Origin of the sequence: Rhodococcus sp. C3V, assembly GCF_029269915.1 — a bacterium.
Classification (GTDB): Bacteria; Actinomycetota; Actinomycetes; order Mycobacteriales; family Mycobacteriaceae; genus Rhodococcus_F; species Rhodococcus_F qingshengii.
This window is the reverse complement of record NZ_JARJBE010000014.1, coordinates 57351-115021: the sequence shown is the minus strand read 5'-3', so window position 1 is coordinate 115021 and position 57671 is coordinate 57351. Positions and strand designations below refer to the sequence as shown.

The 57671-nt window shown below is 63.3% G+C and carries 56 protein-coding genes and 6 tRNA genes (2 of these 62 cut by a window edge); 24 read left to right on the top strand and 38 right to left on the bottom strand.

All coding sequences use genetic code 11. The features are described 5' to 3' along the window. The 3 genes in view from P3G66_RS27705 to P3G66_RS27695 are tightly spaced (at most 15 nt apart) and all read right to left on the bottom strand, a layout consistent with a single transcriptional unit that may run on beyond the window. Window positions 1-226: the 5' portion of a hypothetical protein gene (locus P3G66_RS27705; RefSeq protein WP_007732974.1), read on the bottom strand. Its footprint begins 404 nt before the window's first position; the window shows 226 of its 630 coding nt (coding positions 1-226); its start codon is at window positions 224-226; its stop codon lies beyond the left edge, outside the window. After that, window positions 216-1487 (bottom strand): histidine--tRNA ligase, encoded by a 1272-nt coding sequence (gene hisS, locus P3G66_RS27700; protein ID WP_007732972.1) that lies wholly within the window; start codon window positions 1485-1487, stop codon window positions 216-218. The genes P3G66_RS27705 and hisS overlap by 11 nt, the downstream gene beginning before the upstream one ends. Window positions 1488-1502: 15 nt before the next feature. After that, the gene (locus P3G66_RS27695) at window positions 1503-2183 is read right to left on the bottom strand and encodes an MBL fold metallo-hydrolase (RefSeq protein ID WP_007732970.1); all 681 of its coding nucleotides are present in this window, start codon (window positions 2181-2183) and stop codon (window positions 1503-1505) included. A 195-nt stretch (window positions 2184-2378) separates the two neighbouring features. On the opposite strand from P3G66_RS27695, the gene P3G66_RS27690 reads away from it, so the two are divergent. Both P3G66_RS27690 and P3G66_RS27685 read left to right on the top strand, forming a co-directional pair. Next, window positions 2379-3260, top strand: coding sequence for a peptidylprolyl isomerase (locus tag P3G66_RS27690; protein ID WP_003943303.1), 882 nt, complete (start codon window positions 2379-2381; stop codon window positions 3258-3260). A gap of 17 nt (window positions 3261-3277) precedes the next feature. Further along, complete coding sequence (locus P3G66_RS27685) at window positions 3278-4072, top strand: peptidylprolyl isomerase (RefSeq protein WP_054188497.1); 795 nt, start codon at window positions 3278-3280, stop codon at window positions 4070-4072. A gap of 52 nt (window positions 4073-4124) precedes the next feature. On the opposite strand, the gene P3G66_RS27680 is transcribed toward P3G66_RS27685, so the two are convergent. From P3G66_RS27680 to P3G66_RS27635, 10 genes are all read right to left on the bottom strand, one after another. Continuing rightward, a complete protein-coding gene (locus tag P3G66_RS27680) occupies window positions 4125-6536 on the bottom strand; it encodes a RelA/SpoT family protein (RefSeq protein ID WP_003943344.1) in 2412 nt (803 codons plus the stop codon). A gap of 98 nt (window positions 6537-6634) precedes the next feature. Beyond that, window positions 6635-7168, bottom strand: coding sequence for an adenine phosphoribosyltransferase (locus P3G66_RS27675; protein WP_029255289.1), 534 nt, complete (start codon window positions 7166-7168; stop codon window positions 6635-6637). A 41-nt stretch (window positions 7169-7209) separates the two neighbouring features. Next, window positions 7210-8940, bottom strand: a complete 1731-nt coding sequence (locus tag P3G66_RS27670; RefSeq protein ID WP_276117397.1) for an ABC transporter substrate-binding protein — start codon at window positions 8938-8940, stop codon at window positions 7210-7212. A gap of 2 nt (window positions 8941-8942) precedes the next feature. Continuing rightward, complete coding sequence (gene secF, locus P3G66_RS27665; RefSeq protein WP_276117396.1) at window positions 8943-10166, bottom strand: protein translocase subunit SecF; 1224 nt, start codon at window positions 10164-10166, stop codon at window positions 8943-8945. Beyond that, the gene (secD, locus tag P3G66_RS27660) at window positions 10163-11884 is read right to left on the bottom strand and encodes a protein translocase subunit SecD (RefSeq protein WP_007732956.1); all 1722 of its coding nucleotides are present in this window, start codon (window positions 11882-11884) and stop codon (window positions 10163-10165) included. Before secD ends, secF begins: the two co-directional genes overlap by 4 nt. A gap of 197 nt (window positions 11885-12081) precedes the next feature. After that, window positions 12082-12429, bottom strand: coding sequence for a preprotein translocase subunit YajC (gene yajC / locus P3G66_RS27655; RefSeq protein ID WP_003943339.1), 348 nt, complete (start codon window positions 12427-12429; stop codon window positions 12082-12084). 138 nt (window positions 12430-12567) lie between these two features. Beyond that, window positions 12568-13665 carry a Holliday junction branch migration DNA helicase RuvB gene (gene ruvB, locus P3G66_RS27650; RefSeq protein WP_003943304.1) on the bottom strand — a complete coding sequence of 366 codons (1098 nt, stop codon included), beginning with the start codon at window positions 13663-13665 and terminating at the stop codon, window positions 12568-12570. Beyond that, a complete protein-coding gene (gene ruvA, locus P3G66_RS27645; protein ID WP_007732953.1) occupies window positions 13662-14261 on the bottom strand; it encodes a Holliday junction branch migration protein RuvA in 600 nt (199 codons plus the stop codon). The genes ruvB and ruvA overlap by 4 nt, the downstream gene beginning before the upstream one ends. Next, the gene (gene ruvC / locus P3G66_RS27640; protein ID WP_003943325.1) at window positions 14258-14827 is read right to left on the bottom strand and encodes a crossover junction endodeoxyribonuclease RuvC; all 570 of its coding nucleotides are present in this window, start codon (window positions 14825-14827) and stop codon (window positions 14258-14260) included. Before ruvC ends, ruvA begins: the two co-directional genes overlap by 4 nt. Window positions 14828-14951: 124 nt before the next feature. Next, entirely contained in the window at window positions 14952-15704 is a 753-nt protein-coding gene (locus P3G66_RS27635; protein WP_007732951.1) for a YebC/PmpR family DNA-binding transcriptional regulator, read from the bottom strand. Window positions 15705-15849: 145 nt separating this feature from the next. Here P3G66_RS27635 and P3G66_RS27630 point away from each other — a divergent pair, with 145 nt between their 5' ends. Together P3G66_RS27630 and P3G66_RS27625 are read left to right on the top strand one after the other, a co-directional pair. Continuing rightward, window positions 15850-16206, top strand: a complete 357-nt coding sequence (locus P3G66_RS27630) for a GntR family transcriptional regulator (RefSeq protein ID WP_047269313.1) — start codon at window positions 15850-15852, stop codon at window positions 16204-16206. Next, a complete protein-coding gene (locus P3G66_RS27625) occupies window positions 16203-17123 on the top strand; it encodes a hypothetical protein (RefSeq protein ID WP_276117395.1) in 921 nt (306 codons plus the stop codon). The genes P3G66_RS27630 and P3G66_RS27625 overlap by 4 nt, the downstream gene beginning before the upstream one ends. 13 nt (window positions 17124-17136) lie before the next feature. Here P3G66_RS27625 and P3G66_RS27620 read toward each other — a convergent pair whose 3' ends face one another. Next, window positions 17137-17838 (bottom strand): GAP family protein, encoded by a 702-nt coding sequence (locus P3G66_RS27620; RefSeq protein WP_276117394.1) that lies wholly within the window; start codon window positions 17836-17838, stop codon window positions 17137-17139. 1 nt (window position 17839) lies between these two features. Next, window positions 17840-18040, bottom strand: coding sequence for a hypothetical protein (locus P3G66_RS27615; RefSeq protein ID WP_003943331.1), 201 nt, complete (start codon window positions 18038-18040; stop codon window positions 17840-17842). 111 nt (window positions 18041-18151) lie between these two features. Here P3G66_RS27615 and P3G66_RS27610 point away from each other — a divergent pair, with 111 nt between their 5' ends. After that, window positions 18152-19366, top strand: a complete 1215-nt coding sequence (locus P3G66_RS27610; RefSeq protein ID WP_230359835.1) for a histidine kinase — start codon at window positions 18152-18154, stop codon at window positions 19364-19366. Continuing rightward, complete coding sequence (locus tag P3G66_RS27605) at window positions 19321-19998, top strand: response regulator transcription factor (RefSeq protein ID WP_054826058.1); 678 nt, start codon at window positions 19321-19323, stop codon at window positions 19996-19998. Before P3G66_RS27610 ends, P3G66_RS27605 begins: the two co-directional genes overlap by 46 nt. 25 nt (window positions 19999-20023) lie before the next feature. On the opposite strand, the gene pdxT is transcribed toward P3G66_RS27605, so the two are convergent. Together pdxT and tesB are read right to left on the bottom strand one after the other, a co-directional pair. Next, a complete protein-coding gene (gene pdxT / locus P3G66_RS27600) occupies window positions 20024-20629 on the bottom strand; it encodes a pyridoxal 5'-phosphate synthase glutaminase subunit PdxT (protein WP_003943308.1) in 606 nt (201 codons plus the stop codon). After that, the gene (gene tesB, locus P3G66_RS27595) at window positions 20629-21498 is read right to left on the bottom strand and encodes an acyl-CoA thioesterase II (protein WP_007732935.1); all 870 of its coding nucleotides are present in this window, start codon (window positions 21496-21498) and stop codon (window positions 20629-20631) included. Before tesB ends, pdxT begins: the two co-directional genes overlap by 1 nt. A gap of 79 nt (window positions 21499-21577) precedes the next feature. Here tesB and P3G66_RS27590 point away from each other — a divergent pair, with 79 nt between their 5' ends. Beyond that, window positions 21578-22201: a hypothetical protein gene (locus P3G66_RS27590; protein WP_003943324.1), complete on the top strand. Its 624-nt coding sequence runs from the start codon at window positions 21578-21580 to the stop codon at window positions 22199-22201. Window positions 22202-22251: 50 nt separating this feature from the next. Here P3G66_RS27590 and P3G66_RS27585 read toward each other — a convergent pair whose 3' ends face one another. After that, a complete protein-coding gene (locus P3G66_RS27585) occupies window positions 22252-23073 on the bottom strand; it encodes an acyl-CoA thioesterase II (RefSeq protein ID WP_276117393.1) in 822 nt (273 codons plus the stop codon). 113 nt (window positions 23074-23186) lie between these two features. Beyond that, window positions 23187-24698, bottom strand: coding sequence for an HNH endonuclease signature motif containing protein (locus P3G66_RS27580; protein WP_276117392.1), 1512 nt, complete (start codon window positions 24696-24698; stop codon window positions 23187-23189). Between the two features lie 197 nt (window positions 24699-24895). Between P3G66_RS27580 and P3G66_RS27575 the strand changes: the two genes are divergently transcribed. Then, complete coding sequence (locus P3G66_RS27575; protein WP_003943343.1) at window positions 24896-25372, top strand: RidA family protein; 477 nt, start codon at window positions 24896-24898, stop codon at window positions 25370-25372. Window positions 25373-25473: 101 nt separating this feature from the next. Here the strand turns inward: P3G66_RS27575 and pdxS are convergent, their stop codons facing one another. From pdxS to P3G66_RS27530, 9 genes are all read right to left on the bottom strand, one after another. Continuing rightward, window positions 25474-26382 (bottom strand): pyridoxal 5'-phosphate synthase lyase subunit PdxS, encoded by a 909-nt coding sequence (gene pdxS, locus P3G66_RS27570; protein WP_003943338.1) that lies wholly within the window; start codon window positions 26380-26382, stop codon window positions 25474-25476. A 170-nt stretch (window positions 26383-26552) separates the two neighbouring features. Then, window positions 26553-27575: an NUDIX domain-containing protein gene (locus P3G66_RS27565; RefSeq protein ID WP_042919908.1), complete on the bottom strand. Its 1023-nt coding sequence runs from the start codon at window positions 27573-27575 to the stop codon at window positions 26553-26555. Then, window positions 27572-28699, bottom strand: coding sequence for a glycosyltransferase family 4 protein (locus P3G66_RS27560; protein WP_003943332.1), 1128 nt, complete (start codon window positions 28697-28699; stop codon window positions 27572-27574). The genes P3G66_RS27565 and P3G66_RS27560 overlap by 4 nt, the downstream gene beginning before the upstream one ends. Next, window positions 28696-29598 carry a phosphatidylinositol mannoside acyltransferase gene (locus P3G66_RS27555; protein ID WP_030536867.1) on the bottom strand — a complete coding sequence of 301 codons (903 nt, stop codon included), beginning with the start codon at window positions 29596-29598 and terminating at the stop codon, window positions 28696-28698. Before P3G66_RS27555 ends, P3G66_RS27560 begins: the two co-directional genes overlap by 4 nt. Continuing rightward, window positions 29595-30272, bottom strand: a complete 678-nt coding sequence (gene pgsA, locus P3G66_RS27550) for a phosphatidylinositol phosphate synthase (RefSeq protein ID WP_037130749.1) — start codon at window positions 30270-30272, stop codon at window positions 29595-29597. Before pgsA ends, P3G66_RS27555 begins: the two co-directional genes overlap by 4 nt. Window positions 30273-30353: 81 nt before the next feature. Then, a complete protein-coding gene (locus P3G66_RS27545; RefSeq protein ID WP_003943307.1) occupies window positions 30354-30908 on the bottom strand; it encodes an HIT domain-containing protein in 555 nt (184 codons plus the stop codon). Further along, entirely contained in the window at window positions 30905-32962 is a 2058-nt protein-coding gene (gene thrS, locus P3G66_RS27540; RefSeq protein ID WP_276117391.1) for a threonine--tRNA ligase, read from the bottom strand. The genes P3G66_RS27545 and thrS overlap by 4 nt, the downstream gene beginning before the upstream one ends. 133 nt (window positions 32963-33095) lie before the next feature. Beyond that, on the bottom strand, window positions 33096-33506 hold the full coding sequence (locus P3G66_RS27535) for a TIGR02611 family protein (protein ID WP_085989954.1): 411 nt from the start codon (window positions 33504-33506) through the stop codon (window positions 33096-33098). A gap of 246 nt (window positions 33507-33752) precedes the next feature. Further along, window positions 33753-33824: transfer RNA gene (locus P3G66_RS27530), tRNA-Val, on the bottom strand. Window positions 33825-34117: 293 nt separating this feature from the next. Between P3G66_RS27530 and P3G66_RS27525 the strand changes: the two genes are divergently transcribed. The 5 genes from P3G66_RS27525 (at window position 34118) to P3G66_RS27505 (ending at window position 34621) form a co-directional block, all read left to right on the top strand. Next, window positions 34118-34190 (top strand) — tRNA-Gly (locus P3G66_RS27525). Between the two features lie 25 nt (window positions 34191-34215). After that, window positions 34216-34286, top strand: a tRNA-Cys gene (locus P3G66_RS27520). Between the two features lies 1 nt (window position 34287). Beyond that, window positions 34288-34362, top strand: a tRNA-Val gene (locus tag P3G66_RS27515). A 92-nt stretch (window positions 34363-34454) separates the two neighbouring features. Beyond that, window positions 34455-34530 (top strand) — tRNA-Gly (locus tag P3G66_RS27510). 16 nt (window positions 34531-34546) lie between these two features. Beyond that, window positions 34547-34621 (top strand) — tRNA-Val (locus P3G66_RS27505). A 146-nt stretch (window positions 34622-34767) separates the two neighbouring features. Here the strand turns inward: P3G66_RS27505 and P3G66_RS27500 are convergent. Next, window positions 34768-35244, bottom strand: coding sequence for an alpha-isopropylmalate synthase regulatory domain-containing protein (locus tag P3G66_RS27500; RefSeq protein ID WP_054781939.1), 477 nt, complete (start codon window positions 35242-35244; stop codon window positions 34768-34770). A gap of 174 nt (window positions 35245-35418) precedes the next feature. Beyond that, window positions 35419-36804, bottom strand: a complete 1386-nt coding sequence (locus P3G66_RS27495; RefSeq protein ID WP_276117390.1) for a GH1 family beta-glucosidase — start codon at window positions 36802-36804, stop codon at window positions 35419-35421. A gap of 116 nt (window positions 36805-36920) precedes the next feature. Here P3G66_RS27495 and P3G66_RS27490 point away from each other — a divergent pair, with 116 nt between their 5' ends. Both P3G66_RS27490 and P3G66_RS27485 read left to right on the top strand, forming a co-directional pair. Beyond that, window positions 36921-38117, top strand: a complete 1197-nt coding sequence (locus P3G66_RS27490; protein ID WP_276117389.1) for an MFS transporter — start codon at window positions 36921-36923, stop codon at window positions 38115-38117. Between the two features lie 67 nt (window positions 38118-38184). Beyond that, window positions 38185-38718, top strand: a complete 534-nt coding sequence (locus tag P3G66_RS27485) for a GNAT family N-acetyltransferase (RefSeq protein WP_003942603.1) — start codon at window positions 38185-38187, stop codon at window positions 38716-38718. A gap of 12 nt (window positions 38719-38730) precedes the next feature. On the opposite strand, the gene zapE is transcribed toward P3G66_RS27485, so the two are convergent. Beyond that, window positions 38731-39747, bottom strand: coding sequence for a cell division protein ZapE (zapE, locus tag P3G66_RS27480; protein ID WP_003942629.1), 1017 nt, complete (start codon window positions 39745-39747; stop codon window positions 38731-38733). A gap of 43 nt (window positions 39748-39790) precedes the next feature. Here zapE and P3G66_RS27475 point away from each other — a divergent pair, with 43 nt between their 5' ends. The 4 genes from P3G66_RS27475 to msrB are packed head-to-tail and all read left to right on the top strand — an operon-like array spanning window position 39791 to window position 43898. Next, window positions 39791-40540, top strand: a complete 750-nt coding sequence (locus P3G66_RS27475; RefSeq protein ID WP_276117388.1) for a pyrimidine reductase family protein — start codon at window positions 39791-39793, stop codon at window positions 40538-40540. A gap of 19 nt (window positions 40541-40559) precedes the next feature. Next, complete coding sequence (locus P3G66_RS27470; RefSeq protein ID WP_276117387.1) at window positions 40560-42113, top strand: alpha/beta hydrolase; 1554 nt, start codon at window positions 40560-40562, stop codon at window positions 42111-42113. 60 nt (window positions 42114-42173) lie between these two features. Further along, window positions 42174-43457 carry a glycosyltransferase family 87 protein gene (locus tag P3G66_RS27465; RefSeq protein WP_276117386.1) on the top strand — a complete coding sequence of 428 codons (1284 nt, stop codon included), beginning with the start codon at window positions 42174-42176 and terminating at the stop codon, window positions 43455-43457. 9 nt (window positions 43458-43466) lie between these two features. Beyond that, complete coding sequence (gene msrB / locus P3G66_RS27460; protein ID WP_276117385.1) at window positions 43467-43898, top strand: peptide-methionine (R)-S-oxide reductase MsrB; 432 nt, start codon at window positions 43467-43469, stop codon at window positions 43896-43898. Window positions 43899-43952: 54 nt separating this feature from the next. Here the strand turns inward: msrB and P3G66_RS27455 are convergent, their stop codons facing one another. From P3G66_RS27455 to hemE, 7 genes are all read right to left on the bottom strand, one after another. Then, on the bottom strand, window positions 43953-44873 hold the full coding sequence (locus tag P3G66_RS27455; RefSeq protein ID WP_214514331.1) for a hypothetical protein: 921 nt from the start codon (window positions 44871-44873) through the stop codon (window positions 43953-43955). Next, window positions 44873-45184, bottom strand: a complete 312-nt coding sequence (locus tag P3G66_RS27450; RefSeq protein ID WP_003942588.1) for a hypothetical protein — start codon at window positions 45182-45184, stop codon at window positions 44873-44875. The genes P3G66_RS27455 and P3G66_RS27450 overlap by 1 nt, the downstream gene beginning before the upstream one ends. After that, window positions 45177-45650 carry a YbaB/EbfC family nucleoid-associated protein gene (locus P3G66_RS27445; protein ID WP_223304570.1) on the bottom strand — a complete coding sequence of 158 codons (474 nt, stop codon included), beginning with the start codon at window positions 45648-45650 and terminating at the stop codon, window positions 45177-45179. The genes P3G66_RS27450 and P3G66_RS27445 overlap by 8 nt, the downstream gene beginning before the upstream one ends. An 82-nt stretch (window positions 45651-45732) precedes the next feature. Continuing rightward, window positions 45733-48009 (bottom strand): molybdopterin guanine dinucleotide-containing S/N-oxide reductase, encoded by a 2277-nt coding sequence (locus P3G66_RS27440; RefSeq protein WP_064112891.1) that lies wholly within the window; start codon window positions 48007-48009, stop codon window positions 45733-45735. A gap of 54 nt (window positions 48010-48063) precedes the next feature. Next, complete coding sequence (gene hemQ / locus P3G66_RS27435; RefSeq protein ID WP_003942644.1) at window positions 48064-48759, bottom strand: hydrogen peroxide-dependent heme synthase; 696 nt, start codon at window positions 48757-48759, stop codon at window positions 48064-48066. A gap of 4 nt (window positions 48760-48763) precedes the next feature. After that, window positions 48764-50125, bottom strand: a complete 1362-nt coding sequence (locus P3G66_RS27430) for a protoporphyrinogen oxidase (RefSeq protein ID WP_003942589.1) — start codon at window positions 50123-50125, stop codon at window positions 48764-48766. After that, window positions 50122-51189: a uroporphyrinogen decarboxylase gene (hemE, locus tag P3G66_RS27425; RefSeq protein ID WP_172827084.1), complete on the bottom strand. Its 1068-nt coding sequence runs from the start codon at window positions 51187-51189 to the stop codon at window positions 50122-50124. The genes P3G66_RS27430 and hemE overlap by 4 nt, the downstream gene beginning before the upstream one ends. 198 nt (window positions 51190-51387) lie before the next feature. Here hemE and P3G66_RS27420 point away from each other — a divergent pair, with 198 nt between their 5' ends. The 5 genes from P3G66_RS27420 to P3G66_RS27400 all read left to right on the top strand — a co-directional run. After that, complete coding sequence (locus P3G66_RS27420) at window positions 51388-51978, top strand: DUF3000 domain-containing protein (protein WP_003942604.1); 591 nt, start codon at window positions 51388-51390, stop codon at window positions 51976-51978. Between the two features lie 60 nt (window positions 51979-52038). Next, window positions 52039-53445: a wax ester/triacylglycerol synthase family O-acyltransferase gene (locus P3G66_RS27415; RefSeq protein WP_276117384.1), complete on the top strand. Its 1407-nt coding sequence runs from the start codon at window positions 52039-52041 to the stop codon at window positions 53443-53445. An 11-nt stretch (window positions 53446-53456) separates the two neighbouring features. Beyond that, a complete protein-coding gene (locus P3G66_RS27410) occupies window positions 53457-54746 on the top strand; it encodes a ribonuclease D (protein ID WP_007732879.1) in 1290 nt (429 codons plus the stop codon). Window positions 54747-54907: 161 nt separating this feature from the next. Then, window positions 54908-56128, top strand: a complete 1221-nt coding sequence (locus tag P3G66_RS27405) for a thiolase family protein (protein WP_003942598.1) — start codon at window positions 54908-54910, stop codon at window positions 56126-56128. Beyond that, on the top strand, window positions 56129-57671 hold the 5' portion of the coding sequence (locus tag P3G66_RS27400; protein ID WP_276117383.1) for a 3-hydroxyacyl-CoA dehydrogenase NAD-binding domain-containing protein. 563 nt of this gene lie beyond the right edge of the window; 1543 of the gene's 2106 nt are visible here — the first part of the coding sequence; its start codon is at window positions 56129-56131; its stop codon lies beyond the right edge, outside the window.

The following is a 57671-nucleotide window of genomic DNA, read 5'->3' as shown; positions in this document are numbered from 1 at the left end:
CGTACAACGTGATGTGCCGGCGCAGCGTCATCAGGATCGCCAGTGACGTCGGCACCGCGATGACGGCGCCGACGATCACTCCAACGGTCGCCGTCGAGAACACACTGACGATCAACCCGACGACCACGCCGAACACCACGACAACAACGGCGAACTTCTTCAGCCGCGGCGCGATCAACGCCACGGGAACCAGATCGAGCGAAACCGGTTCGGCCTCAGTGCTCAACGAGTTCCCCGAGCTTGTCGACAACCTGGTCGAGCGCCACTGTCTCCTGCTCACCTGTTGCCAACTGTTTGACAACGACAACGCCCTCTTCGAGTTCACGCTCGCCGAGAACCAAAGCGATCGCGGCACCCGAACGATCAGCTGCCTTCATCGAGCCCTTCACGCCACGGTTTCCGTACGCCAGGTCGACGCGAATCCCATTGGCACGCAACTGATGTGCGATCTTCACCAGTGCAGCCTTCGCCTCGGCACCCATCGGTACACAGAAGACGTCGACACGCGCCGGTGGCGCAACGGACTTGCCCTCGGCCTCGAGCGCGAGAACCGTGCGGTCGACGCCGATTCCGAACCCGATGCCCGAGAGCGGCTGTCCACCCAGCTGTTCCATCAGACCGTCGTAACGACCACCACCACCGATTCCGGACTGCGCACCCAGTCCGTCGTGCACGAATTCGAAGGTTGTCTTGGTGTAGTAGTCGAGGCCGCGGACCATGCGCGGGTTGACGACGTACGGAACGCCCAATGCGTCCAGGTGCGCTAGCACCTCGTCGAAGTGCGCCTTGCAGCTCTCGGACAGGTGATCGAGCATGAGCGGTGCGCCGGCCGTCATCTCGCGTACATCTGGGCGCTTGTCGTCGAGCACCCGAAGCGGGTTGATCTCGGCGCGTCGACGTGTGTCTTCGTCGAGCGGAAGTGCAAAGAGAAACTCCTGCAGCAGTTCGCGGTACTGCGGTCGGCAGGTGTCATCGCCGAGAGAGGTGATTTCGAGGCGGAAGCCGTCGAGCCCCAACGACCGGAATCCGGCGTCGGCGATCGCGATGACCTCAGCGTCGAGCGCGGGGTCGTCGATCCCGATGGCTTCGACTCCGACCTGCTGCAACTGGCGGTAGCGGCCGGCCTGCGGGCGCTCGTAGCGGAAGAACGGGCCCGCGTAGCTGACCTTGACCGGCAACTGTCCACGATCGAGGCTGTGCTCGATGACGGCACGCATGACACCGGCGGTTCCCTCGGGACGCAACGTCACCGAACGGTCACCGCGATCGGCGAAGGTGTACATCTCTTTGCTGACGACGTCGGTCGACTCACCGACACCGCGAGCGAACAGGCCGGTGTCCTCGAAGATCGGCAATTCGATGTGGCCGTATCCGGCCAACCTCGCGGCGCGCGTCAAACCGTCACGAACGGCGACGAATTCGGCTGACTGCGGCGGAACGTAGTCCGGAATGCCCTTGGGTGCAGAGAAGGTGCTGGCTTTACTCACGAGAGGTACTTTTCCTTATTCTTGTGCGCTGAGTCCAACGAGAAACGGATTCGAGCTTCGCTCGGCGCCGATCGAACTGTTGCCGCCGTGCCCGGGCAGGACCACTGTCTCGTCACCGAGTACCAATAGCTTGCGGGCGATCGAAGCGAGCAACTGCTCGTGATTTCCGCCGGGCAGGTCGCTGCGCCCGATGGAACCCTGGAACAGGGTGTCACCGGTGAACGCCAAATCCACGGGCCCGCTCTCGGTGTTCGCCTGGGTGCGGAACACCACCGATCCCTGCGTGTGCCCGGGTGTGTGGTCCACGACGAACGTCATTCCGGCCTCGGTGATCTTGTCTCCGTCGGCCAGTTCGATCACCTCGTCCGGCTCCACGAACGTCATGCCTTGAATGAATTCCTTCATCGTCGGGCCGATCCCCCGTGCCGGATCGCTGAGCATGTAGCGATCCTCGGGATGGATGTACGCGGGTACGGAATACCGCTCACAGACCTCGCGGGCCGACCACACGTGATCGAGATGACCGTGCGTCAGGAGGACCGCCGTGACCGACATGTCCTTGGAGTCCAGATATTCGAAGAGCGGCTCAGCTGCATCCTGACCCGGATCTACGACTACGCACTCGCACGCGTCGTCCTGAGCGAGTATGTAGCAGTTGGTTTGGAACATCCCGGCCGGAAAACCAGTGACGAGCACGGGGGCAACTCCTCTTCGAAGGGTGGAAACGAACAACACGCTGTCGGTTACAGCCTAAGCTGCTGCCCCGCCAGTAAGTTCTCAGGTTGCAATGGGAGACTCTGACGACGAGTAGAGCCGCTTGCCGAAGCCGACCCCCAGGGTGTCGCTCGGCCGGCCGACCACGATCCACCCGCGATACGGAGGACTACAGCAGTGCCGAGTAACGAGCAACGCCGCGAGGCGGCGAAACGCAAGCTCGAGCGTCAGCTCGAACGTCGCGCAGAACGTGCCCGCAAGCGCAAGCAGATGACGATAGCCGGAACTGCGCTCGGCGTGGTCGTCGTAGTCGGCGTCGTCGGTGGACTCATCTGGCTGAGCAATCGCAGTGACGACGACGCGAACACCACCAACACTGCTGCCGACGACTCGAGCCTCACGCCACAGACCGCGGGTGCAATGCCGGCCGGTCTGTCGACGCCACTGGCCGACACGGTTTCCTGCTCGTATCCAGCCGACGGCGCTACCGCGTCCAAGGCCAACAACCCTCCTCGTACCGACGGGATTCCCACCACCGCGCCGGACGCGACGCCGAGCATCAGCGTCGAGACCTCGCAGGGAAACATCGGGCTCACACTCGACGGAACGAAGTCTCCGTGCACGGTCAACAGCTTCGTGAGCTTGGCGCAGCAGGACTACTTCAACGACACCACCTGCCACCGCATGACGACGAGCCCCTCGCTCCAGGTGCTGCAGTGCGGTGACCCGTCCGGCACCGGCACCGGCGGACCGGGCTACGGCTTCGACAACGAATTCCCCACCACGGCGTATTCCACCACCGACCCGGCAGCGCAAGAGCCCGTCACCTACGCGCGCGGCACGGTTGCGATGGCCAACACCGGGGCACCCGGTAGCAACGGCAGCCAGTTCTTCCTCGTCTACGGCGACTCACAACTCCCCCCGCAGTACACGGTTTTCGGCACGATCGACGAAACCGGGCTCGCCACTTTGGACAAGGTCGCGGCCGGCGGATCGACGCCAGAGGGTGACGGCAAGCCGAATCTGACCACCGACATCAAGACAGTAAGGCTCGACTGATGCGACGTAATCCTGTGATGCGCTTTCCTGTAGTCATTGCCGCCGCAAGCGCCGCGGCGCTGCTTCTGGCTGGTTGTTCCAGTGATTCCGGTAGCTCGGACTCGCCGTCCAGCACCTCCAAGGCGAAGACGACAACGGCTGCCATGCCGCCGCTCGACATGTCACAGTTCGACGCACTCCCGCCTGTCCCGACTCCGGCCTCGGCGACCGTCGACTGCTCGTACCCGAGCGCGGCGGGTGCAGCAAAAACCGTCAATCCGCCGAACTCCACGGGTGTGTCCACCGAGGGAACCGTCAACGTCGCGCTCACGACTACGGCCGGCCCGATCGGGATGGAACTGAACCGGGCGGAAGCCCCCTGCACGGTCAACAGCATCGTGAGCTTGACCGAGCAGAAGTACTTCGACGACACCCCGTGCCATCGACTCGTCACCACACCCGGTCTACAGATCCTGCAGTGCGGCGATCCCTCGGGCAAGGGCACGGGCGGACCGGGCTATGGCTTCGACAACGAGTACCCGACCACTGCCTACCCGGCTAACGATCCGGCACTCTCCTTGCCTGCCGTCTACCCCCGCGGCACGCTGGCAATGGCCAACTCGGGTAAACCGGGCAGCAACGGCAGCCAGTTCTTCCTCGTCTACGAGGATTCGGTCTTGCCGCCCAACTACACGGTCTTCGGAAAGATCGACGACGCCGGCCTGGCGACGATCGAGAAGATCGCGGCCGACGGCGACGACGGTGGCATGGGAGCAACCGGCGGCGGTGCACCCAACACCCCGATCACCATCGAGACTGCAATAGTCGCCTGACCCCCTGTGCGCCTTTATTAACCGCCCGCGGTTAATAAAGGCGCACAGCAGTTTACGAGGCAGAGGTCACGCGGTAGACGTCGTAGACGCCTTCCACGTTACGAACCACGTTGAGAACATGACCCAAGTGCTTCGGGTCACCCATCTCGAAGGTGAACTTGCTGATCGCCACGCGGTCGCCGGACGTGGTGACCGAGGCCGACAGGATGTTCACCTTCTCGTCTGCCAACGCCTTGGTGACGTCGGAAAGCAACCGATGACGATCGAGCGCCTCGATCTGGATCGCGACCAGGAACACCGATGTCGCTGACGGTGCCCATTCGACGTCGATGATTCGCTCCGACTGATCGTGGAGCGAGTTGGCGTTGGTGCAGTCGGTACGGTGCACGCTGACCGCGCCGCCACGCGTGACGAAGCCCAGAATCGAATCGCCCGGTACCGGCGTGCAACACTTCGCGAGTTTTGCCACCGTGCCCGGTGCTCCGGGAACCAGAATTCCGGAGTCACCCGTACTGCGGGTGCGCACCGGCATGGTCGACGGCGTCGAACGCTCGGCCAGTTCCTCCTCGACGGCACCGACGCCGCCCAGATGAGCAACCAGTCGCTGCACGACGTGGTGCGCCGACACCTGACTCTCGCCTACGGCCGTGTACAACGCCGAGACGTCGGGATAGCGAAGTTCGTGCGCGATCGTGCTCATCGATTCGGCATTCATCAACCGCTGCAACGGAAGTCCCACACGGCGGACCTCCTTCGCGATCTGATCCTTGCCGGACTCGAGCGCCTCCTCGCGGCGTTCCTTCGCGAACCACTGACGGATCTTCGCCTTGGCACGCGGCGAGACGACAAACGTCTGCCAATCACGGCTCGGCCCGGCGGTGGCAGCCTTCGACGTGAAGACCTCCACCACTTCGCCGTTTTCGAGAGTTCGTTCCAGCGCGACCAGTCGGCCGTTGACCCTGGCACCGATGCATCGGTGCCCGACCTCGGTGTGCACCGCATACGCGAAATCGACGGGGGTCGATCCGGCAGGCAACGTGATGACGTCGCCCTTCGGCGTGAAGACGAAGATCTCCTTGACCGCGAGGTCGTAACGCAACGATTCGAGGAACTCCCCCGGATCGGCCGCTTCTCGCTGCCAGTCGAGTAGCTGACGCATCCACGCCATGTCGTCGACCTCGGCGATGTCGCCCGCGTGCTTGCCCTTGGTCTCCTTGTACCGCCAGTGCGCGGCGATACCGAACTCCGCGGTCCGGTGCATGTCCTGGGTCCGGATCTGGACCTCCAGGGGCTTGCCTTCCGGTCCCACGACGGTGGTGTGCAGCGACTGGTAGACGCCGTAGCGCGGCTGTGCGATGTAGTCCTTGAAGCGTCCGGCCATCGGCTGCCACAGCGAGTGGACAACACCGACCGCGGCGTAACAGTCACGCACCTCTTCGCACAGAATGCGCACGCCGACCAGATCGTGGATGTCGTCGAAATCGCGGCCCTTGACGATCATCTTCTGGTAGATCGACCAGTAGTGCTTGGGCCGGCCCTCGACGATGGCATTGATCCGCGAGGCGGACAGAGTCGAGTTGATCTCGGCGCGAACCTTGGCCAGATAAGTGTCTCGAGAGGGCGCGCGATCGGCGACCAGTCGAACGATCTCGTCGTACTTCTTCGGGTGCAGGATCGCGAACGAAAGGTCCTCGAGTTCCCACTTGACGGTCGCCATTCCGAGCCGATGCGCAAGTGGTGCAATGACTTCGAGAGTCTCACGCGCCTTACGTGCCTGCTTTTCGGGCGGCAGGAATCGCATCGTGCGCATGTTGTGCAGACGATCCGCAACCTTGATCACGAGCACGCGCGGGTCCCGCGCCATCGCGATGATCATCTTGCGGATGGTTTCGCCCTCGGCGGCGGTGCCCAGAACGACCTTGTCGAGTTTGGTGACGCCGTCGACGAGGTGAGCGACCTCGTCACCGAAGTCCTTGGTCAACTCTTCGAGTGAGTACCCGGTGTCCTCGACGGTGTCGTGCAGCAGGGCTGCGACGAGGGTGGTGGTGTCCATACCCAACTCGGCCAGAATGCTTGCGACGGCCAACGGATGCGTGATGTACGGATCGCCGGACTTGCGCCGCTGGCTCGAATGTCTGTCCTCGGCGACGTCGTACGCACGCTGGAGCAGCGCGAGGTCGGCCTTCGGATACAGCTCACGGTGGAGGCTGACCAACGGCTCGAGCACCGGGCGGATGGTGGCGTTGCGCTGACCGGTGATGCGTCGAGCAAGCCGAGCGCGCACCCTACGGGAGGCGGAAGCGGGCACGGCCAGATTCTGCCCACCCCGATTGCCGGTAGTTTGCGCAGATCCCGAATCGTCGGGCACCGCGGACTTCGATGGTGTCGTCTCCGGAGCCGGAACTGCACCCGTCTCCTGCGACACTGCACCCGAGTTCTGTGATCGATCAAGATTCGACGTCATGTCGCCACCTCCTACCACCGAGTTGGTTGAGGCAACCGCCCTGCATCGGGTAATTGCCCTGGAGGTCTAACTCGACCCCCAGGAGACAACTTTAATACTCAGACCTTCACCAGTGATGTCAGTGGGTACTTCAAGAAGCGATCTCGACCGCGCAGTTCCTCGATCTCGAGCACCACTGCGACGCCGACGACGTTCGCTCCACCCAACTCGACCAACTGCACAGCCGCCTCGAGTGTCCCTCCGGTAGCCAGAACGTCGTCGATCACCAGAACATTCCGCCCCGTGAGATCGAAGCCGTTTGCGGGAATCTCGAGAGTCGAGGATCCGTACTCGAGGCTGTACGAACGAGAGAGCACCGGCGGCGGCAGTTTGCCGACCTTCCGCACGGCAACGACTCCCGCACCCATCTTCGCGGCCGCACCGGCACCGAGCAGGAAACCGCGAGCATCGACGGCGGCGATCGTGTCGGCGTCCGGAGCACAGGCGACAAGGGCATCGAGCACGGCCCCGAACCCCTCGGCGTCGGCGAACACCGGAGTCAGATCGGCGAACCGAACACCGGGACCGGGAAAGTTGTCCGCCCAGCGGGTCAGCCGAACAACGGCGTCCCCGGCAGCCCGGTGGATTGCGATCAATTCTTCAGTCGTGTGCAAGGCAACACCATTCGAGACGCTCATCTGCGTAGTACCCATCTGTCCATGTTCCAGCCGGTAGCGGCCCGAGTCGGATTGACCAACACTGCCGACATGCCTGGAGCTACAGCGACAGTTCGTAGTTGATTGAACAGTGGAATCGTAGGCACCTGGGTCCACAGGATGTTCTCCGCCTCCACCGAGAGTCCCAATTGCGCACTCGTGCTCGCATCCACGTTCAACTGATCGATGATCTGATCGATCCTGGCATTTCCGTACGTACCGAGGTTTGCGCCGTTGCCCGATCGCAGCGCTCCGCGCGCGTCGATCATGCTCGCTGTTCCGCCTGCGCCGACTTTGCCTGCCATGCCGGAGAGCACGGCGTCGACTCCCCCACTCTGCAGACTCGCGGGATCGAAGCTGTCGCTACTTGCGTCCTCGACCGTGATTCCCGCCGGAGCACACGCGGCTTTCGCTTCGGAGACGATCTGCGCCCGCACCGGGTCCGGTGCGAGGTACCCGACCCGGACGGTCAACTGGTCGAGGTCGGCTTCCGACAACGACGTCTTCGCAGCCTCGATGTCGGCATTGGCGTACCGATCACCGTCGACCGCAGCGGCGTCGCTGTAAACGAGTGAATCCGGCGCCATCAGTCGCGAATCGACCACGCCGGAACCCAAACCCGCCTGCGGCGCATTCTCCGTCTGCCCGAACTTCTCGAACAGAGTCGTACGCGGAACACAATGCGCGAACGCTCGACGGGCGGCTTCGTCGCCCAGCGAACCAGAGGTCGCGAGAACGAACTGCTCGATCGACCGCGACGGAATCTGTTGGACGTCGAACCCGGACGGAGTACCGAGTTCGCCAGCCGAGCCGGAAGCGACGTCGACTACCTCGATCGAGTTCTTGTCGAGATCCTCGGTCAGATTCACACCACGTGGCCAGACGACGATGCGATCGGTCGCAGGCTTGTTGCCCCACCACCGCTCGTTCGCGACCAGCACCAGGCCGTCGTCGGTACTGTACGAGTCGATTCGATACGGACCAGCGGAGGGCAGTACGGAGGTGTCCACCTGACCTGGAGTCAGGTTCCACCCGGTGTTCCAGAAGTCCGCGATCTTCGACAACGCTTCGGTGTCACCGGCATTCACCGCGCTCACCACGTCGCTGACACCCGTGCGCTGCGTCACGACGTGTGAAGGCATCAACGCAGTCGCACCGAACAACGACCGCCAATCGGTGAACGATCGCCCGGGTTTGAATAACACCGTCGCGTCCTTCGCCCCGCTCTGGCAGTCGATCCGGTCGATGTCCGCGTATCCGAGATTGTTCGCCGTGTCGAACATGGGCTTCACGGCACCATCGACGTCTTCGGTGAACTTGCCACTCGACGCCGCCCAGGTGAGGACGAGATCGTCACAGGACATCGGAATCCCATCGGAGTACACGGACGCCGGATTGAGCTTGTACGAGACCGTGAGCACGTCACCGGGCAACTCAGACGCCGTTCCGATGTCGGTGTCGGAGACAGGTGCTCCGGCCGGGCCGGTGAACGTGAAGCCGGGAAGCACCCGGCCGAACGCGGCCATCGCCCCGGACACCGATCCAGCTGTCGTGTTGGCGTTGTACGTGGAGATGGAGTTGTCGATGGCATATCCGATGGACGGAACCTGCTCGGCGCTTTCCGAGCAGGCCGCCAACGAACCCGCAGCCACAGCGGTGGCCGCAACGAACGTCATCGATCGAACCAGTGTGCGTGTTCTTGGGAGCATGTTCAGTGCCCCTTCTTGTTTCGCTTTCCGGTCGGCCGCGCACCCGGCTGCGGAGCAACCGGAGCACGGCGTGCAGCTGGTGCGCCGACGGCAACCGTCTGCGTACCTTTCTCGGCCAGCGTAGCCCGGCGCGAGAGCACCTTACGAGTGTGCGCGGCAACGGGTCCCCAGCGTTCCTTCATCGACACCAGGAGCGGCGTCGCGAAGAAGATCGAGGAGTACGCACCCACGATGATGCCGACGAGCTGAACGAGCGCAAGGTCCTTGAGTGTGCCGACGCCGAGCATCCAGACCGCGACAACCATCAGAGCGATCACCGGGAGCACGCTGATGACGGTCGTGTTGATCGATCGCATCAAGGTCTGATTCACCGCGAGGTTGGCTTGCTCGCCGTACGTCCGGCGCGTCAGATGCAGAACACCGCGGGTGTTCTCTTCGACCTTGTCGAACACCACCACGGTGTCGTACAGCGAGAAGCCGAGAATGGTGAGCAAACCGATCACCGTCGCGGGCGTCACCTCGAAACCGACGAGCGAGTAGACGCCGGCAGTGACGATGATGTCGAAGAACAACGCAACGATCGCAGCTACCGCCATGTCCCGCTCGAAGCGGATGGCGATGTAGATACTCACGATCACCAGGAACACAATCAGCGCGATCAGCGCCTTCTTGGTGATCTGGCCGCCCCAGGTTTCACTCACGTCCGCAAAACTGATGGCTTGCGCCGACGGGTTCCCGTTCTTGTCCTTGGGCTGGAACTCGTCGAAGAGTGCCGACTGAAGATCGTTGATCTGCGTCGCGTTCAACGTCTCCGACCGGATCTGCACGGTTGCGCTGGCACCCGAGCCGACTGTCTGCACGCTGACCGGTTCGAACCCGAGTGTGTCGGAGTAGACGGTTTCCACCGCCGACGTCTCGACTCCACCCTCGGCCGGGAACTGAATGCGTGATCCGCCTTCGAAATCGATACCGAAGGTGAAGCCGCGCAGGATGATGCTCAGCAGCGCAATGGCGACCAGAGCGCCGGTCAGTCCGTAGTAGAAGCGACGCTTGCCGACGACCTCGAACGCACCCGTTCCGGTGTACAACCGCGAGAGCCAGCTGTGCTTGGGCATCGCGCCCTGATCGACGCCTGAGTCGGTGATCTCCGACCGGGCCGCCGCATCGGCGGATTCGGCGGCGGAACTGTTGGTGGACCCCACCGGGGAGTTGTTGGACTCGCTCATGCTCGTGTCTCCTTAGCCGACGCAGCGGCGGCAACCTTACGTTCGCGGGCAACCTCTTGCACTGCGCCGAGACCGTTGACGCTGGGCTTGGACCAGAACGCCGAACGGGACGCCATGCTGACCAGTGGCCACGTCACGAGGAACACGACAATCACGTCGAGAATGGTCGTCAGACCCAAGGTGAAGGCGAAGCCTCGCACCTGTCCGACCGCCAGCACGTACAGAACTGCAGCGGCGATGAAGCTCACCGCGTTGCCGGAAAGAATTGTTCGGCGTGCTCTTGCCCAACCGCGTGGCACCGCCGAGCGGAAGCTACGGCCCTCACGCATTTCGTCCTTGATGCGTTCGAAGAACACGACGAACGAGTCGGCGGTCATACCGATACCGATGATCAGACCAGCCATGCCGGCCAAGTCGAGCGTGAAGCCGATGTATCTGCCGAGCAGAACCATGATCGCGTAGACCATGACTCCGGAGAGAATCAGCGACAACGCCGTCAGGACGCCGAGCATGCGGTAGTAGACGAGGCAGTACAGCAGAACGAGAACGAGACCGACCGCGCCGGCGATCAATGCCGCCTGCAGTGAGGCCAGGCCGAGCGTGGCCGAGACCGTCTCGGCCTCAGAGGCTGCGAACGAGAGCGGAAGCGAACCGTACTTCAGTGTGTTGGCAAGTTCTTTGGCACTCTCGGCAGTGAAACTGCCCGTGATCGAGGTGGCGCTACCCGCAGGCGTTGCACCTTGAATCGTGGGAGCGCTGACGACCTTCGAGTCGAGCGTGAACGCTGCCTGCTTGCCGATGTTGGCTGAGGTGAACTCGGCCCAGGTGTTGCTGCCGGTCGTCTTGAACGAGAGGCTGATCTCGTGGCGCGACTGCTGCGAGTTGAAGACCGAAGACGCGTCGGCAATCTCCTGTCCGTCGATGATCGAAGGACCGAGGAGATAGATGTTCAGTCCGTCTTGCGAGCAGGCGACCAGCGGCAGGGTCGGGTCGTCGTTTCCACGGAGCGGATCCGCGACGGAGCAGTCGAGGTTCGCCACTGCTTGCTGCTGCACTGTCGGATCGCTGCTCTGTCGGAGGGCGCGCGCTGCGGCGATTTCCGCTGCTGCTGCGTCGCCTTCGTCGGTGCCGTCGCTCGGCGCGTCCCCGGTGGGGGCCGGAGTCGTTGTCTGCGGCGCGGGCGTTGCCTCGGGAGTAGTCGGGTCCTGAGCCAGGAACGGACGGTTCTGCGGCGTCTGCGTCCCGTCAGCGGGTGCTTCGGGGGCCGGTGCATCAGTGGCCGGAGTTTCGGCCGCCGGCGCCTCGGGCGTAGCTGTCCGATTCGCGTCACGGGTGGCGACGTCGATCGAACCCGTCACCGGGCGGATGTACAGACGAGCGGTCTGGCCGAGCGAGCGAGCCTGCGCACTGTCGTCGCCGGGAACGGTGATGACGAGGTTGTCACCGTCGACAACGACCTCGGAACCGGAAACGCCGAGACCGTTGACGCGGGTCTCGATGATTTCCTGAGCCTGCTTGAGACTGTCCTGACTGGGAGCGCTGCCGTCCGGGGTACGAGCGGTCAACGTGACGCGCGTTCCACCCTGCAGGTCGATGCCGAGTTTCGGCGTGGCCGACTTGTCTCCAGTGAAGAACACCAGGGCATACAGTGCCACTACCAGGACCCCGAAAAGGGCCAGGTAGCGGACCGGATGCACCGTTCCGGTGGAAGGTGCCACGATCTTTAAGTCTCCTCGGTAGGTGCAGAGCTTCAGTAAGTGCACGGCTCGGGTGGTCGACGACCACCCGAGCTGCGGCGTTCGAACTGCAACGATTGATCAACGGGGTGAACTGAGCTGCTGGTGTAAGAGCGGACAAGACAATCTGGACGTGTGTCCGAGTTCACAACTCTAGAACACGTACCAGTTCGACGAAGTCAGGACTCCTTGGTGAGCCGGATTTCGGTGTCGGCAGCAGACTCTTCGATCTCGGAAATCGAGTCGTCGTCATACTCGTCGGTCTCGGTCGTCTCGACGACGCGCTCACGGATGACCAGACGCGACCAGGTGGTGATGACACCGTCCGCGATCTCGAGGTCCACGGTGTCGTCGTCCAGGGAAGCGATCGTGGCGTAGAGCCCGGCCGTGGTCTGCACCCGATCGCCGACCTGCAGCGAGTCCTGCATCTCGGAAGTCGCGGCCAAGGCCTTCTTCTGCTTGCGCATGCCCAGGAACATGGGCACCAGCAGTGCGAGGATCAAGAGGGGGAAAAGCAAACTCGACATGTGTTGATCAACCTCGGTTGTGTTGCACGTTTTACGCCGCGATGGTCCCGGATGGACCTACGCAATACACCAGTGTGCCATTAGTTGCTGAGGATTCCTGACAGATCGGCCGTTCAAGTAGGCCTTTCCAGTCGAAATTCACTCGCCGTTCGGATCGAACAACGTGGCCTGCGGTTCGTTGACACGAACCTCGATACCGCCCGCTGCGGCATCCGGCGGCGGTGTCATTCCGAGTTGAGTCCAGGCAGCGGCGGTAGCCACACGTCCTCGCGGCGTCCGGGCGATCATTCCGGCCCGGACCAGGAACGGCTCGCACACTTCTTCCACCGTCGACGGTTCCTCGCCGACGGCCACCGCAAGCGTCGACACGCCGACGGGCCCGCCGCCGAACGAACGCACCAAAGCACTCAGTACCGAACGGTCGAGACGGTCCAAGCCCAACTGGTCCACGTCGTAGACGGCCAAGGCCGCCTGAGCGACGTCCATGGTGACGATTCCGTCGGCGCGCACCTCGGCGAAGTCGCGAACCCGGCGCAGCAATCGGTTCGCGATACGCGGTGTCCCCCGCGAGCGTCGTGCGATTTCGGCACCGGCGTCAACTTCGAGATCGACGCCCAGAATTCCGGCCGAACGCATCAGAATCTGTTGCAGCTCTTCGGGTTCGTAGAAATCCATGTGAGCGGTGAACCCGAAGCGGTCGCGTAACGGACCGGTCAGCGCACCCGACCGCGTAGTCGCACCGACCAGCGTGAACGGTGCAACCTCCAGAGGAATCGACGTGGCGCCCGGCCCCTTACCGACGACGACGTCGACACGGAAGTCTTCCATGGCCAGGTACAACATCTCCTCGGCCGGACGAGCGATTCGGTGAATCTCGTCGATGAACAACACATCGCCCTCGACGAGGTTGCTCAGCATCGCAGCCAGGTCTCCGGCGCGTTCGAGCGCCGGTCCGGACGTCAACCGCAGAGAAGAGCCCAACTCCCCCGCGATGATCATCGCCATCGACGTCTTGCCGAGCCCGGGGGGACCGGACATCAGGATGTGATCAGGCGTGCTGCCGCGAAGTTTTGCTCCGGTGAGCACGAGCTGCAGTTGTTCGCGAACACGAGGTTGACCGATGAAGTCGTCGAGACTCTTGGGGCGCAGACTCGCTTCGACATCACCGTCTCCCGCCACCAATTCGGCAGAGACCTGCGACTCGTCGTCGAAATCGTCGATCGGGTCGAAGTTCATCGAGTCTTACCGAGCAGCGACAGAGCGGAACGCAGTGCGACCGACGTGGTGGCCTCGGGCGATTCCGCCAGAACCGAATCCGTGGCCTGCTCTGCCTGCTTGATCGGGAAGCCCAGACCTTCGAGAGCCTCGACGATCTGATCACGGATCGAGCTGCCGACGACGACACCGGACGCCGCGCCGGCCGTCGTCGCGACGGCGTCGACCTTGTCGCGCAGTTCGACAACCATGCGCTCGGCGCCGCGTTTTCCGATACCGGGCACCCTCGTCAACGCCGTCAGGTTGCCTTCCGAGAGCGCCCGCCGCAGCGCGTCCGGTTCGAGAACTGCAAGAGTTGCCATCGCCAGGCGCGGCCCGACACCCGAGACCGTTTGCAAAAGGCTGAACAGATCCTTCGACTCGGTATCGGAAAAGCCGTACAACGTCATCGAGTCTTCGCGAACGATCATCGTCGTGAACAGTCGCGCTTCGCTTCCCCGGTGCAGCGCACCGAGAGTCACCGGGGTGGCATTGACCCGATAGCCGACACCTGACGCTTCGATGACCGCGTGATCGAGCGCAATATCGAGTACCTCGCCGCGTACCGACGCGATCATCGTGAACCTGCCTTCTTCGTCTCGGCCAATTTTGCCTGATACTTACGCATTTGTTCAGCGGCCATCGCCTCGGCGCGGGCCATCCGCTCGATCATCGGTGCTCGCCAGCAGTGACAGATCGCCAGCGCCAGAGCGTCGGCAGCGTCAGCCGGTTTCGGCGCCGTCTTCAAATTCAGAATTCGCGTCACCATCGCAGTGACCTGCGCCTTGTCGGCGTTACCGCTGCCGGTGACGGCGGCCTTCACCTCGCTGGGCGTGTGGAAACACACCGGAATGCCGCGTCTGGCGGCAGCGAGCGCGACAACTCCGCCTGCTTGCGCCGTCCCCATCGCGGTACTGACGTTGTGCTGCGCGAACACGCGCTCGATCGCGACCACCTCCGGCTTGTACTGCTCGATCCACAGTTCAGCCGCATCGGAGATCCGCAGAAGTCGAGAACCGAGGTCCATCTCGGCCGGAGTCCGCACCACGTCGACCGCAATGGGGCGCACTTTCCTGCCGTTGCTCCCGTCGACCACTCCCAACCCGCAGCGAGTCAAGCCTGGGTCCACTCCGAGCACGCGCACTTGTCACACCTCTCCATACCGAACAGCTGTTCGATAGCTTAGCGGTGCGCGGGACTACTACCCCGCATCAACACGCAACCCGGCCCGGACGCGGACGTCAGGACCGGGTTGAGTTGAAAAGCAATCAGTCTTCGAGAGCCGCGAGAACCTCGTCGGAAAGATCGATGTTGGTGTAGACGTTCTGCACGTCGTCAGAATCTTCGAGCGCGTCGACAAGCTTGAAGATCTTGCGTGCGCCGTCGACATCCAGGGGAACCTCGACGGAAGCGCGGAAATCGGCCTCAGCGGAGTCGTAGTCGATGCCGGCTTCCTGAAGTGCCGACCGTACGGCAACCAGATCCTGTGGCTCACTGACGATTTCGAAGGTTTCACCGAGATCGGTGACTTCCTCGGCACCGGCGTCGAGCACAGCCATCAGGACGTCGTCCTCCGACTGGCCGTTCTTCTCGAGCGTGACGACACCCTTGCGAGCAAACAGGTAGGAGACGGAACCCGGGTCAGCGAGGTTGCCACCGTTACGGGTCATCGCGGTGCGAACTTCACCGGCTGCGCGGTTGCGGTTGTCGGTGAGGCACTCGATCAGAACGGCGACGCCGTTGGGTCCGTAGCCCTCGTACATGATGGTCTGCCAGTCTGCGCCGCCCGCTTCTTCACCGGCGCCGCGCTTGCGCGCACGCTCGATGTTGTCATTGGGAACAGACGTCTTCTTCGCCTTCTGGATGGCGTCGTACAAGGTGGGGTTGCCCGTGGGATCGCCACCGCCGGTTCGTGCCGCCACCTCGATGTTCTTGATCAGCTTCGCGAAGGATTTGCCACGACGTGCGTCGATCACAGCCTTCTTGTGCTTGGTGGTGGCCCATTTTGAGTGGCCGCTCATGCGATTCAAGCCCCTTTCCTGCTGCGTTGCGCACGCCGAATGCGCGTCTTTCAGCTCTGCCGATGTTACCCGTCCCACGTCACAACTCGCTGCATCCCCCGACACGAAATAGTCAAACCACGCATTGTTTGCATAGAATGCAAACATGTTGGTGCGAATAGATCACGCCTCCACAACTCCACTCGCGGAGCAGATTGCGGCCGGGGTTCGTGGCTCGGTCATCCGCGGTGAGATCGGTCCCGGTGACCGTCTGCCGTCCGCTCGCGCTCTCGCCGACTCGATCGACGTCAATCTCCACACGGTTCTTCGGGCGTACGCAACACTCCGCGACGAAGGCCTGATCGACCTCCGACGCGGACGTGGCGCCGTTATTCGCGCCGAGTTCGACTCGGGAAGAACAGCTCTCAACGAATCTGCGCGCGAGTTCGTGCGGCAGGCCCGAAATCTCGGACTCGACACCGCGCACATGCTCGACCTCATCAAGGAGACCAGCACACAATGACGACCAGCAAGATCCGACTCTGGACAGCAGCTTCACTGACGTTGATCCCGACCCTGATCCTGGTTCGCGCGCGCTTCGCGTGGGATGAACGCCTGCCCGAAACCGTCGCGAGCCATTGGTCCGGATCGACCCCGGACGGGTTCAGCACCACGACGACGTTTTTCGCCATCGCGCTGGTGATTTCACTGGTGGCTGTCGTTTGCGCCTGTGTCGTCGCGGCCCGTTCGAGCGACAACGCGCCCCTGTTTCTGGCCGTCACCTCGATCTCGAGTGCGACACTCGCGACGATCTGGATTCTGAGCGTCGCCCTGACGATCGACGCCGGGTCGCCGGAAGACGCGCGTATCGGCTGGTGGATTCTTGCGCCGATCGCGACGGTACTCGTAGGAGTTCTGGCATACGCGCTGCCTGACCAGCAACGAAGCGGCCCGGAGCCGGCACTGCCGACCCCGACGCTCGACACTCCGCTGACGGCCTCCGAACGTGCAGTGTGGGTCGGGCAGGTCCGCAGCGTCTGGCCGTGGATCGTTACCGCCGGCCTCGTAGTTCTCGTGATCGCGACTGCCGCGTACTCGGATTGGTGGGTTGCCGTGATCCTGGGTGTGTCCACACTCGCCGTCACAGCATTCGCTTCGATCACCGTGCGCGTCGACCGTCACGGTGTCGGCATCAGTTCCTGGGGCGTTCGATGGAAGAAGATCCCCATCTCGAAGGTGAAGTCCGCATCAGTCGACGCGATACGTCCAGCCGAATGGGGCGGATGGGGTTACCGAATGACACCGCGCGGAACAGCCGTCACTCTCCGCTCGGGTGAGGCCATCGTGGTCACTCTCGAGAGCGGACGACTGTTCGCCGTAACCGTCGATCACCCGGAAGACGGTGTGAAGCTGATCAATTCGTTGGTTCAGGCTGGTTGATTCACGAACAACGTCAATTCACGAACAACACGGCAGCGGCATTGCCGGCGAGGTAGAAACCGGCAATGCCGAATACCCAACCCATTGCGCTGTCGCCGTAGCGAGACATCAGCGAGTCCACTCGGCGCAGCGGCTTGCCGAGGCGGTTGCCGGCCACGACCCGCCCGCACAACAGAAGCACTGCGGGCATGGCCATGATCAGGCAGTATCCGGCAAGTATCGACGCAGACGCGACTGCGGGCAGCCCAGCAGCGGTGATCATCGCGATCGCCGCCAAGTAGGGCAACATCGTCACCAATTCGGCGGTTCCGGCAGCAATCGCCAGAAGTACAACACTTCTCGCGGAACTGGCCGAGCCGAGCACCCGCTCTCGCCAAACATGGGTTCGATCGGCCTGACCGGATGTGCGTCTCTTCTCGGAATCGAATCGAAAACTCCACGCGAACAACGCGATACCGAGAATCAACTGCGCAACGCGGGCGGCGGGGGTGTCGAGTAGCGGGGCGACGACTGGCATGCCTACCCGTGCCGTCGTCCAGACGGCCACCCCGACAACAAAATAGAACGTCGTGATGACCACCAGATATGTCAGCAGCCTGCGAACCTGCGGTCGTCCCGGCATCAACAACATCCAGACCGGGACGACCAATGTTCCGATGCTCGTACTGTCCAGCAGGGCGAGCCCGCCCAGCGTGGTGAGCAGGACGAGTTCCACGTCAGTCGTTTCGGCGCTCGGGTATCGCTGTCTCCCTCGTTCGGACTGCATTCACGATGTCGAAGGCACCGATGATCGCGAGGATCACGCCGAGTGGTCCGCCGCGAAACCAGAAGAACTCGGCGTCACGCGCGAACAGCCACAGACAGCCGCCACCGACGACCAAGAGAATGCCGATCATCAACTCGAAGCGAATTTTCATACGTCGAGCCTGTCTTCTCTATCGAATCCGCACATCAGCCATCGGAACAACGCCGACCTCATCATTTGGTATGACAAGTCAGGCGCCCCGATGTGCTCTGATAAGTCTGTGGTGACCAGAAGTCGGAGTGTCGGCAAGTGGAACGATCCGCTCATCGCCTTCGGCCTGTTCGCGATCGGGGTACTCCTCTACCTGGTCGGCCTGTACCAAATGTGGACCGATGTCGGAGGTGTCGCCGACGTTCCCGCCGGGGTTCGGATCGGGATGCTGGCTCTGCTGTGTGCGATCGACTCGTTCCGGCGGGTGCGTCCGGCAACAGCTTTGGCGGCGGGGGCCGTCATCGTCGCGGTCGACGCTGCCCTGGGACCCACTCTGCCGATGTGGCTGGTCCTCTCGGATCTCACCTACGCCGCAGTTCTGTACGGGACGGCGCGGCTGGGCCGAGTGGTGTGTTCTCTGACCGCGGTGACGGTTGCCGCGCTCACCGCCCTCGTCTACCTGTCCACCCAGGACGTCCGCGCTGCGGCTGGGGCAGGCGTGGTGACCGCTCTGTTCTTCGGTACACCGGTGTGGTGGGCACTGGTCATCCGTCGACAAGTCGAACTGACCGAGGCCGAACGCGAGCGTTCCAGAGTCCACGAAGCACTCGCCACTCTGGACCGCGAGGCCGCAGTCGCTCACGAACGAGCAACCATGGCGCGCGATCTGCACGACGTCATCGCAAGCCACCTCTCCGCCATCGCAATCCATTCGGAGGCGGCACTGTCCACCTCAGCTCTCTCCGGTGAACGGGGCCAACCAGACGACGGATTGAGGGAGATGATCGGAGCGATCAGATCGAGCAGTCTCGCGGGCCTTTCCGAGATGCGGTCGATGATCGAACTGCTCCACGCCGGGGACGACGAGACCCCGGACCCGCGTTCCTCTCCCCCGCGGCTGACCGAGTTGCCCGTCGTCCTGGACGCAGTTCGGGCAGCCGGCGCCGCCGTGCACGTTGCGATCGACATCGATACTGCCGACCTGCCGAGCGTGGTCGATCACACGGCGTACCGGATCACCCAGGAGGCGTTGACCAATGCGCTCAAGCATGCGCCTGGTGCACCGATCTCGATGTCGATCTCTCTCCAGCACAATGCATTACAGATCGAGATCCGAAACCCCATCGGTCGCGACACATCCAGTTTTCGGGCGGGAACGCACGGACTTGCAAACATGCGTCACCGCGCCGAACTGCTGGGCGGTTCACTCGACGCACTTCCGGTCGACGGAGAATGGACGGTATGCGCACAGATACCGGTCCCCGCGCCGAACGGAACGGATCGGTGATCACCGTCGCCCTGGTCGACGACCACGCCGCGATCCGGTCGGGACTCGCGATGATCCTGCGGCAGCACGACGACATCGATGTCGTCGCAGAAGCCGGTGACGGAGCGTCGGCGATCACCGTCACCCGCACGCATCAACCCGACGTCGTACTCATGGACGTCCGGATGCCAGGCACCGACGGCATCGAGGCGACGCGTCAGATCATCGGGACGACCCGCAGCCGGGTTCTGGTGTTGACCACCTTCGACCTCGACGAATACGTCTTCGCGGCCCTGCGCGCCGGTGCTTCGGGATTCCTGCTCAAGACTGCGACCGCGGACGAGCTGACCAGCGCTATCCGCAACGTCGCGGCCGGAGATGCAGTGCTCGCTCCGCGCGCGGCGCGTGTCCTGATCGGCGAGTTCGTGCAGCGCGCACCCAAACCCACCGAACCGCTGGGATTGAGCGAGCTCACCGACCGTGAACGCGAGGTCCTCGCGCTGTTGGGGACGGGTATGTCCAACGCCGAACTGTCGCGTGAACTCGGAGTCGGTGCTCCGACGGTGAAGTCGCACGTGTCGCGAGTTCTGTCGAAGTTGCACCTCACCTCACGCGTCCAGGCGGCGATCCTTGCCCGCGAACTGGAGCTGTAGGTTCGGCCGAGGCTGACTACTCCAGTTATCCGCGAACCAGATCGACGAACATCTCGTGCACTCGACGGTCCCCGGTAACCTCGGGATGGAAAGAAGTGGCGATCACCGAGCCCTGCCGAACCGCGACGATCCGGCCCGCGGCCTCCCCCGCGGCGGCGGGAACCTGCGCAAGGACCTCAACGCCCGGCCCAACTCGCTCCACCCACGGCGCGCGGATGAAGACAGCGCGAATGGGATCACCGATGATGCCCTCGAACTCCAGGTCGGACTCGAAAGAATCAACCTGCCGACCGAAAGCGTTGCGGCGCACCGTCATGTCGATGGCGCCGAGATGCTCGGCGTCCGGCCGGGTGTCTAGTACCTCGCTCGCCAGCAGAATCATGCCGGCACACGAACCGTAGGCCGGCAGCCCCCCGCGAAGACGCTCACGCAGCGGATCCAACAGTTCGAACACCTGCAGAAGCCGGCTCATGGTGGTGGATTCGCCACCCGGAATCACGATTCCGTCGACCTTGTCCAGCTCCTCCGGCCGTCGGACACCCACGGCATCCGCACCCGAATCATCGAGTGCGGCAAGGTGCTCGCGAACATCACCTTGGAGGGCGAGTACACCGATCAACGGACGCGTCATCACACAGTTCCTGTCTTGTTCTCACGGCTGTTCTTGCTCTCATGGCTGTCGGGTTCGCGTTCGAGACGCGTCAAACCCTCCTGAACCACCGCTGCCACCATGTTGCCATCGCGATCGTAGATACGCCCCTGAGTGAGCGCGCGACCGAAACCTGCCGACGGCGATGTCTGGTCGTAGAGCAACCACTCGTCGGCCCGGAACGGACGCAGGAACCACATCGCGTGATCGAGCGAAGCAGTCTGCGTCTTCACGCCGCGGTGCGGGACTTTCGAAGTTCCGAGCAGGGTCATGTCACTGAGATACGCAAGCGTGCAGATGTGCAGCAACGGACGATCCGGCAGAGCCTCGCGGTAGCGCATCCACACGCGTTGCTGCGCGGCGAGATCCGGCGCTGACGCGCTCTGCTCAGCGGGCACAATTCTGATGTCCCAGTTCTTCCACTCCTGATAGAACTGCGATTCAGCCAACTTCGGAACGGTCTGCGCGTCCGGCAAGTCCTCCGGCGCCGGAACGGAGGGCATCCGGTCCTGGTGCTCGATACCTTCGTCGTCGACGTGGAACGAGGCCGACATCGTGAAGATCGTCTTGCCGTCCTGAACTGCATTCACCCGGCGGGTGCAGAACGAGCGCCCGTCGCGGATGCGGTCCACCAGGTAGACCGTCGGAATCTTCGGATTGCCCGGGCGCAGGAAATATCCGTGCAACGAGTGCACGTGGTAGCTCTCGTCAACGGTGCTCACGGCAGAAACCAACGACTGCCCGGCAACCTGCCCGCCGAACGTCCGTTGAAGTGCGGTGGGATGGACCGCACCACGGAAGATGTCCTTCTCCAGGTGTTCGAGCGCGAGGATCTCCTCGATACCAACCATGAGTCCTCCGAAAACATAGACCGCCGCACTGGGCGCGATGACGGTTCACAATATCGCCTCGGCGAGCGGGCACGGCACCATGGTGGGCGTGAGTACATTCATCCCGTCCAGTCCCCTCGCCTTGGCCGAGCAGATTGCAACGCTGAGCGGATCGTTTCCGTCGGTGGCGGTAGTAGCGATCGACGGACCTGATTGTGCACAGCCGTCTCGGCTCGCGGAACTGGTCGGCACCGCCGTCGAGTCGCGCAACAGGCCGAGTGCTGTTGTGTCACTGCACGACTACGTGCGGCCGGCTTCGCTGCGATACGAGTTCGGCCACGAGGATGCGCTGAGTTACCGCACTATCTGGTTCGACTATCCGGCACTCGATCGTGAAGTGATCACCGCAGCCCGCACCAAACGGGCGTTCTTGCCGAAACTCTGGGACGAACCCACCGATCGATCGGCTCGTTCGACCCGTATCCCCGTCCATGAGCGCGCGGTCATCGTGATCGCCGGTCCGATGTTGCTCGGGCGCGGGCTGGAGTTCGACGTCAGCGTGCGCCTGGACATGAGCGAACCTGCCATGCGGCGGCACACACCGGAGGCAGATCTGTGGACCGTCGAGGCACTCCTCGAACACCGATCAGAAGTGTCCGAGGAGGTCGATTTCGAGGTCAGATACGACCATCCGGCCCGGCCTGCGGTGCGGTCTCGCCAGTGAAGGTCTCACTGCGATTGATGTCACGTCGGCCGACCTCACGTCGGCCGACCTCACTTCGGGCGATACAGCCTGGTCAGACCCTCCTGGACGACTGCAGCAACCATATTTCCTCGGCTGTCGAAGATTCGTCCCTGCGTCAGTGCGCGACCGAAGCCCGCTGACGGCGACGTCTGGTCGTACAACAGCCACTCGTCGGCGCGGAACGGCCGCAGGAACCACATGGCGTGATCGAGCGAAGCGCTTTGCATGGCGACGTCCATGTGGGGGCCGCGAGAAGATCCGAGCAGCGTCATGTCGCTCATGTAGGCAAGCGTGCACACGTGAAATACCGGGTCGTCCGGGAGTGCCTCGCGGGAACGGAACCACACTTGCTGCTGCGCGGCAGCGCCCGGACGTTTGTCGATGTCGGCCTTCGGCACCATTCGAAGGTCCCAATCGGACCACTCACGCGCCAGCCACGCAGTCTCGGGATCCTCCGAATCCTGGGCGATGGCCAAGGTCTCGGGGTCAGGAACGGGTGGCATCTCGTCCTGGTGCTCGATGCCTTCGTCTTGGACGTGGAAGGACGCCGACATCGTGAAAATGGCTTGCCCGTCTTGAATTCCGGTGACCAAGCGGGTCGCGAACGATCGACCGTCCCGAACACGATCAACCAGAAAAACCGTCGGCTCCGTCGGATTCCCCGGACGCAGGAAATATCCGTGCAACGAATGAACCGAGTAGGCCGGATCGACCGTGCGTACCGCCGACACCAATGCCTGTCCGGCGACCTGGCCGCCGAAAGTGCGGGTCAGGGTGGTCTCCGCGATGATTCCTCGAAAGATGTCCCGCTCGAGGCGTTCCAACTCCAGAATTTCTTCGATCCTCGCCATCGATGCTCCACATCTTCCCGTGTACCGACGTCTACCGACCTTCACACAATGCCTGACGCACCCCCGGCCACCAAAGTGGGCATACAAAATCATGGAGTTGCACGCCGCCCTACTCAGAATGGAGGTGGATCGCCTCCGCCGTCGAAGGTCCTCCTCTGGGCCTTCTTCTTCATTCGGAGGTGCATTCGTAACCGCTGCCGCCGGCGTTCACCCCGCACACGAGCGGCTTTGTTTTCCAGACGTGTGCGCCGACGCCGACCACCCTCGGGCAGTACAGGCTCGAGCATTCCCGCCAGCAGACCTGACGGCCTCGTTCGGTAGCAATGTCCGGTCGGCGAGGTCAGCATGACGCTGCGGTCCGGGTTCGAGGTGTGCACCCACTGACCGGAGTGCTTGAGGCGGTGATGGTTTCGACAATAGGCACTCAAGTTCGAGGCCACGGTCTTTCCACCACGAGTGGGATCGCGATGATCAAAGGGTTCAGTGTGATCGAGATCTGAATTCCACGCAGCGACATCGCAGTGCAACCACTGACAGCTTCCTGCGATCACCCGCACCCAGGTGTCGAGGACAGCGCCCGGGCGGTACACGAACGCAGAAGGAACGACGGGCGAAGGTACTGGCTCGCCCATACCGGCAGCCTCGAGCGCGGCGTCGGCTGGTACCTTCACATTCCGAATCAGCGCACCCGCGACGATGTCACGCGCATGCTCTGCGCTGATCACGCCATAACCGTCGAGATGAGCGGGTTCGTCTCCACCTGGTGCGTCACCGCCCTGAAGCGTGGATTCCAGCATGACCACGTGAACCAACGGCCGACGCACCACAACAATCCCGCTACGGTCTTGTGGGCAGTCGGCCCGGCCGCAATCGCACGGCAGAATCGTCGACCCGGCTACCAACGCTCCCAATGCGTCGGCTCGTCTCTGCTCGTACTTACGGGAATCGTGTCGACACACCGACATCGCCAACTCACGTAACCGACTATCGAAAGCCCGTGCGTCCTCCGCCGGGATGCTCCCCAAAATCCGCGCCATTCCGTCTTCGGCAGCGCTCACACCCACGAACCGGTCAGCGAGGGCGCGGCGTCGACGCTCGCGCATCCCCTCCGGATCCACCACGGCGACGATACGGTCGATGGCCGCCGTCAATCGGCGGCCGGTCAGGCCGGTACCGCCATGTATCGGTGGTGCTGAAATCTTTTCGAGGAGTTGCCGTTCCACCTCGTCTATCAAATCGTCATCGACGTTGGCTGTAGCGGAGTCGATCAATCCGACTCGATACAGGTCCAGTTCTCCGCGCGCCATGGCGGCACGCGTGCGATGGAGGCGAGTCTTGAGAGAAAAGCCGAGACCGATCAACTTTCCCGCTGCGGCACGGCCCATGGTCAATGCCGCGCCGAGCTCGGCCTCAGCCAGTTCGTGAGCGGTAGACGACCAAGCACCGTTATCAGTGTGGTCAGCGCTGCGACGCTCGAAAAACTCGGCAATGGCAGCCAGTTTCCGTTCCACGAGCATCGATTCGCGCGCATGCAGATCGGCAATGAGATCGATGAGGGCGCAGTCGGATTCGACACCGGGCAGCTGTGCTGTGGTACCCGAACTACCTACTCCGTGATCGAACATTCCTCCACACTATTCGAAATTATGTTCGAACATCTACAGTTTTCAGAAATCAGTCCGAAGAATCCCGATTGACCGAAAGTTCACGGTCAATATCACCAAAAGTGATGGGGTGGGCACAAATACGACTTGGACTTGCAGAGAGCCCCGATGACAGACTCGAACACCATTCCCGGACAAAAGAACCCATTGAGGAACCGATGAACGACGCCAGTACCTGGACCGCACGACTCGCCGCACTCGACCTGACCCTCCCGCCTCTTGCCACCCCCGCAGGTTCATACCTTCCCGCCGTTCAGACGGGGTCATACGTCTACACGTCGGGGCAATTGCCGCTCGTCGACGGCACTACGACGTGCATCGGCAAGTTGGGCGAAGGTGTCTCCGTCGAAGACGCCGCCCAGGCGGCGCGGTTGTGCACTCTCAACGGACTCGCGGCCGTTGATGCCTTGGTCGGTCTCGACCGCATCGTTCGGGTCGTCAAGGTCGTTGGATTTGTTGCTTCCGGATCGGGATTCTCGCAGCAACCTCAGGTGATCAACGGTGCGTCCGACCTGCTGGCCGAGATCTTCGGTACCGCTGGACAACATGCCCGCTCAGCGATCGGCGTCGCCGAACTACCCCGAAACAGTGCCGTCGAGGTCGAGTTCGTGTTCGAGGTATCGGACAGCATCTGATCGGTCTGCCACACCCCGAAGGGGCGGCGGTTGCCAACGCAACCGCCGCCCCTTCGTCTGTGAGGACTTTCAGGCACTGAGCCCGGTCGTCGAACCTGCTGTCACCAACCGCGCTCTGCGAGGCGGTGTCCGACGGGCAGGTCGTCGACGTTGATACCGACCATTGCCTCGCCGAGTCCGCGCGAGACCTTGGCGAGCACGTCCGGGTCGTCGTAGAACGTGGTGGCCTTGACGATGGCCTCGGCGCGCTGCTTCGGGTTGCCGGACTTGAAGATGCCCGATCCGACGAACACGCCCTCGGCGCCGAGCTGCATCATCATGGCAGCGTCTGCCGGGGTGGCGATGCCGCCGGCGGTGAACATGGTGACCGGCAGCTTGCCGGCCTTGGCGACCTCGACGACCAGTTCGTACGGGGCCTGCAGTTCCTTGGCGGCTACGTACAGTTCGTCCTCGCTCAGCGAGGTCAACCGGCGGATCTCGCCGCGGATGGTGCGCATGTGAGTGGTGGCGTTGGAGACGTCTCCGGTGCCTGCTTCACCCTTCGAGCGGATCATGGCCGCGCCTTCGTTGATGCGACGGAGCGCTTCGCCGAGGTTGGTGGCGCCACAGACGAAGGGAGCGGTGAACTTCCACTTGTCGATGTGGTTGGCGTAGTCGGCCGGGGTCAGGACCTCGGACTCGTCGATGTAGTCGACGCCGAGGCTCTGCAGGATCTGCGCCTCGACGAAGTGACCGATGCGTGCCTTGGCCATGACGGGGATGCTCACGGTGGAGATGATGCTGTCGATCATGTCCGGGTCGCTCATGCGCGAGACGCCGCCCTGTGCGCGAATGTCTGCGGGGACCCGCTCGAGTGCCATGACGGCAACGGCGCCGGCGTCTTCGGCGATCTTGGCCTGCTCAGCGGTGACCACGTCCATGATCACACCGCCCTTGAGCATTTCAGCCATGCCGCGCTTGACGCGGGCGGTGCCGATGGCGGTGGTGGGGGCAGAGTCGGGGGTGCTCACAGCAAACTCCTGCAGTAGTGGCGTGACAAAAGAAACAAGGCACGGCGAACACACGAGTTCATTCGCTCGGAGGCCTCTGGCCAGAACTCTAGGACGAACCGGCCTTCGATTCCGTATCCAATTTGCCATTGCTGGCCTTAAACGGCCGCGAGCACTGAACGACCGAACGATCAGCGGATGGAACGCACTTCCGGATCCTCGGTACCGTCCGCGATCGTCGCCGCTTCCACCAGGAGGTTTGCCAGATCCAACGGGTAGACCGGCTCACCGGACTTGGCCAATTGGCGGATCTCGTCGGCGCTGCACCAGCGATGGCCGGTGATGGCACGCTGCTCCAATTCGGTGTGGCCTTGGAAGACCGGCTCGAAGCCGTGAGTGCGCGTAGCAAAGAACAGCTCTTCCGAACGGATCAGCTCACCGTCGAACGGGAAAATCGCCACACGACGCCAGAGCGGACCTCGCAGATTCTCCGGAGCCACGACGAATCCGGTCTCCTCCTCGATCTCACGAACGGCAGCCGCCCGTAGGTGTTCGCCCCGTTCGAGCCCTCCGCCGACGGTGAACCAGAAGTAAGTGTTCGGGATCTTGGGATCGTGGCCGCGCAACAGCAGCACCCGATCGTCCTCGTCCAGCATCACCACGCGGGCAGAGGTCCGTGACGTATCCACGGTGATGCCCTCGGGCACTGCCGCCGCGGTGGTGCGCTCGGAGATCTCGAAATACTGAGGCAGCGGTGCCGTTCCACCGAGGTGCAGCCAGCGAACAAGTCGACGCGTACGCAACGCGAGAGTGTCTCGCACCGCGTCGTTGTGGAACCGCCGGGCGATCAGCACGCGCGCTTCGGCATCGGCCAACTCGGCCACCAGTTGAGGGCGCAGCGACGTCGTGCCGTAGGCAGCAAGAGCATTGGACAGCCGGTTCTCGGCAAGCTCGCGATCCTGACGATCCGCACGTTCGGCGGCGTCCGCCAAGGTGACGAATCTGCGGGCGTCGTCGGCGCTCATGTCCACAGCCGCCGCGCGGACAACCGCGGCACGACGGGACAGAGCCGCATCGAGCGCCAACCACGACTGATCCGAACGCACATGCAGTCGATCGAGTCGGTTCGCCGTCCCGTACGCCCACAGTCCGACGACCAGGACGACGGCAGCGACAAGCCCGAGAATGAAGATCGTCAGAGCGGAGAAGGTCATGAACCCACCACGCGTACGCCGGTGCCGCCAACCGTGACGGTCTCGTAGACACGCAGGATCTGTTCGGCCACCACCGGCCAGTCGTATTCGGCAACAACACTTGTCGCGGTGTTGACCAGCGCGCGTCGTCGATCCGGGTCACCGAGAACGGAATCGATTGCCTCGGCCAAGGCATCGGAGTTCCCGATGGGGACCAGCAAGCCGGCCTGACCGTCGCGAAGAACACGGCGAAAAGCGTCCAACTCACTGGCCACGACGGCAGTGCCAGCCGCCATGGCCTCGACCAGCACGATCCCGAAGCTCTCACCGCCGAGATTGGGCGCGCAGTAGACGTCCGCACTGCGAAGCGCCGACGCCTTCTCCTCGTCACTGACCTGCCCGAGCAGGCGGAGATGCTTGAAGTACTTACCCGCCTCTTTGCGGAGTTTCTCCTCGTCGCCGCGTCCGACCACGATCACTTCGAGATCCGGGTGACGCTCGACCAACTCCGGCAGCGCACCGAGGAGGACGGCCATCCCCTTGCGCGGTTCGTCGTAGCGACCGAGGAACAGAATGGTTCCACCTTCGCGCGGGTAGCCGGGCAACAGATCGGCCTCGGCAAACGCTGCGACATCGACGCCGTTGGGGATCTCGACCGCGTCGGATCCGAGAGACTCGACCTGCCAACGACGCGCCAACTCCGAGACTGCGATCCGGCCGCTGATCTTCTCGAGATACGGAGCCAAGACACCCTGAAACGTGCTCAGCACCAACGACTTCGTGGTCGACGTGTGGAAGGTGGCGACGATCGGGCCTTCCGCGATGCGCAACGCGAGCATGGACAGACTCGGCGCATTGGGTTCGTGGATATGTAGAACGTCGAAGTCACCTTCCGCGATGAACTTGCGGAGGCGGTTGTTCGCCGTCGGGCCGAAAGACAACCGCGCAACAGAACCGTTGTAGGGAATCGCGACGGCTTTACCTGCGGAAACCACAAAATCCGGCAACTCGTCGTCATCGGACGACGGCGCAAGCACACTCACTTTGTGGCCGCGTTCGATCAGCACCTCGGCCAGATCCACCACGTGCGCCTGGACGCCGCCGGGGACGTCGAAGGAGTACGGGCAGATCATGCCGATTTTCATTCACCCTCCATGCGGGCGAGCCGCGATTCGGAAAGGTCCGAGCGCCACAGCGGTTGAAGCATGTGCCAGTCAGCGGGGTGCGCTGCGATGTTGACCGCGAAACGGTCGGCAAGTGCTTGCGTGGCCGGGCCGACTCCGCCGGATACGTCGATCGGCGGGTCGATCTTGAAGCCCCATCCGTCGGGTGTGAACCAGCAGTGGACCGGTAGCAGCGGCGCGCCGGTGTCGATCGCGAGCTTCGCCGGGCCGGCGGGCATGCGAGTGGGTTCTCCGAAGAACGTGACTGGCACACCCTTCTTCGCCAGATCGCGCTCCCCCAACAGGCACACGATCTTGTTCTCACGCAGATGCTTGGAGAGTTCGACGAACGGAGGATGCTCCCCGCCGCTGAGCGGGAAGATCTCGAAGCCGAGACTCTCGCGATAGTCGACGAACCGTTCGTACAGGGATTCGGGCTTGAGCCGCTCGGCAACGGAGGTCAACCCGCCCCACTGCTGAACGCACCACACGCCGGCCATGTCCCAATTACCGCTGTGCGGCAACGCCAATACCGCGCCATGACCTGCCGCCATTGCCTTTTCCAGATGTTCCTGGCCCTCGACCAGCGCATGCAGCGCCTTACCCGTCGCGACCAGGTCCATCGACGGAAGACGAAACGCCTCACGCCAATACCGGGCGTACGAGCGCATCGAATCCTTGATCAACTGATCCGGAACTTGCTCCGGCGTCGTGCCCAGAACTCTCGCGAGGTTCTTCCTGAGTTGTTCGGGTCCGCCCTTGCGTACCGCGAAATCCGCTCCGGCGTCGAACAGCTTGACCGCCACCGATTCCGGCAGGCTTCGCACCAGACGCCAACCCGCGGCGTATCCCAGGTCGGTTGCACGCTCGGCAAAGCTCATTTCTCTGCCTCGCCGTCCGTGTTCGGCGCACCTTCGACCGTCGATGCGGCCGGGGCGATCGGCAGAAGTTCCCGGGCGCCAGGGGAATTGCGCACCGCGAGCACTCGCTGGAAGACCGTCACGATGCTTCCGGCGGCAAGTACCCACATCGCGATGTGGATTGCCCACGGAAGACCCATACCCGTCAGGCCGGATCCGACCAACACGATGATCAATCGGTCCGGGCGCTCGATCCACCCGCCGTCCGCAGTCAGCCCGCTCGCCTCCGCGCGCGCCTTCGCGTACGAGATGACCTGCGAGGTGACGAGGCAGATGAGCGTCGCGACGAGCAGCCACTTGCTGTTCTCGTGGTAGACCGCCCACCAGGCCAGGCCGGCAAAAATCGCGCCGTCGGCGACGCGGTCGCAGGTCGCGTCCAGTACCGCCCCGTACCGCGTTCCGCCGCCGCGAGCACGAGCCATTGCGCCGTCGAGCATGTCGAACATGACGAAGAACCAGATGAACATGGTTCCCCAGAACAGATGTCCGGACGGAAACAGCGTCACCGCACCGGCGACGCTTGCCACCGTGCCGATCACCGTCACCGAGTCCGGCGTCAGACCGGTCTTGACCAGCGCCTTCCCCATAGGTGCCGTCACCTTGGACACCGATGCGCGCCCGAAGAAGCTCAACACCGCAGGAACCCTCCCCGTCGTGAGTTCCGGTTCGGAACTCGTTGCAGCAATGCATCCTGCCATGAAGCCGGATGCGTCAACCTATTGTTGCCAGGCACCGGCGAGTAGTCCCCTGGTCTCCCGCAGCAATTGCGGCATCACCTTGACCCCACCGAGCACGGTGATGAAGTTGGCGTCGCCGCCCCAACGTGGCACTACGTGTTGGTGAAGGTGCTCGGACAGCGAACCGCCCGCAGCGGCACCGAGATTCAGGCCGACGTTGAATCCGTGAGGATTCGACACGCTCTTGATCACCCGCAACGCCTGCTGGGTGAACGCCATCAACTCGGCGCTCTCCTCCGGCGTCAGGTCTTCGAGTGCCGCAACCTTGCGGTACGGAACCACCATCAGGTGCCCCGGGTTGTACGGATACAGGTTCAGAACCGCATAGACATGCTCACCGCGGGCAACGATCAGTCCTTCTTCGTCCGACATCTTCGGAATGTCGATGAACGGTTCACCCGTCGTGCCCGGGGTGTTGGGCGCCTCGGTGATGTACGACATCCGATGCGGCGACCAAATGCGCTGCAAATGATCAGGATCGCCGACGCCGTGGTCGATCAGCGAACCCGGACCGTCGTCACCGGGGGCGCTCACTGCGCCACGCTTGGCTGCACCAGTTCGGCTGTCGGCGAGGCGTTCTCGCGGCGGCCGATCCACTCGGTGATGATCCGGACGGCGTCGTCGACGGGAATGCCGTTGATCTGGGTGCCGTCGCGGAAACGGAAGCTGACCGCGCCGGCCTCCACGTCACGCTCGCCCGCGAGGAGCATGAACGGGACCTTTTGCGTGGTGTGGTTTCGGATCTTCTTCTGCATACGGTCGTCACTGAAGTCGACCTCGGCGCGAACACCGGCTGCCTTGAGCTTCTTCGTGACGTCGAACAGGTGATCGGCGAAGGCCTCGGCCACCGGGATTCCGACGACCTGCACCGGCGCCAGCCACGCCGGGAACGCGCCCGCGTAGTGCTCGGTCAGGACACCGAAGAACCGCTCGATCGAGCCGAACAGCGCGCGGTGGATCATGACCGGACGAGTCTTGACGCCGTCGTTGCCGGTGTATTCGAGCTCGAACCGCTCGGGCAGGTTGAAGTCGAGCTGGATGGTCGACATCTGCCAGGTGCGGCCGAGTGCGTCCTTGACCTGAACGGAGATCTTGGGACCGTAGAAGGCGGCTCCGCCCGGATCCGGCACCAGAGTCAGGCCGGAAGCTTCGCCGACCTCGGCGAGAGTTGCAGTTGCCTCTTCCCAGACGTCGTCGCTACCGACGAATTTGTCCGGGTTCTTGGTGGACAGCTCGAGGTAGAAGTCGTCGAGGCCGTAGTCCTTGAGCAGGTTCAGCACGAACTGCAGCGTGGTGGTCAGCTCGTCGCGCATCTGCTCACGGGTGCAGTAGATGTGAGCGTCGTCCTGGGTCATGCCGCGCACGCGGGTCAGTCCGTGGATGACGCCGGACTTCTCGTAGCGGTAGACCGAGCCGAATTCGAAGAGCCGCAACGGCAATTCACGGTACGAGCGTCCGCGAGAACGGAAGATCAGGTTGTGCATCGGGCAGTTCATCGGCTTGAGGTAGTAGTCCTGGCCCGGCTTGCGCACGGTGCCGTCCTCGTTCAGTTCCTCGTCGACGTGCATCGCCGGGAACATGCCGTCGCGGTACCAGTCGAGGTGACCGGAAACCTCGTACAGATGCCCCTTGGTGATGTGCGGAGTGTTGACGAACTCGTAGCCCGCCTCGATGTGGCGGCTGCGCGAGTAGTTCTCCATCTCGGTGCGGATGATGCCGCCCTTGGGATGGAACACCGGCAGACCCGAACCGAGCTCGTCGGGGAAGCTGAAGAGGTCCAGTTCGGTACCGAGCTTGCGGTGATCACGACGCTCGGCCTCGGCGAGCAGTTCGAGGTATTCGTCCTGAGCCTCGGTGGACTCCCACGCGGTGCCGTAGACACGCTGAAGATCGGCGTTGTCCTGGTTGCCACGCCAGTAGGCGGCGGAGCTTCGGGTCAACTTGAAGGCCGGGATGTGCTTGGTGGTCGGAATGTGCGGGCCGCGGCACAGATCGGACCAGATCTTGTCGCCGGTACGAGGATCGAGATTGTCGTAGATGGTCAGCTCGTTGCCACCCACCTCCATGATCTCGGGATCGTCGATACCGGACTTGTCGTCGATCAATTCGAGCTTGAACGGCTCGTCGGCCAACTCGACCCGAGCGTCCTCGATCGAATCGACCACTCGACGCGAAAAGCGCTGTGATCCCTTGATGATCTGCTTCATACGCTTTTCGAGCTTGGCCAGATCCTCCGGAGTGAACGGGCGGTCCACCGCGAAGTCGTAGTAGAAGCCGTCCTTGATCGGCGGACCGATGCCGAGCTTCGCGTCGGGGAATTCTTTCTGAACCGCCTGCGCGAGGACGTGGGCCGCGGAGTGCCGGATGACGCTGCGGCCGTCCTCGGTGGATGCTGCCACCGGCTCGACGTCGACATCGACCTCAGGTGTCCACGACAGATCCTTGAGCGTTCCCTCGCCATCGCGGACAACGACGATCACGTCGGGCCCCTTCGTGGGGTATCCGGCTTCGCGCACTGCAGTCCCGGCGGTCGTCCCCGCGGGCACCCGAAGTGGGGCGGCTGAGTGCTCTGGCGCGGGACTGGTCACGGCGATGTGCTCCTAAAGGTATTGCGACAAGTTAGACAGGCGTCGTACCCACTGCGAGCACGCGCACGATCATGTTATCGGCCCTACCGACATGGTGAGACAACCGAGTGAAGGAAACCGGGCCGCGTTCAACTCACAGCGGCGACTCGAGCCACGAGTAGTCCAGGCCCACCCATGTCCCGATCAGGCCGAAAGTGCCGAGCACCCACAAAGTCGCCAGGACGATCACTGTGGTGAACAGAACGCCCAACCCTTTGACGAACAGCGACTGCTTGCCGAACCATTCCATGAACCGGTCGTATCGAGCCTTCGCGAAATGAAGGAGTCGATGTGCCCACGCGAACTCCGACGCCAGGATGCCGAGGCCGGCGAAAACGATGAGCCAACCGGGCCCGGGGTACGGAATAGCCACGATGCCGGCGGCGAACACGATCGTGCCCACGACTCCGACGCCGATGCGGTACGCAAGATTGAGGGTGGGCCGCGCGGCGATTCCCGCGCGCCACCGCTCCCAGCGGGACTCTGCGTCCTGGAAGACGGACAGGTCTGAATCGTCGACGGAAGAATCGACCTTTTCGGTACTCAAAGCAGTCACCTTTTCGGTCGCGAAATGTCTCTTCGACCAGGCTACCGAAATCGTCGCCCGTCGACCTGCGACGACGGTCTGCATGCCGAAACGACCTTGCCCCTCGAACAGCTGTGCTCTCAAACAGCTGTGCTCTCAAACAGCTGTGCTCTCAAACGACTGAAGGCGTCCCCGATGATCGGGAACGCCTTCAGTATTTTTCTGTGGTCCCGGCTGGGATCGAACCAGCGACCTTCCGCGTGTGAAGCGGACGCTCTCCCACTGAGCCACGGGACCGTAAGTCATCCGAACGCATGCGCTCGAACGAGTTGGAACATTAACACGGCTGCGCGATGAATACGAATCACCAGGTTGGCATTCGTTTTGCTCCAGGCGACCCCGAAATCTACGAATTCGAGCTGATTTCAGACCGTATTCATCGCCAAGACGGACAGTTGCAACGCGCGCGACGGGCCGATTCGACTCCGAACACGCCACTGAGCTGGTGATTTGTGTGTATCCGACACGGTCGGCTAATGTTTCCAACGCACCGAGGAGAGCGAGCAGCTCCCCAAGCAACACGGTGCGATGCGGACGTGGCGCAGCTGGTAGCGCACAACCTTGCCAAGGTTGGGGTCGCGGGTTCGAATCCCGTCGTCCGCTCGAGAGGTGTGACTCAACCTTTTACGGTGGAGTGGCCGAGTGGTGAGGCAACGGCCTGCAAAGCCGTGCACACGGGTTCGATTCCCGTCTCCACCTCGCGCGATTAGCTCAGCGGGAGAGCGCTTCCCTGACACGGAAGAGGTCACTGGTTCAATCCCAGTATCGCGCACCACGTCAGGCCCTAGGGCCTGACGGTCAAGACCTGCTTGCAGGTCTGATAAGTTAGAAAAGTACTGAGTTCCGGTAACGGAGTTCATTGCTCATGCGGACGTGGCGCAGCTGGTAGCGCACAACCTTGCCAAGGTTGGGGTCGCGGGTTCGAATCCCGTCGTCCGCTCCATTTTTCTCCAGAACCCGCGCGATTAGCTCAGCGGGAGAGCGCTTCCCTGACACGGAAGAGGTCACTGGTTCAATCCCAGTATCGCGCACCATTTGAGAATGCAAGAAGCCGGAACCTCAGGGTTCCGGCTTTTTGCGTTCGAGCGCCGAACACATCAACCGCAGTACTGACGCAAGCCCCCTCGGGAATCCACGTCAGTACTGCGGTTGATGTAGCTGATCAGATTGTTGTAACTGCTCAGTGAGAGAAGCGGTTCGCTGCCGAAGTCATCGCGCGCAGCGAGGACTCCGTCGACGACTCCGCAATACCCATCGCCCAGCTCCGACGGCCGTCGCACTCGGTGAAGATGAACGTAGCCGTGCGGTGGCCGATGTGATGCTGATGGAAAGACAAGATCTCGAGCGAGATTCCCGCGTCGTGCAGCATCGACGTCATGGCCGAGATCGCGCCGGTCGAGGTGGCGGACGCTTTCTGGATACGCTCCCCCAGACCGAGAGTCGCTTCGAAGGTCCAACGACCCGGCGCAATCTTCTCGGAGGACCACGCACCCAGACGGATCGGGCCGCTCATAGCCGCATACGTGGACTCGAACTCGGTCCACGACATCGCTGAGCATTCGGCACGCAAGCCGGCGGGCAGAGATTTGCCGTGACGCGCCGCGAAGGGATCAGCAGCAGAAGAAGAATCAGAAGCGAAAGCGAAGTTGTAAGTCATGATCGTGGTCTTCCTGGAATGAAGTGGAGGACCAACTGGTAGCAAGACGACCCGCAGCGAGGGGTCGGTCCGATTCAGACCCCGCTACGGCGGCTTACTACGAGAATTCGCTTCATGAGAGACGAGGCTAGGCGGCCCGGTTCGAGAATGCAACCCGGACCGCCTCCGCACAGGTCAGACCTGAGCCGATTTATGCGCGGCGATCAGGGCGCGATACCACTCGAACGAGGTCTTCGGTGTGCGCTTCTGGGTGTCGAAATCGACGTGTACCAGGCCGAATCGCTCCTTGTATCCCGCAGCCCATTCGAAGTTGTCGAGAAGTGACCACACAAAATAACCGCGGACGTCGACACCGTCGTCCATTGCCGATCGGAGGGCGCGAAGGTGCGCATCGTGGTAGTCGATTCGTGCTTCGTCGTCGACGACGCCTGCGGCATCCGGGGCGTCGTGGAATGAACATCCGCTTTCGGTGATGTAGATCGGCGGCAGTGCGTCACCGAAGCGGGCGTGGAACGTCCGCAAGATCTCGCCCAGCCCCTCGGGAACGATCGGCCAACCGAAATCGGTTGTGGGATAACCGGTAATCGCGACAGGGGCAAAGGGCAGGCCCGGGGGCAGGTCGACTTCGAGCACACCTTCGGTCCCCTGGCCTTCCACCGGAGCGGCGATCATCGTCGGCTCGTAGTAGTTGATCCCGTACCAGTCGAGCGGCGCCCCGATGATTTTCAAGTCCTCGTCGACAGGACCGCTGAGCAGCTGAGCGAATTCGTCGGCCGGGTACTTCCCGACCAGAACCGGGTCGGCGAACATCCAATTGACGACGTGGTCGTAGATGTCGGCAGCCATCACGTCTTCCGGCGAATCCGAAGCGGCACGCACCGGAGCATGGTTCGAGGCGATTCCGATGTTCGTGCATCCGGTTGCCCGAAGCGCTTCGACAGCGAGGCCATGCCCGAGCAGCTGGTGATGTGCGGCTTGGAAAGCCTCGAACCCCAAGGCCAGTCCGGGGGCGTGAACTCCGAGGGCATGCCCGTAAAGCGTGTGCACAACTGGTTCGTTGAGCGGCATCCACATTCCGACCCGATCCGACAGCCGCTCGCCGACGACCTGCGCATACTCCCCCAGCCGATACGAGGTGTCGCGGTTCATCCAGCCGCCCTGCTCCTGCAAGGCAAGGGGCAGATCCCAGTGAAAGAGCGTGACAGCGGCAGTAATTCCCGCCGAACACAGTCGGTCGATCAGGCGGTCGTAGAAGTCGAGCCCCTTCGCATTCACTGCCCCCGATCCGGTGGGCAGAATGCGCGACCACGACAGAGACAGCCGATAAGCGTCGAGCCCGAGCTGATTCATCAGCTCGATGTCCGACTCCCAGCGGTGATAATGATCGGCAGCGACCGTCCCGGTGTCGCCCCCGACGACAACACCGGGACGGTCACAGAACTCGTCCCAGATCGACGGTCCGCGACCGTCTTCGGCCACAGCTCCTTCGATTTGATAGGCCGCAGTGGCGGTTCCCCAGACGAAGGAAGTCGGAAATTCTGGTGTCGGCTGCCGAGTCATGTCGGTCAGTTAATCAAAGAACCGTGCAAAACACGCAGCTTTGTTGGACACTCGACCAGTATCAAGATCCAGTACCGTTCGGCCTAACCGAACGAACGAGACAAAGGCCCTGCTTGATGACGGATAACACCCGCACCCTGACGAGGGCTCGCATCGCCACTTCGGTGGGCTTCGGACTTCAAGGATTTCTGCTCGCCGCCATTCTGACGCAGCTGCCGCAGTACAAGGACTTGTTCGAGCTGAGCGAGACACTGGTTGTGGTTGCGGTTGTCACCGTGTCCGTCATCGCCGGGCTCGGCAGCGTGCTCGCCGAGATGCTGGCCGTGAGAACGTCGAGCAAGATGACCCTGCGAACTGGGCTCGCTGTCATCGCAGTCTTCGGCGGGGCAACCGGAATTGCGCCCAACGCAGCGATGTTTTTCATCTTCCTGGCGATCTACGGCATCGGACTCGGCATGGTCGACGCGGCCGCCAACATGCAGGCAGTCTCGATCCAACACGCCAAGGGCCGCTTCATCCTCTCCTCGTTCCATGCTTCCTGGAGCGTCGGAGCGATTGTCGGCGCCCTGTTCATCTCGGCAACCGCGGGCCTCGACATTTCGATCCGCGTCACGCAGGTGATCGCGGGAGTTGTTGTCGGACTGATGCTTCTGGCCTTCGGCCCGCAACTGCTCGATCGCTCCGAGTCTCCGGTTGCCGATGCAAACATCACGAGCACCGCGAAATTCGCGGTACCCACCCGCGCCTTCGTCCTCCTCGGCGTCGCGATGGCATTGTTCTACGCGGTCGACTTCAGCGTCGGAAACTGGTCGACTCTGTACGTCAAGGACGAACTGCTCGCCGACGCCGGGACCGCTGCCCTTTCCGTGGCGGCGTATCAGATCGCGGCACTTGTCGCACGACTGACCGGGGACTACTGGGTCGGGAAATTCGGTGAGACCACCGTCGTGCGGATCGGCTCTCTCATCGGCGTAGTCGGTATGACAGTTGTCGTCCTCGCGCAATCTCCCGCCGTTGCCATCGCCGGGTTCCTCATCGTCGGGCTCGGGGTACCGGTGATCGCTCCGATCTGCTTCAGCGCTGCCGGCAGGATGGCTCCCCCGGATCAGGTCGATGCGGTGATCGCACGCATCAACCTCTTCAACTACGTCGGCACAGTCGTCGGCGGCGGCATCGTCGGCGCGGTCGCTGCCTTCAGTGACCTTCGAATCGGGTTCCTGATTCCGCTGGCGTTCTGCGCGATCTTGATAGTTCTTGCTCCCGCGTTCGCACCGAAACGAGCCACAACTCCGGTCGCCGAGAACGCCGCTTGAGCATTGCGCCCGAGGAAAGTGGTGTACTTGATCGACCGAATTGTGTGCGCGAGAGGCAGAAACTGACGTGACGATCACCGTTGACCGGGCCGGGATCTGGGATTCCGAAGCAATCGCCGACGTGGCAGCGGTGACATTTCCACTGGCGTGTCCGCCGGACGCATCCGACGACGACATCAGCGCCTTCATCGACAACGTTCTCTCCGTCGACAAGTTCTCCGAGTACCTGACCGATCCGACGCGAACCGTTCTCAAGGTCATTCGCGACGGTTCGATCGTCGGCTACGCGATGCTTGTCGACGACGAGCCCGCCGACCCGGACGTCAAAGCTGCTGTGACACTTCGCCCGACAACGGAACTCAGCAAGTTGTACGTGCTTCCGGGTAACCACGGAACCGGCGCGGCAGCATCCTTGATGGACGCGGTTGTCGACCACGCACGACGCAGCGGAAGTGCCGGGATCTGGCTGGGCGTCAATCAGGAGAACCTGCGCGCCCAGAAGTTCTACGCAAAGCACGGTTTCACACAGGTCGGCACGAAGACTTTCCTCGTGGGCGCACAACTCCACCACGATTTCGTGATGGAGCGCCCCGTCAGCTGACAGGCGTGCAGACTAGCCGGCCGCGACCTCGAAACGAGAAAGTGCGAGCAGACGCGAGGTCGCGCGCAGGTACTTCTTCTTGTACCCACCGGCGAGCATCTCGGGAGTGAAGATCTCGTCGAGGCGTGCGCCGGAAACGGTGACCGGGATGCTCGCGTCGTACAGGCGGTCGGCGAGAACCACGATGCGCAGTGCAACGGACTGATCCGTTGCCGGGTGGACACCGTCGATGAACACGGCCTTCACACCCTCGACCAGCTTGTTGTACCGCGACGGGTGCAGGGTGCTGAGGTGCTTGCACAGCTCGTCGAAGTTGTCGAGCGTGGCGCCGTCGATGGCGTCGGCCCGAGAGACCAACTCCTCCGAGGAGATGGGCTCGGGTGCGGGCGGGAGATCGCGGTGACGGTAGTCGGGGCCGTCGACGCGAATCGTCTCGAAGATCGAGCCGAGCTTCTTGATCTCGCGCAGGAAGTCCTGGGCGGCGAAGCGACCCTCCCCGAGCTGGCCGGGAAGCGTGTTCGACGTCGCGACGATGGACACGCCGCGCGCGGAAAGCTCCGAAAGGAGGCGGGATACGAGCATGGTGTCGCCCGGATCGTCGAGCTCGAACTCGTCGATGCAGAGAACGCTGTGGTCGGCGAGCGCTTCGACCGCTTTGTTGAAGCCGAGAGCGCCGACGACGTGTGTCAGCTCGACGAAGGTTCCGAAAGCCTTCGGCGACGGAACGCTGTGGAAGATCGACGCCAGCAAGTGAGTCTTACCGACACCGAACCCGCCGTCGAGGTACAGGCCGGCGCCGGTCGCCTGGGTCTTCTTGCCGAACAGTCCGCGGCGTCCACCACTACGGATCTTGGTTACGCGCTTGGAGAATTCCTCGGCCTTGGCGACAGCAGCTGCCTGGCTCGGTTCCTTCGGATCAGGAATGTAGGAGGCAAAACTCACCTCGTCGAACATTGCGGGAGGCACCATTTGAGCTACCAGTTGATCGGCGGGTACCACCGGGCTGCGATCGACAAGACGTTCATGCATCCGTCAAGGGTATCTACGTGATGTGATCTCTCATGTGCACCGTATGGATATTGCGACCTACTTCACACCAGGCCACGAAGACGAACTCCGCGGCTTGTACGCCTATCCGGAGAACCTCTCCCAACCCTGGATGCGCGTGAACTTCGTTTCCAGCATCGACGGGTGCGTCTCCGTCGACGGAGTGAGCCATGGACTGGGCACACCTGCAGACAAGTCGGTATTCGGGATCTTGCGCGAACTCTGTGACGTCGTCGTGGTCGGCGCAGGCACAGCGCGAGCCGAGAACTACGGGGGTGTGCAGGTCTCGGACGCAGCTCGGGCGCGACGAAAGGCGAGCGGCCTCGCTCCGGTCCCACCGATCCTCGTCGTCTCGGCGCACGCGTCGATCGACCCCGAAAGCCGACTCCTTCGCGATACCGAAGTTCCACCGATCCTTGTTGTCGGTCGCGACGCGGACTCCGCGGCAATTTCGGCGCTGAGATCTGCCGGAGCGCAGGTGGAGGTGACGGACTCACCGAACGTCACCAGCGGCGACATCGACAGGGCATTGTCGGCTCGCAAGCTCCGTCGCGTGCTGTGCGAGGGCGGACCGTCACTTTTCGGGCAGTTGATCGAGGACAATGCCTTCGACGAACTCTGCATCACCACGTCACCTCAACTGGTGGGGAGCAAAGTCGGCCGAATCTCACTCTCCCCCAACGCAATGCCCACAGCCATGCGTCCCGCGCACATTCTCGGTGATACGGACGGCACGATCCTCACTCGATGGGTTCGTCAGCAGCCACGTCGGTGAACCTGGCACTCTGGTCGGCATGCGCAGAGTTGCTTTGATGGCCGTCGTCCTCGCGACGTGTTGTGCGTGCGGCGCCGGTCCGTCGCTTCGGCCCGCCGTCGCGGTCGAAGGCCGCACCGACGGCAGCCCTGCCCAGAGCGAGGGACCGTCGCCCGATGCGCCGCCGGTTGACCCTGGCGTCCCGACCGATGACATACCGTGGCGAGACTGCACCGGCACGTCACTCGCCGACCAGGCTCTCGCGGCGTCGAGCGCCGGCGTCATTCTCGAATGCGCGGAATTCAATGCCCCCATCGACGTGACCGGCGCCATCGACGGCAACTTCACTGCCGGCTTGACCCGCGCTCGGACCTCGTCGACGCCTGCCGGCGCGTATCCGATCGTGTTCACATCGGGCACCGATCGTTCGTCGGGAAACTCTCTGGCCATGCTCGCCGCATCCGGCTTGAACACGGTTCTCGCCGAACATCCCGTGGTTGCCCTCGATCGCCGCGGAATCGACATGTCCACCGCAATCGACTGCATGACGCCGGAGATTCGGCGCGGCCTTCACGATCTGGGCCAGTTCGACGCGGACTCCACCGGCGACGCCGCCGACGCGGTCGCCGCTCTCGGTCACGATGCAACCATCGCCTGTACCGACTATCTCGATCCTCAAGAACTGAAGTTCGGCGCGGACTCCGCTGCCGAGGACATCGACGCTCTACGTACGCGGTGGGGCGTCGAGACCATCGCTCTGTGGTCGGCAGGGTCCGGCTCGGACATCGCGCTGAGCTATGCGGCGGCCCACCCGAACAACCTCGCGAGGTTGATCCTCGATTCTCCCGCTCCGGTGGCCACCGACGCTGCCACCGAGGCAGAGAGTCGCGTGCAGGGCGAGGAAGCCGCGTTGACCGCGTTCGCTCAGCGATGTGTGGCGCTGGGGTGCTCGCTCGGCCCTGATCCGAAGAAATCGGTCACGGACTTGATGGAGCGCGCTCGAGCCGATGAATTCCAGCCGCTGTCCGCCGCTGCGGTGTCGAACGCGATTTCGGCGAGCCTGTGGACTGCCGGAACCAACCGTGAGCAGGAGACCCGCTCACTGTCCGACGCTCTGTCCGCGCTCGGTACCGGCAACGCTTCACCGATTCGAGAGCGCGCCGCCCGGGCGGAGAACGAGGTGGACGGCGACGGCCAGTTCATCGGACGATGCACCGACGGCATGCAATGGCCGGGCATCGGGCGTGCGCGCGAGCTTGCGAACACGTGGGGCACCAACTATCCGGTGTTCGGGCAAGAAGCCGCGCTCGGGTTGCTGGCGTGCGCCAGCTGGCCGTCGACCGCCAACTCTCCCCTGCCGAATCAGTTGAAGCCCCCAGTCCTCGTGCTGAGCGGTCAGGGTGACCCGGCCGTCGGGAACTCCGGACTCTCGACCGTCACCGGCGTCGTGACCAATGCAGGATCGCGCTTCGCAACTCTGGACTGGCAAGGTGCGGGTCACCCCGCGGCACAATCCACGTGCGCTCAACAGGCGATGCGCCTCTACCTCAGCGACGCCTCCCTGCCCAGTAACGGAAGCGTGTGCCCGGCCTGACTCGGGCGCTCGTCCACCACGACCGAAAAGGGGTGCATCCCCCGATCACACCCTGCTCCGGTGTACCGTGCCGAAGTGTTCCTTCGACAGCTCGAGCCGCGTACCGGGCGGACAACCCAACAAGTCGTCAACTTCGTTTTGTGGCCGATCGCCGTGATGACAGTGCTCAATCGTGTCATCGTCACAGCAGTCAACGGCGCCATCACCGATGACTTCCGACCGGTCTACAACGCCGCGCTGGCGTTCTGGAACGGGCGCGACGTCTACACCGCAGATTTCAACTCCGTAGACCCCCATTACCTGTACCCACCATCGGGTTCCTTGTTGATGGCACCCCTGGCGATCCTCGATCCCGAGCGCTCACGGTGGCTGTTCATCGGTGTCAATGCCGTCGCCATTCTCGTGGCTCTCTACCTGCTGTTGCGCTTGTTCGACCTGACGATCAGTTCCATCGCGGCGCCGATTCTGGTGCTCGGCGCGTTCATGTCGGAGACGGTCACCAACACGTTGGTGTTCACCAACATCAACGGCCTCGTCCTGCTCGGCGAAGTTGCCTTCCTCCTGTTGCTGATGCGCAAGAAAGATCTGTGGGCCGGCGCCGCGATCGGTCTCACCATCGCAGTGAAACCCACTCTCGCGCCGCTGCTCCTGCTGCCACTCGTTCGCGGTCAGTGGAAGGTGTTCGTCACCGCCCTGGGCATCCCGTTCATTCTCACGGTCGTGGCATGGCCGCTGGCGTCGGATCCGATGGACTTCGTCCGCCGCACCGTGCCGTACCTGCTCGAATCTCGTGACTACTTCAACAGTTCGATTGTCGGAAACGGCGCTTACTTCGGTCTGCCCGAATGGTTGATCCTGCTCTTGCGCGTCGTGTTGGCCGCCATGGTCGTCGTCTCTCTGTGGCTCCTGTACCGCTACTACCGCAACGACGAACTGTTCTTCCTCACCACCGCGACCGGTGTGATCATGACCGCGTCGTTCCTGCTGCCCTCGCTCGGCCAGATGTACTACTCGATGATGCTGCTCCCGCTCCTGATGTCCGTGGTACTCAAGAACTCGGTCATGCGGAACTGGCCCGCGTGGCTTGCGGTCTACGGCTTCATGACGTTCGACAGCTGGTGGTCGAACCGCTGGCCGACCTTCGGCCGGGCGGCCGAATACACCAAGAGCACCCTCGGCTGGAGCCTTCTGCTGATCGTGATCTTCTGTGTCCTCGGATACCGGTATCTGGTCGCGCGTCGAGAGGGCCGCTTGGATCGGGGAATCGATCCCGCCTACCTCCTCGATCCCCCAATCGATACCGTCTCACCTGCCGACGAAGCCGAAACGGCGACAAAGCATTAGCGTGGAGGCATGAGTTCTTCACACGATGGCATCAACAGCACACCCGAGGTCACGTACACCGAGAGCGAGTGGCGCGAAAAACTGACGCCGGAGGAGTTCGCCGTCCTGCGCCAAGCCGGCACCGAACGCCCCTTCGTCGGCGAGTACACCGACACCACCACGGAAGGTGTCTACTCCTGCCGGGCCTGCGGAGCCGAACTGTTCCGCAGCACCGAGAAGTTCGAATCGCACTGCGGGTGGCCGTCCTTCTTCGATCCGGCGGATTCGGATGCCGTGATCCTGAAAGAAGACAGCTCACTCGGAATGCGCCGGGTCGAGGTCATCTGCAAGAAGTGCCACAGCCACCTCGGTCACGTCTTCGAGGGCGAGGGATACCCGACGCCGACCGATCAGCGGTACTGCATCAACTCGATCTCGCTGGTTCTCAAGCCCGCTCAGTAGCCAGGTCGTGGGCTACCCCGTGTCACTGGTAGCCCACGATTCGAGACTTTCAACTCAGAAGTCCCAGTTCAGCGCAGTCGGGCTCAGACCGGCCGCATTCAGGTCCTCGTTGCGAGCGACAAGGCCGTCTTTGACGGAACCGATCCCGCCACCGATCGCGCCGGAAGTGATGTCCGTCAACGAGGCGTCGCCGCCCGTGACTTCCTTCGTCACGATCGCAGCGGACGCTCCCGACACCGCGTCGTCGAAGGCGCCCCGCGCGATCTCCTGCACTCGCGAACCGGTCGGGAGCGGGTTCGGGTCAGGGCCGACACGATCCGGCGTCGTCTTCAACCCTCCGTTCGCAAGTCCCTTGATGAAACCGTCGCGCCCCTCGGTCACGACCTTGCCACCGTCGATCGACTGGCGATGATCCATCGTCATCTGCCCGAGTTGAATGGCGAGGCCGGAGAAGACGGCAGCGGCAGCTTCCACTGCCGCAGCCTCGATCACTCGTATCAACAATTGCTGCAACAACATTCGGACCGTGAGTGTTGTTGCGACCTCAGCCGCCACGACCCCGGCGGTACTGACACCAAGTGTCGGGACAGCAGCCGCCATCATGGCGGCAATCTCGAGCGCCAGTGCGCCCAGCGCCGCGAGGATCGACAGTTTGGTGTACTCGATGTCCGTGCCGGTATCGGTGCATGACTGACCCAGTTCGGCCGCGGCAGAGGACAACCGCTCGAAGACCTCCGCAACTCCCCCGGCCTCCGACCAATACCGAGACAACGAGTCGCCGGCTCGACCGTCGATCGATGCCAGTACTGCCTGCAATCCGTAACCACCGGCAGCGGCCGAAGCCTCGATCCGATCAGCCGCGCCTGACCAGGCATCACCCAACCTCCACAGTGCCGTTTCGTCTCCTTGCGGCCAGTCACTGCCCACCGCGACCGACGCAACCGCCTGTAACCAGCCTGGAATCTCGAGTCCCATCAGAGCCCACCCGCCATGTCGTCGGCAAGCGAGGTGTCGATCGATTCGAAACGATCGGTGATCTCGATCAGCGTGGCGGTCAATTCGCGCAGCGCGCCCGCGACCAGCGTCATCCCACCGACCGCTGACTCAGCACCGGGAACATATGCGCCTGAGAATGCGGATCCGAACTGGTCAGTGCCCCAGCAACCCTCTTCGGCGGCGACCACTGCGTCGAGAGCGCTCCGCGCCTCGTCGAGATCAGCAGCGACCACCGCGAAGGCTGGTGCAGCACTTTTCATCGCGGCCACATTCACGCCCAGTTCAGACATTGCCGGAGCTCCTCAGAACGGTGCGGTCCCAGTTCTCGTCGCAGGAAGCCGGTGTCGAGCTCGGACGAGGTTCGAGAATCTCGCGCAATCCGAGCACGCCCGGAACCAGGTCCGGCAAGTCGATTCCGGCCGCCTCCGTGAGCGGCTTCGTCATCTCGGCAACCTGTCGGCGTATGTCTTCTGCCGCAGACGCGGCCGTAGCCAGGATCAGATTCCCCAACGCTGCCGGCGAATGCTTGGCGTAAGAACTCCCCGAGAGATCGACTCCCACCACCGCCCCCGAGGCGTCGACGACGATTTCCACGCTGCCGTCACTCGAACGCGCGCTCGCCGTCGCTCGAGCGATCCTCTCCTGCAAGTCCGCCAGCGATCGAGTCCGCTCCAACAGAACGTGCTGCATCGAATCGATCTGAGCCCGAAGTACTTCGACTTGCCCCCGCATCGAACCAACATCCGCTGCACTCACGATGGCCCCCACCTTCGATAGATCGTGACACCTGATTCAGGCGCTCACGAGGTTCGACGCGAGAGGTGGCCGATCGGTTCCGTCAGCGTGAACGAAGCACGGGCGGATCGAATGCCTTGACCGGCGGCAGGGCCCCGTCGAATTTCTCGATCTGCACCAGAACGTGCTGGCCGGTGCACCCGTGCGAGAGTGACGACGTGCCGACGTCCGGTGTCAGAACGTTGGGATTGCCGTGCACACACAGAGAGTCGGGATCGGCAGGATCGAGCGGGTCGTACCAGGCACCGGTGGACAGTTGGACGACGTCGCTCCGCAAGTCCGAGTCGACGATCACACCAGCAAGGCACGCCCCGCGATCGTTGAACACGCGCACCACGTCTCCTGCCGAGACGCCGCGCGCGGCCGCTGCATCGGGGTGCATACGAATCGGCTCGCGTCCCTGAATCTTCGACGCCTGGCTCGCAGCGCCGTGATCGAGTTGGCTGTGCAGCCGCGTCTTGGGCTGATTGGCGATCAAGTGAAGCGGGAATTGCGAGGCTCGCGGTCCACCCAGCCACTCGTCGGGCTCGTACCAGCGCGGATGGCCGGCGCAGTCGTCGTAGCCGAAGGACTCGATGGTCTCGGAGAAGATCTCGATCTTCCCACTCGGAGTCGAGAGCGGATATTTCTCGGGATTCTCACGGAAGTCACCGAAGAGCACGAGGTTGTCTTCGGTTCGCATCCGGTAGTGCCCTTCTGCCCAGAAGTCCTCGAACGTCGGTGTGTTGCCGCCGTCTGCATCGACGAACGGCCGCCATTGACCGTAGAGATGCTCGATCCACTCCTGTGAGGATCGCCCCTCGGTGAACTGTTCCCCGAATCCGAGCGCAGAAGCCAGAGCGGCAAACGTGTCGTAGTCGTCACGCGAGTTCTCGAAAGGTGGAACGACCTGCTGCATCGCGACCAGAAGCGGGTCGTTTCGAGTGCAGCTCAGGTCATTTCGTTCGAGCGAGGTGGTCGACGGGACAACGATGTCGGCGTTGCGGGCCATCGGCGTCCAGTACGGATCGTGAACGACGATCGTGTCCGGACGCGCAAATGCCCGTCGCAACCTCGGGAGATCCTGATGGTGGTGAAACGGATTGCCACCGGCCCAATAGACCAACCGGATGTCGGGATAGGTCAAGCGTCGGCCGTCGTAATCGAACTCCTCCCCGGGCGAAAGCAGCAGGTCGGAAATCGCGGCTACCGGAATGAAATCCGACACCGGATTCACACCTTGCGAGAAGGTCGGCAAGGGATACGGCACCGGAGCCAGACCCGGCTCGTTCATCGAACCGTAGCCGTGCCCGAAACCTCCACCCGGAAGCCCGAATTGGCCGAGCATCGCTGCGAGTGTCACGCCCATCCACGGTGCCTGTTCACCGTGTTTGATGCGTTGCAACGACCACGTGACGGTCACCAGCGTCCGGCCAGACGCCATTCTCCGAGCCAGGTCGGTGATGAACTCCGCCGACACACCGGAGATCTTCTGCGCCCAGCGCGGATCCTTCGGTACACCGTCGGAACGTCCGAGCAGGTAATCCTCGAAGCGTTCGTAACCGACGCAGAAACGGCCCAGGAAATCGCGATCGTGCAGGTCCTCCGACGCCAGGACAAACGCCAGGGCAAGCATGATTGCAACGTCGGTTCCCGGAACGGGTGCGATCCACTCGCAGTCACCCTCGACGTCGTCACGCAACGGACTGAAGGAGACGATCTTTCCGCCGCGGGCACGAAACGCGTCGAGCGCCCCGCGCGTCGGATGATCGCTCGTACCACCGGCATTGACTCCGGTGTTCTTGATCGGCACTCCCCCGAACGAGACGAGGAGATCGGAGTGCTTCGCGATGACATCCCACGACGTGGAGCGCGCGAACAACTTCCAGTGCGTTCCGACCACACGCGGCATGATGACACCGGTGGCACCGAGCGAGTAGCTGTGAACTGACTTGGTGTATCCACCCAGCTGATTCAGAAATCGGTGAACTTGGCTCTGCGCGTGATGGAATCGGCCGGCGCTGGCCCAGCCGTACGAGCCGCCGAAGATCGCGTTGTTTCCGTGCGCGTCGACCACGCGACGCAGTTCACGCGAGAGGAGTTCGGTCAGTTCGTCCCAGGAGACCGAGACGAATTCGTCGGCTCCACGTCGGTCGCTGGGACCCGGCCCGTTCTCGAGCCAACCCCGACGCACCGCCGGGCCCGAAACACGAGCCCGACTGCGCACCGAACCGGCGAGGTTCCCGAGCATCGGCGAAGGATTCGCATCACCCTCGTACGGATGCACGGCGGTCACCTCGCCGGCGACCGATTCGGCGGTGAACATTCCCCAATGGGACATGTGTTGACGACGCCGGTTCGGTGCAGTTGTCACAGGAACTACTTTCGAAGCAGATCAGGGAAGGGAAAGGACCAGCTTCTCGATGTCCACGCGCGGGCCGGTGAAGAACGGCACCTCTTCGCGAACGTGCAAGCGAGCTTCGGTGGCACGTAGATCGCGCATCAGATCGACGATACGAATGAGCTCGGGTGCTTCGAACGCGAGAATCCACTCGTAGTCCCCCAGGGCGAAGGCCGGGACCGTGTTGGCGCGAACGTCCTTGTACGAACGAGCAGCCATACCGTGATCGGCGAGCATCTTGCGACGCTCCTCGTCGGGGAGCAGGTACCACTCGTACGAGCGGACGAACGGGTAAACGCAGATGTAGTCGCCCGGATCCTCACCCGCGATGAACGAGGGCACGTGGCTCTTGTTGAACTCCGCGGGGCGGTGCACCGCCGAGTTGCTCCAGATGGGAGCACTGGCCTGTCCGAGGACGGTGGTGCGACGAAAATCCGCGTACGCGGCCTGAAGTTCCTCGATGGTGGCCGCGTGGGTCCAGATCATGAAGTCCGCGTCGGCGCGCAGGCCGGCGACGTCGTAGATCCCGCGAACCACGACGCCCTTGTCTTCGAGACCCTCGAAGAACAAGCGGGCGTCCTTGACCGCAGCTTCCCGATCATCGCCCAGCACACCGGGTTCCACCTGGAACACGGAGAACATGAGGTAACGGATTTCAGAGTTCAGTTTGTCGAAATCAAGGCGTGCCATGGGTCTATCGTGCCACTCGCTCGAATATCCGTGTAGCCGCCGTCGTGCCGACTGCGACACACGCCGGAACCCCGACGCCGTGCAGCCACGACCCGGCCAGGGCGAGGCCGTCGAACTGCGTCATCCCGGACTCGATTTCAGCCACGATTTCCGTGTGACCTGGGGCGTATTGGGGAAGACCTCCGTGCCACCGCTGTACGAAGGTCGCGCCTGGCTCCTCGGTGATTCCGGTCACGGTCTCGAGATCGGCGCGCGCGAAGTCGATCAACTCACCATCCGGCCGGTCGACGATCTCCGATGCACCGAATCGACCGAACGACACCCGAACGAGGTGCTCACCGCGATCAGCGAGGTGTGTCCACTTTCGGCTCGACAGCGTGAACGCCTTGGCGGTCAGGTCGGCGTCAGTGGCTACCAGGATCCCTGAATTCTGCGGAAGTTCGACCTGCCCGGACAACCGGAGCGCCACCACCGCGGACGACGCCAGTTCGATCCGAGCGACGGTACTCGCAACATCCGCATCGACTCCGGCCAACAGCGCCGCCGCGCGCGGCGCCGGGACGGCCAGAATCACCGCGTCGACGCTTCCGAGCGGATCGACGTTCCAACCAGCCCCGTCGCTGCGCAACCCAGAAGCCTCGCCACGGACGAAGGTCGCGTCGGCGGCCTGCTGCAGCGCATCGAGCAGGATGCCGTACCCGTCCCTGAGCGCTCCGAACACCGGCCCCGGCGCAGGCGTCGGCAATGCGGCTGCGACTGCATCCGTGAGGCTCCGAGAGCCCGCATCGAGGGCCGCAGCGAGTGTCGGCAAAGCTGCACGCACGCCGATGGTCTCCGCCAGCCCCGAATACACCCCACCGAGAAGCGGATCCACCGATCGGCTGACCACCTGATCACCGAATCGCTGTGAAACCAGTTCGGCAACACTGCAATCGGAACCGCGGGTCCACTCCAGCGGGACGCCGGCCTCGGCGGCGATGCGAGCCAGGGTCTGCTCGTCGACAAGATCTCTCACCGACTCCGCCGATGCCGGGATTCCCATCAGGGTTCCGGTGGGCAACCGATTCAGTGATCCCTGAGACCAGATCAACGGGCTCAGCCCCGCAGGGTAGACGATCTGATCGGTCAGACCCAGCTCGGCGAGAAGCGCAGGAACTTCCGGCCGACGGGCGATGAACGCCTCGGCACCGATGTCGATCGGGCCACCGCCCAGATCAATCGTTCGCAGCTTCCCGCCCAGTCGCGGTGAGTCGTCGACGATCGTGATGTCGGCCTCGGAGCCCAGACTGCGCCGAAGCCGGTACGCGGCAACCAGACCGGAGATTCCTCCTCCGATCACCGCGACCGACGGCCGATTGGTCGTCACAGCGAGTGCACCAGCTCCACCGCCGCGGTGATCGCCGTGGGATCGGTGTCGGGAAGAACTCCGTGGCCGAGGTTGAAGATGTGGCCGATGGCACCGGCCTCGATCGCGCGGTCCCCTTCGGCGGCGATCCGGCGCACCTCACGATCGATCACCTCGGGGCCCGCGAACAGTACGGCGGGATCGAGATTGCCCTGCAGCGCCTTACCCGGACCGACACGACCAGCCGCGACGTCGAGCGGAATCCGCCAGTCGACACCCACGACGTCGGCGCCTGCCTCCCCCATCGCGCCGAGAAGTTCACCGGTGCCGACACCGAAGTGGATACGCGGGACGCCGGCAGCGGCAACCTCGGCGAACACTCGCTCGGAATGCGGCAGGACAAATTCCCGATAATCGGCCAGCGAGAGCGCGCCGGCCCACGAGTCGAACAGCTGGACCGCGTCGACGCCCGCCTTGAGCTGCGCCTGCAGGAAGCAGATCGTGGTGTCGGCCAAACTTCCGAGCAACGCGTGCCAGGTCTTCGGATCGGAGTGCATGAGCGCTTTGGTCTTCTCGTGGTTCCGGCTCGGACCACCTTCGACCAGATACGACGCCAGAGTGAACGGCGCTCCGGCAAAGCCGATCAGCGGCGTGGAGCCCAACTCGGTGGTGAGAAGCCGAACGGCCTGCGCGATTGCGCCTACCTCTTCGGGGACCAGTCGCGGGAGTGCTGCAACGTCGGCGATGGAGCGAATCGGATTGGCGACCACAGGTCCGACGCCGGCAACGATGTCGAGATCGATTCCTGCGGCTTTGAGTGGAACGACGATGTCCGAGAACAGGATTGCCGCGTCCACGTCGTGACGGCGCACCGGTTGCATCGTGATCTCACAGACCAGCGCCGGATCGAAACAAGATTCCAACATGCCGATCCCGGCGCGGATCTCGCGGTACTCCGGCAACGAACGCCCGGCCTGACGCATGAACCACACCGGCCGTCGACTCGGAGTGCGTCCGGTCGCCGCGGCAAGCAACGGTGCGTCGGGCAAGACTCGCCGAGCGCTGTATTCCGCCGACCCGGTAATGCCTGAATTCATGTTGTCCAACCCGCTCATCAGTCCTCGCGCTCTCCGCCAACGTGTGTCTTCGATCGACTCAATGCTGCCACGTCCCACACTCGGGATCGGACACCCGAGCGGTTCGTGAGCGGCCACACACCCGAGCCACACTCGGTCGGCGCGCCTCCACCTCCCCGCCCGCATCCCCGACTAACGTCCTGACCTGTGACGACATCCGGATCGACAGCCGACCCGGCCGAGTTCCGTGCCGCCGTGGAGGCGATGACCGCTGCGCGGGTTCGGCCCGAGATAGAGGTCGGTCCCATCCGCCCGCCGCAGCGTCTCGCTCCGTACAGCCACGCGGTGGGGGCCGAGGTTCTCCACCCGGACTCCGACGTCGTGGCCGAGCAGTCCGAAGGTGACGCTTTCGGCCGCCTGATCCTGTTGTTCGATCCGGACGGCGACGAGGCGTGGAACGGCACCATGCGGTTGGTGGCGTACATCCAGGCCGATCTCGACGAAGCCGTCGCCGCGGATCCACTACTTCCCGAAGTAGCCTGGAGTTGGCTGGTGGACGCTTTGGAGGCCGGACCGGAACCTTTTGTGGCCCTGGGCGGTACGGTCACAGCTACAACTTCCGTGCGGTACGGCGACATCGCCGGGCCTCCGCGAGCCCATCAACTGGAGTTGCGAGCGTCCTGGACTGCAACTTCGTCCGAATTGGCTCACCACGTCGAGGCTTTCTGCGAGGTTCTCGCGTACGCGGCGGGGCTTCCGCCTGCCGGGATAACCACGCTGTCGCGGCAGAACGACTGACCCTGCTATTCGTTTGAGCATTCCCCCGGAAAAATACTAGAACCTGTTCTAGAATGAGTCATGCAACGTCTCAGCGGACTCGACGCGACCTTCCTCTACTTGGAAACACCGACCCAGCTATTGCACGTTTGTGGACTTGTCCTGCTCGACCCCACGACCATCCCGGGCGGCTACGACTACCGGAAGCTGCTTCGCGAGTTGGACTCGCGAATGGCCACCATGCCGACCTTCCGGCGCAAACTCAAAGATTCCCGTCTCAATCTCGACTACCCCGTGTGGGTCGACGATCACGATTTCGACATCGAGCGGCACTGCCATCGGACCGCGGTACCTGCTCCCGGCACACACGCGGAACTGGCAGAGCTCGCCGGACACATCGCGAGCCAACCGCTGGATCGTTCCCGACCGCTGTGGGAGATGTGGGTCATCGAGGGACTTGCCGACGGACAGATCGCCGTCATGTCGAAGATCCATCACAGCGCTGCCGACGGTGTCACCGGCGCGAACATCCTGGCTCAGCTGTGCAGTCTCGAACCGGATTCACCGGCGCTCGTGGATCCCAAAGCACAGGGTGCGGGCGACGCGGGAACGCTGGACATCGCGATCGGCGGACTCATGGCCGTCATCGCCCGGCCCGCAAGAATTGCCCGTCTGGTCCCGGGCGGAATCGCCATGCTCCCGAAGTGGGTGACGCGTGCACGAAAGGGTGAAGCGATGCCTGCTCCGTTCACCGCGCCGCGGACCTCGTTCAACGGCGCGATCACCGGTCACCGCAACGTCGCGTTCAGCCAACTCGATCTCGCGAAGGTCAAAGCCGTCAAGGACCGTCACGGCGTCAAGGTCAACGACGTGGTTCTCGCGCTCTGCGCCGGGGCACTGCGTAAGTATCTGGAGGACCGGGACGAACTGCCGGAGGACTCCCTCGTCGCCATGGTGCCGGTGTCGGTCCACGGCAAATCCGATCGTCCGGGCACGAACCAGATCTCGGGCATGTTCACGCAACTCGGCACCCAGATCGCCGATCCGGTCGAACGCCTGCACGCAATCAGCGATTACAACGCCACCTCGAAGAACCACAACGAGGCTCTGGGCGCGAACATGCTCCAGGACTGGTCGCAGTTCGCTTCGCCGGCGGTGTTCGGCGCCGCCATGCGCGTGTACTCGTCGCTCAAACTCGCCGAGCGTCACCCCGTCGTGTCCAACCTGGTCGTGTCGAATGTGCCTGGACCGCCGGTCCCGCTCTACTTCCTCGGTGCCCAGATCAAGGGAATGTTCCCGCTCGGCCCGATCTTTCACGGAGCAGGTCTCAACGTGACGGTGATGTCTCTCGACGGAAAACTCGACGTCGGCATCGTCAGTTGCTCCGATCTGGCCCCCGAATTGGACCAGCTCGCGCAAGGTTTCGGAGCCGCACTCGACGAACTGTTCGACGCTGAGGTGACAACCCCGGCCCCGACTGCGACGTAGAGTCAGTGACCATGTCCGAAGTCACCGATGATGCAACCGAGCCCACCTCCGACGTAGTTCCGCTGCTCGTTCCGCGTGACGGAGTTCCGGACGTCATCACCACTGCCGCCGGTGTCGCCGACGCCGCGGCCGCGCTGGCCTCCGGCCACGGCCCGCTCGCCGTGGACGCCGAGCGCGCATCCGGATTCCGCTATTCGGCACGGGCGTACCTGATCCAGCTTCGGCGCGAAGGAGCAGGATCGTTCCTGCTCGACCCGATTCCGACAGCGCAAGACCTGCAGCCGTTGGCCGAGGTGATCAACCCGTTGCAATGGGTGCTGCACTCTGCCGATCAGGATCTCCCCGGCCTCGCCGAACTGGGCCTGACGCCGGCCGAGCTGTTCGACACCGAACTGGCCGGACGACTGGCCGGGTTCGAGCGAGTCGGACTCGCCGCGATCGTGGAACGAACCCTGCGAGTGGAACTTCGCAAGGGGCACGGGGCTGCGGACTGGTCGACACGTCCGCTGCCGGACGCCTGGTTGAACTACGCCGCCCTCGACGTCGAAGTGCTTCTCGAACTGCGCGACGCAATGGAAGCCGAACTCGAATCCCAAGGCAAGCTCGAGTGGGCGAAGGAAGAGTTCGAGTACATCCGTCTGGCCGGCCCGCCCAAGCCCAAACCGGACCGCTGGCGTCGTACGTCGCACATCACCTCACTCAAGACCACCCGTCAGTTGGCGGCGGTACGGGCGCTGTGGCAGGCGCGCGAGGATCTCGCACGCAAGCGCGACGTGTCTCCGAGTCGGGTTCTTCCTGACTCCGCGATCATCGATGCCGCTCTCAAAGATCCTCGGTCGCTGGATGCGCTCCGCTCGCTTCCCGTCTTCGGCGGACCACGTCAACGCCGGTATTCGCGTATTTGGATGGACGCGCTGGAAGCCGCGCGCAGGCTCCCCGACAGCGAGCTTCCGCCGAAAACCCCGCCCATCGTCGGGCCGCCCGCTGCCGGCCGCTGGGCCCGCCAGGATCCAGCGGCGGCTGATCGGTTGACCGCGGCGCGCGCAGCACTGTCGGACCTGAGCAAAGAGGTTTCGGTGCCCGTGGAGAATCTGCTCCAACCCGACCTGGTCAGGCGCCTGTGCTGGGACTGGAAACTGGAACCCGACTCGGACATCGCCGAAGTCGAGAGTGCGATCGAGACCAAGCTCACTTCCGGTGGCGCACGTGGCTGGCAACGCACTTTGACCGTTCCCGTCCTCGCCGAGGCACTGAACTCCGTGGTCCCGGCCGAGCCCGAAGTGGAAGAGCCGGAATCCTGACCTGACCCCGGTGTGAGGTTGGAGCAATTCGGCACGTTAAGTTACCGGTCAGTAATGGGCAGTAGTACGCTCGATACGAGGCCGGACGCCTGGCCGTGATCGCCGAACCAACGTCTCACCGCCCTTCGGTGCGGTGGGCAGCTCCATCAGGAGGAATTCGCGTGGCTCCATCCACAAACAACCAACGCAACGTCGTCTTCGTCGACGGCATTCGCACCCCGTTCGGCAAGGCCGGCCCGAAAGGCATGTACGCCGACACGCGCGCAGACGATCTCGTCGTCAAGGCGATTCGTGAGCTGCTTCGCCGCAACCCGCAGCTCGATCCCGCACGGATCGACGAAGTTGCCGTTGCAGCCACCACGCAGACCGGCGACCAGGGCCTGACCATCGGCCGCACCGCTGCGATCCTCGCCGGTCTCCCCGAAACCGTTCCAGGATTCGCCATCGACCGCATGTGTGCCGGCGCGATGACCGCCGTCACCACGACCGCGTCGGGCATCGGCTTCGGCCAGTACGACGTCGTGATCGCCGGTGGCGTCGAGCACATGGGTCACCACCCGATGGGTGAGGGCGCAGACCCCAACCCGCGTTTCCTCGCCGACCGCCTGGTCGACCCGAGCGCCCTCGTGATGGGTAACACCGCCGAGAACCTGCACGACCGGTTCCCGACCATCACCAAGGACCGCACGGACGCCTACGCCGTCAACAGCCAGAACAAGTACGACGCTGCCAAGAAGGCCGGCTTCATCGCCGACACCCTGGTCCCCGTCGCCACCCGCAGTTCCGCGGGCTGGGGTCTGGCCACCGAAGACGAGCCGCCGCGCCCCGGAACCACCGTCGAAGATCTCGCGAAGCTCAAGACGCCGTTCCGCCCGGCCGGACGCATCACCGCCGGTAACGCAGCCGGACTCAACGACGGTGCCACCGCAGCACTGCTCGCCGGTGAGGACACCGCAGCCGAGCTCGGCCTGCCGGTCGGCATGCGCATGGTGGGCTTCGCCTACCAGGGCGTCGACCCCGCCGTCATGGGCATCGGCCCGGTTCCCGCCACCGAGAAGCTGCTGGCACGCACCGGCCTCAAGATCGAGGACATCGGACTCTTCGAGATCAACGAGGCGTTCGCCGTTCAGGTCCTCGCGTTCCTCGAGCACTACGGAATCGCCGACGACGACCCGCGCGTCAACCAGTGGGGCGGCGCCATCGCGTGTGGCCACCCTCTCGCTTCCTCGGGCGTTCGCCTGATGACGCAGCTCTCCCGCCAGTTCGCGACGCGCCCCGACGTGCGCTACGGCTTGACCACCATGTGCATCGGCCTCGGCATGGGCGGCACCGTCATCTGGGAGAACCCGAACCACGCTGACTACCAGGCAGGAGTTAACTAAATGTCTGATATTGCAACAGCATTCGCCGACGAGGTCGTGACGAACGCCTACACGAAGATCATCTCGGTCCCCGGCATCGAGGGCCCGTTTGCACTGATCACCCTCGACAACGGCTTCGACCACACCAAGCCGTCGTCCTTCGGTCCCGGCGGACTCGCAGCATTCGACGCCGCCCTCGACGAAGCCATTGCCGCCAACCCGGTTGCCATCGCCGTCACCGGCAAGCCCTTCATCTTCGCCGCCGGCGCGGACCTCAAGGGTGTTCCCGCGATCACCTCTCGTGAGCAGGGACTCGAGCTGGGCCGCTTGGGCCACAAGGTGTTCCGACGCCTGCGTGAGTCGTCCGTTCCCACGTTCGCCTTCATTAACGGTGTCGCTCTGGGCGGCGGCCTCGAGGTCGGACTGCACAGCCACTACCGCACGGTTGCCGCCAATGCGGGCGCACTGGGTCTTCCGGAAGCATTCCTCGGTCTGGTCCCCGGTTGGGGCGGAACGCAGTTGCTCCCCAACCTCGTCGGCCCGTCGAACGCCGTCACCGTGGTTATCGAGAACTCGCTGAACCAGAACAAGGTGCTCTCCCCCAAGAAGGCACTCGAACTCGGCGTCGTCGACGTCGTTCTCGATTCCGCCGACTTCATCGAGCAGTCCCTCGCCTGGGCGTCGCAGGTCCTCGCCGGCACAGTGACCCCCGCTCGCCCCGAGATCGATCGTGGCCAGGGCTGGGACGACGCGATCGCTCGTGCGAAGGCGATCGTCGACGGCAAGACCAAGGGCAACGCTCCCGGCGCCGTCAAGGCCGTCGAGTTGCTCGAACTGGCTCGCAGCACCGACATCACCGATGCCGCCTCGCTCGACAAGGGCTTCGCGGCCGAGGACGAGGCTCTTGCCGACCTCCTCCTGACGGACGAACTCCGCGCGGGTCTGTACGCCTTCGATCTGGTGAACAAGCGCGCCAAGCGTCCCGCCGGAGCACCCGACCGCTCGCTCGCTCGTAAGGTCAGCGGCGTCGGCATCGTCGGCGCCGGCCTCATGGCCAGCCAGCTCGCGCTGCTCTTCGTCCGCCAGCTCAAGGTGCCGGTCATCCTGACCGACATCGACCAGGAACGCATCGACAAGGGTGTCGGCTACGTCCACACCGAAATCGAAAAGCTCCAGGGCAAGGGGCGCCTGTCCCCCGACGCTGCGAACCGCCTCAAGGCGCTCGTCTCCGGTTCCCTCGACAAGGCCGCGTTCGCCAAGACCGACTTCGTCATCGAAGCCGTCTTCGAGAACATGGACGTCAAGAAGAAGGTCTTCGCGGAACTCGAGCAGTTCATTGCTCCCGAAACCATCCTCGCCACCAACACCTCTTCGCTCTCCATCACGGAAATGGCGTCCGGCCTCGAGCATCCCGAGCGTGTGGTCGGCTTCCACTTCTTCAACCCGGTGGCCGTTCTTCCCCTCCTCGAGATCATCAAGGGCAGCAAGACCGATGATGCCACTCTCGCAACGGCTTTCGCCACCGCGAAGTCGTTGAAGAAGTCCGCCGTCCTCTGCGGCGACA

Bases quoted from the DNA above. Each gene is read 5' to 3' on its own strand.
- P3G66_RS27670 (WP_276117397.1), bottom strand. From the start codon at position 8,940: ATGCTCCCAAGAACACGCACACTGGTTCGATCGATGACGTTCGTTGCG.
- msrB (WP_276117385.1), top strand. From the start codon at position 43,467: ATGAGTTCTTCACACGATGGCATCAACAGCACACCCGAGGTCACGTAC.
- P3G66_RS27440 (WP_064112891.1), bottom strand. From the start codon at position 48,009: ATGTCCCATTGGGGAATGTTCACCGCCGAATCGGTCGCCGGCGAGGTG.
- P3G66_RS27500 (WP_054781939.1), bottom strand. From the start codon at position 35,244: ATGACTTACAACTTCGCTTTCGCTTCTGATTCTTCTTCTGCTGCTGAT.
- P3G66_RS27555 (WP_030536867.1), bottom strand. From the start codon at position 29,598: ATGAGCTTTGCCGAGCGTGCAACCGACCTGGGATACGCCGCGGGTTGG.
- P3G66_RS27625 (WP_276117395.1), top strand. From the start codon at position 16,203: ATGACGACCAGCAAGATCCGACTCTGGACAGCAGCTTCACTGACGTTG.
- P3G66_RS27685 (WP_054188497.1), top strand. From the start codon at position 3,278: ATGCGCTTTCCTGTAGTCATTGCCGCCGCAAGCGCCGCGGCGCTGCTT.
- P3G66_RS27605 (WP_054826058.1), top strand. From the start codon at position 19,321: ATGCGCACAGATACCGGTCCCCGCGCCGAACGGAACGGATCGGTGATC.
- secF (WP_276117396.1), bottom strand. From the start codon at position 10,166: ATGAGCGAGTCCAACAACTCCCCGGTGGGGTCCACCAACAGTTCCGCC.
- P3G66_RS27590 (WP_003943324.1), top strand. From the start codon at position 21,578: ATGGTGGGCGTGAGTACATTCATCCCGTCCAGTCCCCTCGCCTTGGCC.
- P3G66_RS27635 (WP_007732951.1), bottom strand. From the start codon at position 15,704: ATGAGCGGCCACTCAAAATGGGCCACCACCAAGCACAAGAAGGCTGTG.
- ruvB (WP_003943304.1), bottom strand. From the start codon at position 13,665: ATGAACTTCGACCCGATCGACGATTTCGACGACGAGTCGCAGGTCTCT.
- P3G66_RS27580 (WP_276117392.1), bottom strand. From the start codon at position 24,698: ATGTTCGATCACGGAGTAGGTAGTTCGGGTACCACAGCACAGCTGCCC.
- hemQ (WP_003942644.1), bottom strand. From the start codon at position 48,759: ATGGCACGCCTTGATTTCGACAAACTGAACTCTGAAATCCGTTACCTC.
- zapE (WP_003942629.1), bottom strand. From the start codon at position 39,747: ATGCATGAACGTCTTGTCGATCGCAGCCCGGTGGTACCCGCCGATCAA.
- P3G66_RS27615 (WP_003943331.1), bottom strand. From the start codon at position 18,040: ATGAAAATTCGCTTCGAGTTGATGATCGGCATTCTCTTGGTCGTCGGT.
- P3G66_RS27470 (WP_276117387.1), top strand. From the start codon at position 40,560: ATGCGCAGAGTTGCTTTGATGGCCGTCGTCCTCGCGACGTGTTGTGCG.
- pdxT (WP_003943308.1), bottom strand. From the start codon at position 20,629: ATGACGCGTCCGTTGATCGGTGTACTCGCCCTCCAAGGTGATGTTCGC.
- P3G66_RS27630 (WP_047269313.1), top strand. From the start codon at position 15,850: ATGTTGGTGCGAATAGATCACGCCTCCACAACTCCACTCGCGGAGCAG.
- P3G66_RS27410 (WP_007732879.1), top strand. From the start codon at position 53,457: ATGTCCGAAGTCACCGATGATGCAACCGAGCCCACCTCCGACGTAGTT.
- P3G66_RS27680 (WP_003943344.1), bottom strand. From the start codon at position 6,536: ATGACGTCGAATCTTGATCGATCACAGAACTCGGGTGCAGTGTCGCAG.
- tesB (WP_007732935.1), bottom strand. From the start codon at position 21,498: ATGGTTGGTATCGAGGAGATCCTCGCGCTCGAACACCTGGAGAAGGAC.
- P3G66_RS27575 (WP_003943343.1), top strand. From the start codon at position 24,896: ATGAACGACGCCAGTACCTGGACCGCACGACTCGCCGCACTCGACCTG.
- P3G66_RS27565 (WP_042919908.1), bottom strand. From the start codon at position 27,575: ATGACCTTCTCCGCTCTGACGATCTTCATTCTCGGGCTTGTCGCTGCC.
- P3G66_RS27495 (WP_276117390.1), bottom strand. From the start codon at position 36,804: ATGACTCGGCAGCCGACACCAGAATTTCCGACTTCCTTCGTCTGGGGA.
- P3G66_RS27560 (WP_003943332.1), bottom strand. From the start codon at position 28,699: ATGAAAATCGGCATGATCTGCCCGTACTCCTTCGACGTCCCCGGCGGC.
- P3G66_RS27415 (WP_276117384.1), top strand. From the start codon at position 52,039: ATGCAACGTCTCAGCGGACTCGACGCGACCTTCCTCTACTTGGAAACA.
- P3G66_RS27475 (WP_276117388.1), top strand. From the start codon at position 39,791: ATGGATATTGCGACCTACTTCACACCAGGCCACGAAGACGAACTCCGC.
- yajC (WP_003943339.1), bottom strand. From the start codon at position 12,429: ATGTCGAGTTTGCTTTTCCCCCTCTTGATCCTCGCACTGCTGGTGCCC.
- P3G66_RS27585 (WP_276117393.1), bottom strand. From the start codon at position 23,073: ATGGCGAGGATCGAAGAAATTCTGGAGTTGGAACGCCTCGAGCGGGAC.
- ruvA (WP_007732953.1), bottom strand. From the start codon at position 14,261: ATGATCGCGTCGGTACGCGGCGAGGTACTCGATATTGCGCTCGATCAC.
- P3G66_RS27450 (WP_003942588.1), bottom strand. From the start codon at position 45,184: ATGTCTGAACTGGGCGTGAATGTGGCCGCGATGAAAAGTGCTGCACCA.
- P3G66_RS27490 (WP_276117389.1), top strand. From the start codon at position 36,921: ATGACGGATAACACCCGCACCCTGACGAGGGCTCGCATCGCCACTTCG.
- P3G66_RS27455 (WP_214514331.1), bottom strand. From the start codon at position 44,873: ATGGGACTCGAGATTCCAGGCTGGTTACAGGCGGTTGCGTCGGTCGCG.